Source organism: Alloscardovia macacae, from assembly GCF_002259705.1.
In the GTDB taxonomy this organism is placed as follows: domain Bacteria; phylum Actinomycetota; class Actinomycetes; order Actinomycetales; family Bifidobacteriaceae; genus Alloscardovia; species Alloscardovia macacae.
In genome coordinates this window covers 172,264-229,934 of the sequence record NZ_MWWT01000005.1, presented here as the reverse complement: position 1 = coordinate 229,934, position 57,671 = coordinate 172,264, and the positions used below count along the sequence as shown (strand labels likewise).

At 55.8% G+C, this 57,671-nt stretch carries 39 protein-coding genes and 2 tRNA genes (1 of these 41 running past the window's edge); 11 read left to right on the top strand and 30 right to left on the bottom strand.

Features of this window, described 5'->3' with window-relative positions; genetic code table 11:
• Positions 1 to 170 precede the first annotated feature (170 nt).
• From ALMA_RS03730 to ALMA_RS03715, 4 genes are all read left to right on the top strand, one after another.
• Positions 171 to 1,646, top strand: coding sequence for an LCP family protein (locus ALMA_RS03730; protein WP_244568853.1), 1,476 nt, complete (start codon positions 171 to 173; stop codon positions 1,644 to 1,646).
• Between the two features lie 2 nt (positions 1,647 to 1,648).
• Entirely contained in the window at positions 1,649 to 3,115 is a 1,467-nt protein-coding gene (locus tag ALMA_RS03725; protein ID WP_094726417.1) for an LCP family protein, read from the top strand.
• 146 nt (positions 3,116 to 3,261) lie between these two features.
• A complete protein-coding gene (locus ALMA_RS03720; RefSeq protein ID WP_158520652.1) occupies positions 3,262 to 5,259 on the top strand; it encodes an FtsK/SpoIIIE domain-containing protein in 1,998 nt (665 codons plus the stop codon).
• A gap of 10 nt (positions 5,260 to 5,269) precedes the next feature.
• Positions 5,270 to 5,551 (top strand): WhiB family transcriptional regulator, encoded by a 282-nt coding sequence (locus tag ALMA_RS03715; protein WP_086106258.1) that lies wholly within the window; start codon positions 5,270 to 5,272, stop codon positions 5,549 to 5,551.
• Between the two features lie 101 nt (positions 5,552 to 5,652).
• Here the strand turns inward: ALMA_RS03715 and ALMA_RS03710 are convergent, their stop codons facing one another.
• The 18 genes from ALMA_RS03710 to ALMA_RS03625 all read right to left on the bottom strand — a co-directional run bounded on the left by ALMA_RS03710 (position 5,653) and on the right by ALMA_RS03625 (position 32,453).
• Positions 5,653 to 7,173, bottom strand: a complete 1,521-nt coding sequence (locus ALMA_RS03710; RefSeq protein WP_094726415.1) for a sensor histidine kinase — start codon at positions 7,171 to 7,173, stop codon at positions 5,653 to 5,655.
• Positions 7,174 to 7,482: 309 nt separating this feature from the next.
• Positions 7,483 to 7,965, bottom strand: a complete 483-nt coding sequence (locus tag ALMA_RS03705) for a GreA/GreB family elongation factor (protein ID WP_094726414.1) — start codon at positions 7,963 to 7,965, stop codon at positions 7,483 to 7,485.
• A gap of 134 nt (positions 7,966 to 8,099) precedes the next feature.
• A complete protein-coding gene (locus ALMA_RS03700) occupies positions 8,100 to 8,519 on the bottom strand; it encodes an FKBP-type peptidyl-prolyl cis-trans isomerase (protein ID WP_086106255.1) in 420 nt (139 codons plus the stop codon).
• A 66-nt stretch (positions 8,520 to 8,585) separates the two neighbouring features.
• Positions 8,586 to 8,669, bottom strand: a tRNA-Leu gene (locus ALMA_RS03695).
• A 56-nt stretch (positions 8,670 to 8,725) separates the two neighbouring features.
• Entirely contained in the window at positions 8,726 to 9,796 is a 1,071-nt protein-coding gene (locus tag ALMA_RS03690) for a Ppx/GppA phosphatase family protein (protein WP_094726413.1), read from the bottom strand.
• A 23-nt stretch (positions 9,797 to 9,819) separates the two neighbouring features.
• Positions 9,820 to 10,380, bottom strand: coding sequence for a DUF501 domain-containing protein (locus ALMA_RS03685; protein WP_094726412.1), 561 nt, complete (start codon positions 10,378 to 10,380; stop codon positions 9,820 to 9,822).
• 22 nt (positions 10,381 to 10,402) lie between these two features.
• Entirely contained in the window at positions 10,403 to 10,972 is a 570-nt protein-coding gene (locus ALMA_RS08140; protein WP_158520651.1) for an FtsB family cell division protein, read from the bottom strand.
• A 506-nt stretch (positions 10,973 to 11,478) separates the two neighbouring features.
• On the bottom strand, positions 11,479 to 12,777 hold the full coding sequence (gene eno, locus ALMA_RS03675) for a phosphopyruvate hydratase (RefSeq protein WP_086106251.1): 1,299 nt from the start codon (positions 12,775 to 12,777) through the stop codon (positions 11,479 to 11,481).
• A gap of 88 nt (positions 12,778 to 12,865) precedes the next feature.
• Positions 12,866 to 16,375: a transcription-repair coupling factor gene (gene mfd / locus ALMA_RS03670; RefSeq protein ID WP_094726410.1), complete on the bottom strand. Its 3,510-nt coding sequence runs from the start codon at positions 16,373 to 16,375 to the stop codon at positions 12,866 to 12,868.
• The gene (gene pth, locus ALMA_RS03665; protein WP_094726639.1) at positions 16,365 to 16,964 is read right to left on the bottom strand and encodes an aminoacyl-tRNA hydrolase; all 600 of its coding nucleotides are present in this window, start codon (positions 16,962 to 16,964) and stop codon (positions 16,365 to 16,367) included. Before pth ends, mfd begins: the two co-directional genes overlap by 11 nt.
• 82 nt (positions 16,965 to 17,046) lie before the next feature.
• Positions 17,047 to 19,482 (bottom strand): glycogen/starch/alpha-glucan phosphorylase, encoded by a 2,436-nt coding sequence (locus tag ALMA_RS03660; RefSeq protein WP_244568852.1) that lies wholly within the window; start codon positions 19,480 to 19,482, stop codon positions 17,047 to 17,049.
• A gap of 81 nt (positions 19,483 to 19,563) precedes the next feature.
• On the bottom strand, positions 19,564 to 21,000 hold the full coding sequence (gene glgA / locus ALMA_RS03655) for a glycogen synthase GlgA (protein ID WP_094726409.1): 1,437 nt from the start codon (positions 20,998 to 21,000) through the stop codon (positions 19,564 to 19,566).
• Positions 20,997 to 22,202, bottom strand: a complete 1,206-nt coding sequence (gene glgD / locus ALMA_RS03650; RefSeq protein ID WP_094726408.1) for a glucose-1-phosphate adenylyltransferase subunit GlgD — start codon at positions 22,200 to 22,202, stop codon at positions 20,997 to 20,999. Before glgD ends, glgA begins: the two co-directional genes overlap by 4 nt.
• Positions 22,192 to 23,415, bottom strand: a complete 1,224-nt coding sequence (locus ALMA_RS03645; RefSeq protein WP_094726407.1) for a glucose-1-phosphate adenylyltransferase — start codon at positions 23,413 to 23,415, stop codon at positions 22,192 to 22,194. Before ALMA_RS03645 ends, glgD begins: the two co-directional genes overlap by 11 nt.
• Before the next feature lie 63 nt (positions 23,416 to 23,478).
• Positions 23,479 to 25,419 carry a 1,4-alpha-glucan branching protein GlgB gene (gene glgB / locus ALMA_RS03640; protein ID WP_094726406.1) on the bottom strand — a complete coding sequence of 647 codons (1,941 nt, stop codon included), beginning with the start codon at positions 25,417 to 25,419 and terminating at the stop codon, positions 23,479 to 23,481.
• A 158-nt stretch (positions 25,420 to 25,577) separates the two neighbouring features.
• Positions 25,578 to 27,932 carry a type I pullulanase gene (gene pulA / locus ALMA_RS03635; RefSeq protein WP_094726405.1) on the bottom strand — a complete coding sequence of 785 codons (2,355 nt, stop codon included), beginning with the start codon at positions 27,930 to 27,932 and terminating at the stop codon, positions 25,578 to 25,580.
• A 309-nt stretch (positions 27,933 to 28,241) separates the two neighbouring features.
• Positions 28,242 to 31,571: an isoleucine--tRNA ligase gene (gene ileS / locus ALMA_RS03630; RefSeq protein WP_094726404.1), complete on the bottom strand. Its 3,330-nt coding sequence runs from the start codon at positions 31,569 to 31,571 to the stop codon at positions 28,242 to 28,244.
• Between the two features lie 324 nt (positions 31,572 to 31,895).
• On the bottom strand, positions 31,896 to 32,453 hold the full coding sequence (locus ALMA_RS03625; RefSeq protein ID WP_094726403.1) for a GNAT family N-acetyltransferase: 558 nt from the start codon (positions 32,451 to 32,453) through the stop codon (positions 31,896 to 31,898).
• Between the two features lie 65 nt (positions 32,454 to 32,518).
• On the opposite strand from ALMA_RS03625, the gene xseA reads away from it, so the two are divergent.
• Both xseA and ALMA_RS03615 read left to right on the top strand, forming a co-directional pair.
• Positions 32,519 to 33,880, top strand: a complete 1,362-nt coding sequence (gene xseA, locus ALMA_RS03620; RefSeq protein WP_094726402.1) for an exodeoxyribonuclease VII large subunit — start codon at positions 32,519 to 32,521, stop codon at positions 33,878 to 33,880.
• A gap of 10 nt (positions 33,881 to 33,890) precedes the next feature.
• Positions 33,891 to 34,142, top strand: coding sequence for an exodeoxyribonuclease VII small subunit (locus ALMA_RS03615; protein ID WP_244568851.1), 252 nt, complete (start codon positions 33,891 to 33,893; stop codon positions 34,140 to 34,142).
• Between the two features lie 14 nt (positions 34,143 to 34,156).
• Here ALMA_RS03615 and ALMA_RS03610 read toward each other — a convergent pair whose 3' ends face one another.
• Entirely contained in the window at positions 34,157 to 34,651 is a 495-nt protein-coding gene (locus tag ALMA_RS03610; RefSeq protein ID WP_211278332.1) for a GNAT family N-acetyltransferase, read from the bottom strand.
• A gap of 127 nt (positions 34,652 to 34,778) precedes the next feature.
• Here ALMA_RS03610 and ALMA_RS03605 point away from each other — a divergent pair.
• The 5 genes from ALMA_RS03605 (at position 34,779) to ALMA_RS03585 (ending at position 40,880) form a co-directional block, all read left to right on the top strand.
• Positions 34,779 to 34,851: transfer RNA gene (locus ALMA_RS03605), tRNA-Arg, on the top strand.
• A gap of 338 nt (positions 34,852 to 35,189) precedes the next feature.
• Positions 35,190 to 36,392 carry a hypothetical protein gene (locus tag ALMA_RS03600; RefSeq protein ID WP_094726400.1) on the top strand — a complete coding sequence of 401 codons (1,203 nt, stop codon included), beginning with the start codon at positions 35,190 to 35,192 and terminating at the stop codon, positions 36,390 to 36,392.
• 533 nt (positions 36,393 to 36,925) lie between these two features.
• The gene (locus ALMA_RS03595) at positions 36,926 to 37,384 is read left to right on the top strand and encodes an Rrf2 family transcriptional regulator (RefSeq protein WP_094726399.1); all 459 of its coding nucleotides are present in this window, start codon (positions 36,926 to 36,928) and stop codon (positions 37,382 to 37,384) included.
• The gene (gene merA / locus ALMA_RS03590) at positions 37,350 to 38,741 is read left to right on the top strand and encodes a hypothiocyanous acid reductase MerA (protein WP_244568850.1); all 1,392 of its coding nucleotides are present in this window, start codon (positions 37,350 to 37,352) and stop codon (positions 38,739 to 38,741) included. Before ALMA_RS03595 ends, merA begins: the two co-directional genes overlap by 35 nt.
• Positions 38,742 to 38,861: 120 nt before the next feature.
• The gene (locus tag ALMA_RS03585; protein WP_094726397.1) at positions 38,862 to 40,880 is read left to right on the top strand and encodes an aryl-sulfate sulfotransferase; all 2,019 of its coding nucleotides are present in this window, start codon (positions 38,862 to 38,864) and stop codon (positions 40,878 to 40,880) included.
• Between the two features lie 549 nt (positions 40,881 to 41,429).
• Here the strand turns inward: ALMA_RS03585 and ALMA_RS03575 are convergent.
• The 11 genes from ALMA_RS03575 to ALMA_RS03525 all read right to left on the bottom strand — a co-directional run.
• The gene (locus ALMA_RS03575) at positions 41,430 to 42,083 is read right to left on the bottom strand and encodes a peptide deformylase (RefSeq protein WP_094726395.1); all 654 of its coding nucleotides are present in this window, start codon (positions 42,081 to 42,083) and stop codon (positions 41,430 to 41,432) included.
• A 30-nt stretch (positions 42,084 to 42,113) separates the two neighbouring features.
• Complete coding sequence (glmM, locus tag ALMA_RS03570; protein WP_094726394.1) at positions 42,114 to 43,505, bottom strand: phosphoglucosamine mutase; 1,392 nt, start codon at positions 43,503 to 43,505, stop codon at positions 42,114 to 42,116.
• A gap of 105 nt (positions 43,506 to 43,610) precedes the next feature.
• Positions 43,611 to 46,196, bottom strand: a complete 2,586-nt coding sequence (pepN, locus tag ALMA_RS03565; protein WP_094726393.1) for an aminopeptidase N — start codon at positions 46,194 to 46,196, stop codon at positions 43,611 to 43,613.
• Between the two features lie 40 nt (positions 46,197 to 46,236).
• Positions 46,237 to 48,171 (bottom strand): ribonuclease J, encoded by a 1,935-nt coding sequence (locus ALMA_RS03560; protein ID WP_094726392.1) that lies wholly within the window; start codon positions 48,169 to 48,171, stop codon positions 46,237 to 46,239.
• 98 nt (positions 48,172 to 48,269) lie between these two features.
• Positions 48,270 to 49,172, bottom strand: a complete 903-nt coding sequence (dapA, locus tag ALMA_RS03555) for a 4-hydroxy-tetrahydrodipicolinate synthase (RefSeq protein WP_169712309.1) — start codon at positions 49,170 to 49,172, stop codon at positions 48,270 to 48,272.
• A gap of 45 nt (positions 49,173 to 49,217) precedes the next feature.
• Positions 49,218 to 49,958, bottom strand: coding sequence for a 4-hydroxy-tetrahydrodipicolinate reductase (gene dapB, locus ALMA_RS03550; protein WP_094726391.1), 741 nt, complete (start codon positions 49,956 to 49,958; stop codon positions 49,218 to 49,220).
• A gap of 4 nt (positions 49,959 to 49,962) precedes the next feature.
• Positions 49,963 to 51,141 (bottom strand): MFS transporter, encoded by a 1,179-nt coding sequence (locus ALMA_RS03545; protein ID WP_158520650.1) that lies wholly within the window; start codon positions 51,139 to 51,141, stop codon positions 49,963 to 49,965.
• A gap of 150 nt (positions 51,142 to 51,291) precedes the next feature.
• On the bottom strand, positions 51,292 to 51,948 hold the full coding sequence (locus tag ALMA_RS03540) for a GNAT family N-acetyltransferase (protein ID WP_094726389.1): 657 nt from the start codon (positions 51,946 to 51,948) through the stop codon (positions 51,292 to 51,294).
• Between the two features lie 185 nt (positions 51,949 to 52,133).
• Positions 52,134 to 54,761, bottom strand: a complete 2,628-nt coding sequence (locus ALMA_RS03535; protein WP_094726388.1) for a bifunctional lysylphosphatidylglycerol flippase/synthetase MprF — start codon at positions 54,759 to 54,761, stop codon at positions 52,134 to 52,136.
• Positions 54,761 to 56,266: an alpha/beta hydrolase gene (locus ALMA_RS03530; protein WP_158520649.1), complete on the bottom strand. Its 1,506-nt coding sequence runs from the start codon at positions 56,264 to 56,266 to the stop codon at positions 54,761 to 54,763. The genes ALMA_RS03535 and ALMA_RS03530 overlap by 1 nt, the downstream gene beginning before the upstream one ends.
• 626 nt (positions 56,267 to 56,892) lie before the next feature.
• Positions 56,893 to 57,671 carry the 3' portion of a UvrD-helicase domain-containing protein gene (locus ALMA_RS03525; protein ID WP_158520648.1) on the bottom strand. The gene runs 3,295 nt beyond the window's last position, so the window shows 779 of its 4,074 coding nt (coding positions 3,296-4,074); the start codon falls outside the window, past its right edge; it ends in the stop codon at positions 56,893 to 56,895.

Below are 57,671 nucleotides of genomic sequence, written 5' to 3'. Positions count from 1 at the left end.
TATCCACCTTCATATATTCGTCTCCTCCCATCATAGCGTGTGCCCGCGCACATCTACAGCGTGCGCGTAAAATGTGGAGATACGTGCACATAGCTTCCCCATTCTCTGGGTCAGTCTATAAACTATCTAGATTAGGGATAAGAAGAACCTGCATAAGGAAAGGCGCGTCCGTGGCACAACGCAAATCGAAACATTCCAGCACAAAGCTACAGAGAGCTAAGGTGCTCTCTGCTCCATCGCACACGCACGGATACCGCGCTCCATTCTCCTGGTGGAAAGCTATAGCAGTCCTCCTCGTCGGCATCCTCGTCTTCGCAGGAAGCATATTCAGCACGGTCTATGCGCAGCTGGTCAGCACGGTAAACGAAGCACGCGTAGACCTCATAGCCCAGAAGAACGTGAAGCAAGAGATAGTGGACCCGAACTCAGGTAAAGCACTGAACATTCTTCTGCTCGGCACCGACAGTCGCGACGGTGCAGAAAACCAAGCCATCGGCGGATCAAACGACGTAGGAAACCACCAAGCAGACACGACCATGGTGGTGCATATCTCTGCAAACCGCCAGTTCATAGACATAGTGTCCATCCCGCGCGACTCCATCGTCTCCGTGCCAAGCTGCGAAACCTCGAATGGAACTATCCCTGCGCAGCGAAACATTATGTTTAACTCCGTCTTCGCCACTGCCTACGACCGTGGCGGAAATCTCGCCTCAGCAGCCAGCTGCACAGTCAGCGCTGTAAATGCACTGACAGGACTGAACATCTCGCAGTTCATCACTGTGGACTTCGGCGGCCTGAAAAATATGATAGATGCCTTGGGCGGTGTGGATGTGTGCATCAGCCAGGACTTCTCTGACCGTGACGCGAATCTGACTCTTTCTCGCGGCCTGAACCACCTAAATGGTACGGATGCGACCCAGTTCGCTCGCGTGCGCCACGGCCTCGGCGATGGCTCGGACATTATGCGCACCGTGCGCCAGCAGTACCTCATTAAGATGCTGCTCCGCGAGGCACTCAAGCAGAACATCCTCACGAACTTCGATAAGCTCTTCCAGCTGTCCACTACTGCACTCAAGTCCTTGAACATCTCTTCCGGGCTGGCAGACACGAATATACTCATAGGTCTGGCGAACAGCCTTAAGAGCTTTAAAGTAGCGAGCATCTACTCGCAGACCGTCCCAGTAACGACATGGTCTCAGGATGCAAACCGCGTCGTGTGGACATCCGGAGCAGACGAGCTCTGGACACGCATACAGGAAGACCGACCACTGTCTGATGATGGCAGCGAGTCTTCCTCTTCTACGTCCGGTACGACGGATTCGAGCACGAACACGCGGACGCAGGCTCAGCAGTCTCAGTCGCAGACGCAGCAGAGCCAGTCTCAGTCTCAGTCGCAGTCCCAGCAGACGACCACGGACTCATCTACGAGCTCGTCTACCTCCTCGTCTACCTCATCGACGGAAAACGCGTCCACTGTAGACCCGAATACGGGTCTGATGACCCAAGCTGATGGAACTCTCATCGATCCAAAGACCGGCGGATATGTGGATAAGGATTCTGGCGTCATTCATAATCCGACGACAGGATGGTCCATAGGTCTGGCCGATGAATACCTGAACTACACTGTATGCGGAATTAAGAGCTGATTATGGCGAGAATACTGAACGAGAATAACGAGAACTCTGCACATACTGCGAGTAACCGACGCACTGAGCGTACTGGTGGCTCAGGCTCAGGCTCAGGCAGTGCTAACGGTGGTTCTTCTGCACCTTCGGCGTCTTCTGCGCATACTTCGAGTTCTGGATCCGGCCCACATACTCCCCCGCCGAGCTTCGCTCCAGTGCGTTCGCGTACACAGCGTGCAGGTGGGCAAGGTACGGGTAGCCAGACTCACGCGGGACAGGATGGCAGTGCTTCAGGCAGTACTCCTCCGGCATTCTCTCCTCGGCAGTCTCGTCCGTCGCGCCAGTCTCGCGGATCGTCTCGAACGGTCAGTGCAGCAGGTTACGATGCCGCACCACGCTTTTCACCGAGCGAACAGCGCCCGCGTCCATCTTCTCCGGCGGTTTCCTCGCGTGGGAATAATCACAGCCAAGGCGGAGGAAGGAACGGAGGAAGGATAGATCACGATTCCTCCTCGGCAGCCCGCGCTTACCGTGGAAGTCGAGGCGGACGCATCCTGCGCCGTAGCATAGCCATTATCCTCGCACTTCTTCTCGCTTTCGGAGGCTGGCTCTGGTTCTGGGTAGATGGACAGCTAAACCGCACCATAGATCTGACGCCTTCTTCAGATAATTCTGGCGCGAACTCCTGGCTCATCCTGGGGTCCGATGCACGCGAAGGCCAGACCCTCGGAAGTGCAGATGCAGCAGGTGTGACTGGTTTTAGAAACGATACCATCCTCGTGCTCACGAAGCCGCGAAGCGGCCCAGCCTCACTCATCTCTATCCCACGTGATTCGTATGTCGAAGTGGCAGGGCAGGGCATGAAGATAAACGGCGTGGCACAGTATGCGGGATATGATGCGCTCATAGGCACCGTGGAAGGCATAACCGGTACAAAGATAGACCACGTCGCCCAGATAGGATTCGACGGTATAGCGAGCATCGTCGATGCTCTCGGCGGAGTAGAACTGTGCTACGACTCCGATGTAAATGACGCAAACTCTTCCCTCGTATGGACTGCTGGCTGCCACGTAGCTGATGGCGCCACATCTCTCGCTTTCGCGCGTATGCGCTACTCTGATCCTGAAGGAGATATAGGCCGAGCTAAGCGTCAGCGCCAGGTGATTAGCGCCATTATGAAAAAGAGCGCAAGCGTAGGCACTCTGGCGAATCCTGCGAAGGCGATGAAAGTAGCCTCAGCATCCTTTAAGGCGCTATCCGTCGATAAGAATGCCTCCACTGCTACTATGCTCTCCATGGCTCTCGCCTTCCGAGATGCCACGGGAGCACAGGGGGTGACGGGGAGTGTCTACTTCGATAACCTCGACTATGAGCCAGGCGGAATAGGCTCAGCCGTTCACCTCGACGCTTCACGAAACACCCAGCTCTTCCAGCAGCTGAATGATGGAAGCATAGCAGGGGGTACGACTGTGGGAGGATACACTGGCTGAGTAGTGTGTGTGGATAACCCGCTGGTGACGACAGTTATCTCCAGTTATCTACAGTTATCTACAGGGGTTCGACACGGTTACTCACATCTGTTCACATATGCTCACCGAGCATGACTGGTCATGGCTTTACGGTTTACAGTAGGGCCATGACCAGTTTTTTATTCCGTAACAGGAACCGAAGCGATGTGTATGGACCATCCGTACAGAGCTTAGGTGGACAAGCGCAGCGTGACGAAAAAAGACTTCGAGGACACAGTAGAGGTGACGGGAAACGTGAGTTTCTACGTCGTGCTCTGCTCACCGCTCCTCTCGTGAGCTATGCCGTCATGACAGCGTGGATGTGTCTGCACGGACAGTGGACGTTCCTCGTTTTTCTCCTTCCTTCCGCGATTATGGGTGTAGCCTCCGCATGTGATCAGTGGAATACTCGGAATGAACAGGACTTTTCGACTGGGCACGATACGCATGTGACTCCTTCGACAGGACGTGATGATGATCCAGTAGGCAGAAACTCACAGCTACAGCTGCCTGCTGAGCGTTCCCAGCAGGCACTCGATGCTCTGACAGAGCTCGCGAATGACGTAGAAGAATGGAACTTTGAACGAAACCAGCATGCACCCACCTGGCAGCGTCTCGTGCACGTATGGCTAGCTCCCAGCACACGCATCAGTCTCGGCGCCGGACCGCAGATAGATATCTGTACAGATGGTCCACACGCGCTGCTCGCCGGGACGACTGGCTCAGGAAAATCCGTCCTCCTACAGCGCTGGCTCTACGCTCTGGCTGAGGCAAACAGTCCAGCCGACGTCCAGTTCATCTTCTTGGACTTTAAAGGCGGAGCCACGTTTACTCACTCACGTTCTCTGCCCCACTGTGCTGGTAGCGTCTCGAACCTGAACATAGCACACGCTCGGCGTGCTCTGAGAGCTCTGAACGAGCAGATGCTACTGCGCGAAAAGCTTCTCGACGATGCACACGTGGCAGATATACGTGAGCTCAGCGCTCCGCCACCACGTCTGGTCATTCTCGCTGACGAGTTCTTCGCGCTCGTTAATAGTCTGCCTGACTGTGCGCCACTGTGTGCTACGCTCATCTCGCTTGGTCGCTCTCTCGGCATGCATTTTATTCTCTGCACGCAAAATCCTTTGAACCAGGTCAGCTCCCATATCAAAGCGAATATGCCGCTTCATCTGTGCTTACGCGTCACCGATGCGCTGCAGTCCGTAGATATGCTCGGCTCCCCCTGTGCAGCTGGCATCCCTTCCACACTTCCTGGCGCTGCTTTCTGCTGCCGCGATGGGAATATAGAGCCTCTGTGCGTCGTTTCGTATGATCATTCCTCCTCTCTCCTACGCTCATGCCTCCTCGCATGTGAATTTCTTCGCGTAGATCCAGCCTCTGAGCTCTTTTCTGAGCCGCTGCCCCGTATACTCTTACGAGAGTATTCCTCGAACACCCCTTACCAGCTCACTGTCGGTGAGGTGGATGACGGTATGACGCGGACCTTATGGACTCTCGACACATCCTGCTGCCATCTCCTCGTCTTCTGTGGCCTGAACGCGACTGATGGCTGTATGGTATTAGAGAGCCTGACTGAATCATTCGAGCTCGTGGAATCGGCGTCTTCGGCGTCTGAATCGTCTGAGGCGTCTGAGGCGTCTGAGGAGGTAGCGCCCATCTCTACCAGTTCCCTACGCCTACTGACTCTCGTAGAGCCAGATCCGATACGTCAGGCCGAAGAACTCAGCGCCCTCCTTCGCGATGAAAGTGTCTTCCTCGTGGTTACTCTATCCCAGTGGTCTCGTTTTCTCTCACGAGTGCCAGGTAGTGACCGCGCCTTATGGGATACTGCTACGCTTTGCGTTCCTGCACATCTGGCCTCCTCTATGATGATTCCAGAGAAACATATGAGTGCTTCCGTTAAAGATATAACTGCTGATTATCCTCAGCCCCATCCTCTCCGCTTTGTCGTCTATGCACCATCGTCGAGACCTTCATGCTTTTATGCTCAGCTCTTCTCATCACGTGTAGAAGTTACAGAAAATCCTGTGAAGCGAACTCATGTAGAGAATTTTGCGAATTCTCAGAAAAGTCTTGAAAAGTTCGACCATGTGTGGTTTGCTATGAGGAAGGAAAAAGATTAGAGGAGGCCTCATGAGCAGTTCCTATGATTGGCGTGCGAAAGCCGCATGCCGTGATAAGGATCCTGAGCTCTTCTTCCCTGTCGGTAATACAGGCGCTGCATACCAGCAGATAGAAGAAGCGAAAACAGTATGCCGTTCGTGCGAAGTCATCGATTCCTGCCTGCGCACCGCGCTCGACACGAACCAAGACTATGGTGTATGGGGTGGTATGAGCGAAGATGAGCGTCGCGCGCTGAAGCGTCGCGCTATGCGAGCTCGCCGCACTACTACGGGAATGGGTTATACGCATTAAGCGTACGCGATGTTTTATGACTCTATAGTGTGAGGGGTCTCGTTATGGTAACGAGACCCCTCACACTATAGAGTCTGTATCCGGTTTACTCTGTATCCGGTTTACTCAGCAGCGCGCAGCGACATAGTCATCTCGATGCGTGTACCACCATTTCGGCCCGGAGCCCAGTGGATAGATCCATTAAAGTCATTCTTCACGAAAGTATTCACTATCTGTGTACCCAAGCCCGAACCAGATGACTTTGCCGACATCATATCTGCATCTGCTTCTGCGTCTATTCCTTCACCATTATCTTCGATAACGATGTTCAGGTCATTTCCCGCACGTCCCACCGATATCTGGATGTTCCCGGTTTCGAGATTCTCGAAACCATGCTCCACACAGTTCGTCATAAGCTCAGTAAGAATGAGGGATAGTGGCGTCGCATCCTGAGCAGGCATCATACCGAACTTTCCTACATACGAGATGTCTATATGCTGATCCTGGCGCGATGCGAGGTCCACACTCATCCGTAGCAGCTTCGAAATGACCACATCAAAGTCCACTATTTCATCTGCTGTCTGGCTCAGCCCCTCGTGGACCACGGCTATGGTTTCGATGCGCCTCTGCGCTTCTTCTAGCTCTTTGCGTACTTCCTCAGACTTCGTACGGCGTGCCTGAAGACGCAGAAGCGAGGACACCGCCTGAAGATTATTCTTCACACGGTGATGCACTTCAGAGATAGTGGCATCCTTCGTCTCCAGCTGGCGTTCTCTCCAGCGTAGTTCTGTAATATCACGGCATAGAACAAGCGCTCCCGTAGGACGCCCTTCAGATTCGAGAGGAAGCGAGCGCATCGATATAACAGCGCTATTCGCTTCCAGCACAGCTGCTGCAGCAGCCTTACCCGTCACGACCATAGGAAGAGCCTCAGGAAGGCGAGACTGCTGGTCGATGCGGTCAGTGACTATCTTGCTGAACGACTGGCCGACCATATCCCCAGATACACCTATGCGCCTGAAACTGCTGATAGCGTTCGGAGCAGCATAGCGCACTATTCCCTCAGCGTCGAGAACTACGAATCCATCTGCTACGCGAGGATCATGACGACGGTACTTTCCTCGAGCCAGCGACAGACGGTTCTGGTATGGGAAACCTCCATCGGTAATCATGTAGAAGAGCTGCTTTCCTACGCCTATGCTACTCATCTCATAACGACCATTATCTCCACGCGTATCCATATTCGTCTCACGCACCACCATGGCGATGACACGACCATTTCGGATAACCGGAGTAGCCACATCACATACAGAAACACCATCGACCACACGATAGTGATCCATACGCGAGAGATTATTCGAATTCCACGTGTGAGAAAGAAGCGGAAGAAGGTCCGGCTCTGGATTCTTCCCCACCCAGTCCTCGGCGATGCGCGTAATAACCGTAGATGGGCGGCACTGGTTCGCTATAATGAACCGCGACATATCCCCTGCATCATCCATACTCGGCGGAATGACGAGCAGTAAGTCAGAGAAGGTTAAATCCGCTATAATCTGCCAGTCTGCTATGAGCGAGTGCAGACGGTTTTTATCCTCAGCATCGTAGCCTGGGGTCTGCGAAATCAGAGAGTTGAAGTCAGTCATAGCTTTAGTGTAGTTCAGCGTCTAAACGTCTGTACCTGCAGCGTGTGAGGCGCAGCCATACAGCCTGGCGATGGCAAAACGAGCCTTTTGCATTTCGGACCATCCGCTTTCTTCCAGCAGTAACCACGCCACGGCAACTTCCGCCATTTTCCTCGTATTCTTTCGGTGTCTCTCAGCCTTATCCCGGAATGCGATGGGACGAAATGCAAAAAAGTCTGCGAGTACGCTGAGTACGTACCCGCAGACCCCCTACTCGTGCTCTGAGCTAGGCTTACGCTAGCTTATCGCTCGCGCCAGCCCTGACCTACCTTACATAGGCTTCGCGGAGATAATCTCCACGGAAAGCTGGCGGCCGTTTGGCGCCGTATATTCGACCGTGTCCCCCTCGTGGTGGCCGAAGATGGCCGACCCGATAGGTGACTCTGGGCTGATGACGTCATACTGCGATGCGACAGCCATCTCGCGCGAACCGATAACGTAGGTCATCTCATTTCCAGCCAGAGAGATGGTCACGACGGTGCCGTTTCCTATCTCCCCTTCAGCTACTGGCTCGATGATGTGCGCGTTACGCAGCTTCACGATGAGCTCGTTAATGCGCCCCTCGTTCTTTCCCTGTGCCTCGCGCGCCGCCTGGTAGCCACCGTTTTCGCTCAGGTCTCCCTCAGCGCGTGCTGCAGCTATCTTTTCGGTGATGTCTTGGCGCAGCTCGCCTTCACGCCACGCGAGCTCCTGCTTGAGCTTGTCGTACGCTTCTTGCGTGAGTTCTACTACTTTTTCTACTTGTTCTGCCATGGTTCCTCCTTAAACCGTGAGCATCGTATGCACGATTTTACCAATTTTTCGTGTGAAACCGCCGAAAACACGCGGAGAATTTTCCGCATCCTTTCGGCGGTTCTAGCTCGCAGTCCCGTATGGCACGTGTCTGCTTAGCGCGCAGACGTGGTGGAAATAATGTCTATAACGAAGACGAGAGTATCCGTTCCGCCTATACCCGCCTGAGGTACGCCACGCGAACCATAACCGTACTGTGGTGGGATGGATACGACGAGGCGAGAGCCCACGTTATGTCCTGGAACGGTGTTATCCCAGCCCTTAATGACCTGGCCGATGCCTATGCCGAAGTCGATAGGCTGATGGCGGTCGAAGCTCGAGTCGAATGGCTTATCCTTACCCCAGATGACGCCATGATAGTTTACCGTGACGATGTCACCCTTACGAACCATAGGGCCGTCGCCTTCTACGAGCTCGGTGCAGTACAAGCCCGCAGGAGCTTCTGGCGTAGGGAACGTAATCTGTGGATATGCGCCGAACTCTGCATTTACCTCTGGCATAGCAGTATCGCTCATAAGAAACTCCTTCTGTGTGCGCTGAAAATAAGAAAAGTACACGACTCGCGTGTACTCTCCCCTGTGTACCTCGGACGGGACTCGAACCCGTAAGCCCTGACGGGCGGCGGATTTTAAGTCCGCTGCGGCTACCAATTTCGCCACCGAGGCGTGTGAACACGTTACGATTATGCCACATTCTGCCGAAAAACGCGAATGCGCGTCCATCATGCAGAAATTGACCTCTGCAGCAAATCCCGAACGATGCCGTCGAGCAAACCGTGCTCACTCGCGATAAACGTATCCAGGCGCGTTCCCCGCTCGCCAGCCGCTGCACGCACAGCAGCCAGAACGCGCGACCAGACGAGCGCACCCGCTCCGATGACGTCACGCCGGCCCGGATGAACGACACTCAGCGTGTCGCGCTCAGACCTCGCCATGCGCACGACGCGCTGATTCACTGCATCCACCGCATCGATGTCCAGCACAGCACCATCCACAGCATCCTGACGGTACTCGCTCTGTCCAAGCGCCAGAGCGGACATGGTCGTCACCGTGCCGGAAACGCCGACGATGGTACGCACCTGACTAAGGTCTACCACGCGGGACGCCTCTGCCAAGCATATATCGATGTCGTGCGCGGCCGCTTCGATAGACTCTTCCGAGGGAGCATCCTCGAGGTGATACCGCTCACTCATGCGCACTGAGCCCACCTGCATGGAGTACGCAGACTGCACCTCAGTAGCCGTGTGCGCAGTAGAGCCACCGAGGACGAGTTCTGTAGAACCACCACCGAGATCTACGACGAGGTACGGGTAGGAAGGCTGCTCAGACTGGACCATCGCGGACGACTGCAGCGCACTGAGCGCTCCGAGAAAGCTCAGCCTCGCCTCCTCCTGTCCTGAAATGACATCCGGATACACGCCGAGCTTATCATGCACATACTCTTCGAACTGTGCCCGGTTCGACGCATCGCGGGTGGCACTCGTCGCGACGAAACGCACTACATCCACCTGATGCTCAGCGATGATGGCAGCAAACTCATCGATAGCAGCATACACACGTTCGAGCGCTGCCTGGCTGAAAGCATGATGAACATCCACTCCCTCGCCGAGGCGCACGACCCTCATGATGCGCGGGACGAGAATCTCGAGATTCTCGGTGGTCTCGCGGTTTTCTCGGTTTTCTCGGTGTACAGAGGTTTGTGCTGAAGTTTCTGCTGAGGCTCCTTGAGAAGTTCGCGCTATCATCAAGCGTATCGAATTCGTGCCGCAGTCTATTCCTGCCACAGTAGTCATGCTATCTTCTTTCTGGCGTATTATCACTGGCAGCGGCATACATTCGGGTCGAACTCATCGCTGATCTCCCCCAGGATAAGGTCTCCCACAGGATTTACTCCAGGGCCCATAGCCAGAGTCTGTGCTAGGACTGCGTGCAGGCATTTCACGCGCTCAGGCATGCCTCCAGCTGTAATGCCCTGGATATGCTCCTGAGAGTCTGAGAGACGTTCAGCCAGCTCATTTCGCACCGCCAGATACGCCTCATGCGCGCGCTGGTATCCTGCAGCAAGCTCTTCATCCTCGCTCAGCTGCTCTGTCAGTTCAGTAAGACGCCCTGCGGCTTCCACATGAGAGATAGCTTTCGTCGCGCCAGGATGTGTGAGATAAAACGTCGTAGGAAAAGGAATCTTTCCTTCGACGAGAGGGCGCGTCACTGTGGTCAGTGGCTGTCCGCACACGCACCTGGCTCCCACAGCCACCATACCACGTGGAAAGCGTCCGAGCTGCGCTCCTACGGCTGCTATGTCTTCATCTGTAGCTGGGTGTGCCATAAATTCATCGACGAGAGCGCTCGCCGTCGTATACCTGTGCTGTGGCCACATAGAGGGATCCTTTGACGTGTGATTAGTTTTGAGAGGTCTGCGAGTTCGCGTTCTGCGAGTTCGCGTTCTGTGAGCTCATGCCCTGTCCGGTCTGCGCATGCGCAGCCTGTTCACTCTGAACATCTTCTGAGCCTATTTTCTCTGCCTGGTCCGTGTTCTCTATGGAATACAGAAGCTCCGTATACCATGGCAGCTTAGGCTTCGTATCTACTGTAGTTTTTCGTGCAGCATCCGACTGAGCATCCTTCGGCGCGTTTTTCACGAGAACGCTACGTTCTCCAGGGTAAATAAATCCGAGACGCTGGCGCGCTTGCGCTGTCACATAGGCATCATCCGACCAGCGCTGGATATCATTCTCGAGGTCCGCCTTCTGCTGGATAAGCTGAGCTTCCTGATTCTTCACTGCATTTAGCTGCCCCACGTTTTGCGCGTAGCTCCGTAAAACGAGCGTAATATTCAGGAGAGCTATCAGCAGGATAATGACGCCGACGATGAAGAAAACACTTCCCTGCCGCGATGCTCCTGCCGTAGCTCGGGTAGTAGCTTGCGCCCCTGTCCTCGAGGCACTGCGCGAGCCACTATGCCCAGACATCCTAGGCCATCCAGCTCCCGACTCCTTGCGAGCAGAACGGGAAGAATGCCCATTATACCGGCCATGCTCCTGACTTGTAGAACGGTGGATAGCGCGTAATTCATCTCGCACTTTATGTGTTTCACCAGCGTTATGCCCCCTGCTTGCATTACGGCCCGTGCTGGCGTTACGCCTCATTCCCTGTGCCTGCATGCTCGACTTCGGTACACTCCGTCCGCTGTGCGCGCTTCGAGGAGCCTGAGAGAACCGCTCAGAGGACCGCTCAAAGGACCGCTGAGAAGAAGAGCGTGGAGAAGAAGGATGTCTACGAGTTCGGTCTGCCATACTTAAAAAATACCCACCACGCTCGACGGGAAACTACATTCCCGCCCCTGAGCGTAGTGGGTATCTGAACTTTCCAGCGTGTCCGAGGTGAAAATCCGAAGCAGAAAATCCGAAGCGGAAAATCCGAGCCGGTTCTCACCTCAGGAGCTCACGCGCAAAGATGAGCATCGAAAAGCAAGTACTTACTTAGCGATGTACTTCTTGCATGCCTTGAATGCAGAGTATCCTGCATACTGAGCGTTCGAGCCAAGCTCTTCCTCGATCTCGATGAGGCGGTTATACTTAGCGATGCGCTCACCGCGTGCTGGAGCACCAGTCTTGATCTGGCCGGTGTTCTTCGCCACTGCGAGATCAGAGATGGTGGTATCCGAAGTCTCACCGGAACGGTGGGAGACCATGGAGGTGAAGCCGTTCTTCGTAGCCAGCTCGATAGCGTCGAGAGTCTCGGTTACGGTACCGATCTGGTTCAGCTTTACCAGCAGGGAGTTTGCTGCACCGAGCTCGATGCCCTTAGCCAGACGTGCTGGGTTCGTTACGAGCAGGTCATCACCCACGAACTGGAGGCGGTCGCCGAGGCGTGCGGTGATAGCAGCCCAGTCTTCCCATCCTTCTTCCTGGAATGGATCTTCGATGGAGACGATAGGATACTCGTTAATGAGGTTCTCATAGTAGTCGAGCATGTATGCTGCTTCGCGCTCTTCGCCGTCGAAACGATACTTACCGGTTTCCTTGTTAAAGAACTCGGAGGATGCCACGTCGAGGGAGATACCGATCTGCTTTCCTGGCTCATAGCCTGCAGCTTCGATAGCGCTCATGATGTACTTGAGGGAATCCTCGTTCGACTTCATCTTAGGAGCGAAGCCACCTTCGTCACCCAGACCAGTAGCCAGGCCTTCCTTCTTCAGAACATTCTTCAGAGTGTGGTAGACCTCGACACCTGCGCGCAGAGCTTCGCTGTAGGTTTCGAAACCGTAAGGAGAAATCATGTACTCCTGGATGTCGGTAGCGAAGTCAGCGTGTGCGCCACCGTTCATGATGTTCATGTTTGGCACTGGCAGGATGTGACCGTTCGTACCACCGAGGTAACGGTACAGTGGCTGCTCAGACTCTTCAGCTGCTGCGTAGATAGCTGCCAGGGAGACGCCGAGGATGGCGTTCGCACCGAGCTTACCCTTATTCGCAGTGCCGTCGAGCTCGATCATGGTAGCGTCCAGAGAACGCTGATCGGTGACGTCCATGCCGATGACTGCAGGTGCGATGACCTCGTTTACAGCCTTCACTGCATCGAGAACGCCCTTACCCATGTACACGGACTTGTCGCCATCGCGACGCTCCCATGCTTCTGCTTCACCCGTTGAAGCACCAGAAGGAACCAGACCCTTACCTACAGTGCCGAACTCAGTGGTGAGAACGACCTCGACGGTCGGGTTTCCGCGGGAGTCAAGAATTTGACGTGCATATACACTTTCGATAGCGGACACAACTACTCCTTTACCTAGGTTGTGATTTCACTCACCAGAATAATAGTTTTTATGGACGAAATGACGTGCGCGACACGACACAAACTACCTACCGCGCCCCCGTCTGCTTCCACTCGAGATCTTCGAGCAGCTCGCGAGTCCAGCGCAGTACCTCATCTGTGCCCATAGCTGGCTGCCCGAGCGTCCCCTGGAATGGCGCTGGGATAATGAGCGTGTGAAGAACCGGACGGTACTGCACAGTCTTATAGATGCGTTTGAGCCGCATCATGACAGAGTCCTGAGGGTCGATCCCCACCACACGGATGTTCTTTCCCTGAGCGATGAGGTCTGTTACTCCCAACGCTCGCGCACGCGCACGCAGACGCGCCACGTCGAAGAGTACTCCCAGCTCGTGCGGCGGCTGCCCATACCTATCCGTCAGCTCGCTGCGGATCTCGTCGAACTCCTCTTCCGTGCGCGCGGCGGCTATCTTTCGGTAGGCTTCCAGGCGCAGTTTATCCGAGTCGATATAGCTGCTCGGTATGGATGCTTCTACCGGCAGATCTATACTCACCGTCACACTCTGCTGGCTCTGCGAGCCCCCAGTATCCTTATACTCCTGCACTGCCTCGGATACCATCCGCACGTACAGGTCGAAGCCCACGCCTTCGATGTGACCGGACTGCTCACCGCCCAGAAGATTACCCGTTCCACGCAGTTCGAGGTCTTTCATGGCCACATCGTAGCCCGCTCCCAGCTGGGTATTCTGCGCTATGGTGCTCAGGCGGTCATGCGCCGCCTGCGTCATGGCCTTTGCTGGGTCGTACAGGAAGTACGCGTACGCACGCTCGCGCCCACGCCCCACGCGCCCGCGCAGCTGATGCAGCTGCGAGAGTCCGAAACGGTCTGCCCTATCCACGATGAGTGTATTCGCATTCGAGATATCCAGCCCTGTCTCCACGATGGTGGTACACACCAGCACGTCTATCTCGCGGTTCCAGAATCCCTGAATAACTGTATCGAGCTGCTTTTCGCTCATTTTCCCGTGTGCCACAGCCACCTGCGCCTCTGGAATGAGCTCGCGGATATGCTCAGCCGTGCGCGTGATGTCCTGCACACGGTTATGTACGAAGAAGACCTGTCCTTCACGCAGGATTTCACGGCGCACCGCCGCCACCACCTGGGCATCCTCATACGCGCCCACGTAGGTGAGCACGGGCAGGCGGTCTTCTGGAGGCGTGGCCAGAGTGGACATCTCACGGAGTCCCGTGATGCTCATCTCCAGCGTGCGTGGGATAGGCGTAGCGGACAGGGACAGCACGTCCACATTCGTGCGCAGAGCCTTCAGCGTCTCCTTATGCTCCACACCAAAGCGCTGCTCTTCGTCGATGATAACGAGGCCGAGGTCCTTAAACTTTATGGCAGGATTCAGCAGTTTATGCGTGCCGATGACCACGTCCACCACTCCGGACTCGATGTCCGCGATGGTTTGCTTAATCTCTTTCGCGCTCTGGAAGCGGCTCATGAGCGCCACTTTCACCGGGAAACCGTCATAGCGTGCGCTGAAGGTATCATAGTGCTGCTGGGCGAGCAGAGTGGTCGGCACGAGGACGGCCACCTGTTTCGAGTCCTGCACTGCTTTAAAGGCCGCGCGTATGGCTATCTCCGTCTTTCCGAAGCCCACGTCACCGCAGATGAGGCGATCCATCGGCACCGGTTTTTCCATGTCGCGTTTCACCTCGTCGATGGTGGTGAGCTGGTCTGGCGTCTCCTGGTATGGGAAGGCCTCTTCGAGCTCGCGCTGCCATGGCGTGTCTGGACTGTACGCGAAACCTCGGGTACGCTGACGTGCCGAGTAAAGTGCGACGAGATCCTGCGCTATCTCCTTCACCTTGTTTCGCGCTTTCGCCTTCGTCTGTGCCCAGTCCGAGCCGCCGAGTTTGTTCAGTTTCGGCATCTCTGCGCCGATGTATTTGCTGAGCTGGTCGAGCTGGTCAGCCGGCACGAAGAGCTTATCCGCTGGCGCTCCCCGCTTGCTCGGCGCGTATTCGAGGACCACGTATTCGCGCTGGCTCTGCGCGTTTCCGAGGCCCACCATGCGCTGCTGCAGCTCCACGAAGCGTCCTATGCCGTGCTGCTCGTGGACCACGAAGTCTCCCGGCTTGAGTTCCACGAGATCGATGGCTTTGCGGCGCTTGGACGGCGTACGCGTTTGCGCAGCGACAGACGAGTGGCCGGTTATGTCTTTTTCTGTCAGAAGGGCAATTCCCCCTTCTCTTAACACGAATCCCTGTTCCACGTGGGACAGCACGAATTCCAGAGCACTGCCATCCGCATCTGTCTGCGCGAGGATACGCTGAAGGCGTGCGAGGGTACCGGTAGCCGCACTGGTGATGACCACGCGCAGGCCGTCCTCCTGCAGAGCGCGAATGCCCTGACTCGTACGTGCTTCATCTCCCCTATATTCTTCTGGAAGAGTGGCCTGGATGTTCTCTTCACCACTAAACTCGGTGAGCATCCACACGTGCTCAAAGCTGCCGAGGACATCATCGAGGTCCAGGAAGCTCGCTTTATCGAAGCTGATAGGCACGCGAGAAGCTCCCCCCGTAGCTGCCACATGCCAGCTGGCTGCGAGGAACTCCTGCGCTGTCTTATTCAAGTCTTCGGCAGCGCGGCGGATTCGCTCCTCATCGTGAATGAGGACCAGGCAGCCTGCTGGTAAGAGCGAGGAGACAGGAACCACATCATCGATGAGAGCAGGGATAAGAGACTCCATGCCTTCCACAGGAATGCCTTCGACTATGGACGAGAGCATATCCTCAGCGTTATCTATCTGCCCTACTAATGAGCGCGCACGCTCACGCACCTCAGATGTGAGTGGAATCTCACGGCACGCCGTAGCCCAGATGCTCTCAAGCCCCTCGCCATAGGTACGCTGGTCTGAGGCGTGAAACTCATGAATCTCATCTATCTCATCACCGAAGAAGTCGATGCGCACAGGATGGGGCGCTGTAGGGGGAAAGACGTCCAGGATGCCGCCACGTACGGCGAATTCACCACGGTCCATAACGAGCTCCGAGCGCGTATACGCATGCTCGATGAGACGCTCTATGGCATCCTCCATAGCGAGTTCTTCCCCACGCCTAAAGATAAGCGGCTCTATATCCTGCACTCCAGAAACGATAGGCTGGATAAGCGAACGCACAGGCATAACGAGGACCCGGATAGGACCGAGAGCAGGAATACTCACATCCGGATGAGCCAGACGGCGAAAGACTGCCATACGGCGCGCCACCGTGTCCGCTCGAGGACTCAGACGCTCGTGGGGCAGGGTCTCCCAGGAGTCCAGCACGGCCACATCTTCAGGAGATCCGGCATACCACGAGCGAATCTCCTCAGCAGTCTGCACTGCCTGACGCCCCGAGGAGACGACCACCACCACAGGAGCCCCGTCAGAAGAAGTGGCGAGCTGCGCTTCGAGCGCTGCTCGCGTGCCGGGAAGCGCACTAATGGAAGAGGAAGAATTGACCTCAGAAAGCAGGCGCGCGACGCTCGGCGCACTCGCGAACGCGGCGCCGAGCTCAGAAAGCGTGCCGTATAAGCTGAATCTATCGGCCATTAAACTTCTCCTGCGTGCGCTGCAGGCCGTCCGTCAGCAGCATCTCAGCAGCATCCGCGCCATCCATGAGGAACGCGTCCAGCTCCTTCTTCTGCGCCGGACTAAAACCGCCAAGCACCCAGTTTACCGTATTCTCATGCGCATGCGCACCACGCGCCGCATGCCCCACGCCGAGCCGCACGCGCGCATACTGCGGCGTACCGAGCGAACGGTCGATGGACTTAATGCCGTTATGCCCGCCGGCAGAACCGCCAGCCTTCACCTTCATGCGGCCGAAGTCCAGGTCCATGTCATCATGCAGAACGATGACGTGGCTCGGATCGATAGAATAATACGCGCAAATCGATGCGACGGCATTCCCCGAATCATTCATGAAGGTCAGCGGCTTAGCGAGGAAGAATTTAAAGGAGCGACCAGACAGGTTCATGACGCCCTTACCCAGCATGGCCAGGCCCTTATGATCGCTGAGCGTCACACCCCAGCGCTCGGCGAGCACGTCCGCGGCCATAAAACCCATGTTATGCCGCGTGCCCTCATACTTCTTTCCCGGGTTTCCGAGACCTACGATGAGCCAAAAATCTGATGCCATAATGTCCTCCCACGTCTGCATGTCCAGTTCTGTATCTGGTTACAAGCATACGTGGGAGGACGGAAGTCAGGCTCACACCTTCCTAGGCTGCGCGATGCCGCCCGGCGTGTGGAAGGCTCAGATGCCAGATCTCCTCAGCGTACTGACGGATAGTGTCATCCGAGGTGAACTTATCCGAGTTTGCTATGTTCATCATGCTCATATGCATCCAGCGCTCGCGGTCACGGTAGAGCGCCGAGACACGTGCCTGAGCCGCAACGTAGGACTGGAAGTCTTCGAGCAGGAAGTACTCGTCGTTATAGGTCACGAGCGCGTCAAAGATCTCACTGCCTTCGGACTGGCAGCGCGGGATAGTCCCGTCCACGAAGGTGTTTATAACGCGGTGCAGCACCGGGTCGGTGTCGTAGAGGTAGCGCGCATTATAATCGTGCGTTTCGTAGTGGTGGTACACTTCATCCTTCGTCATACCGAAGATGACGATGTTCTCCTCGCCCACTTCGTCGCGGATCTCGATGTTCGCACCATCGAGAGTAGCCATGGTCACTGCGCCCGTCATCATGAACTTCATGTTCGACGTTCCGGAGGCTTCCTTCGAGGCCAGCGATATCTGCTCGGAGACATTTGCCGCTGGGATGATGAGCTCGGCGAGGCTGACGCGGTAGTTTTCCAGGAATACCACTTTCAGCTTATCGCCTATCTCCGGGTCATTATTAATGAGATTCGCCAGTTCGTTAATGACCTTAATGATGGACTTCGCGAAGTGGTAGCCCGGAGCCGCCTTCGCGCCGAAGATGAAGACGCGTGGCGTGAAGTCCCCTTCAGGGTTATCTTTTATGTCCCAGTACAGCTTGATGATGTGCATCACGTTCAGCAGCTGACGCTTATAGGCATGGAGGCGCTTGACCTGGACGTCGAAGATGGCATCGGTGGAGACGTGTACGCCCGTAGTTTCTTCGATGTAGTCTGCCAGGCGCTTTTTCGCCAGCTGCTTGACCTCCCAGAAGTCATTCTGGGCGCGCGGATTATCCACCACATCATTCAGAGCACGCAGGGCGTGGATGTCATTTCGCCACTCGAAGCCTATCCACTTGTCGATGGTCTGGCTGAGTACCGGAGCGGCTATCTGCGTCCAACGGCGCTGGACGATGCCATTTGTCTTATTATTAAACTTTTCTGGAGTCAGCGCATAGAAGTCGCGCAGCGTGTCTTCTTTCAGCAGCTCGGTGTGGATCTGCGCTACACCGTTTACACTATGTCCACCGATGATGGCCAGGTGTGCCATATGCACCTGACCGTTACGCACGATGCGCGTATTTTCCACGCGAGCATAATCCGCGCCCTGCGCACCCATCTGTGCCATGTAGCGGTTATCTATCTCTACGATAATCTGGAAGACGCGTGGCAGCACGAAGGAGAAGAGCCCCGTGCTCCACTTTTCGAGCGCCTCGGACAGGATGGTGTGATTCGTGTAGCTCATCACCTTCGTGGTGGCGTTCCACGCAGCATCCCACTCCATACCGTAGTCGTCGATGAGGATGCGCATGAATTCTGCTGGCGCCACGGCTGGATGTGTGTCATTAATGTGGACACTGACCTTTTCGTAGATTTTCTCCAGCGGCAGCCCCATCTTCAGGTAGGATTTCACGATGGTCTGCAGGCCAGCGGAGGTCATGAAGTACTCCTGCATGAGCCGCAGTTTCTTTCCCTCCTCCGTGGAGTCATCCGGGTAAAGCACCGCAGTGATGTCTTCCACGCGACGACGGTCGGCGATGGTCGGATAGTTCAGCTCATATTCTTCAGGAATCTCTACATCCCACAAGCGCAGATTATTCACCACGCCGTTCTTATATCCCAGCTGAGGCACATCATATGGCACAGCTCGCAGAACCTGCGCATTACTGTATACAGGCTTCAGCTTCCCCTCGCCTGCGTCTGCCATGTATACGTTTCCGAAGAAGCGGACATTCACCGCGTCATGGTCTTTTCGCGTCTCCCACACGTTTCCCAGCGACCCGAACCATGCATCCGGCAGCTCTACCTGGTATCCGTCTACGATGCGCTGCTTAAAGAGGCCATACTTATAGCGCAGACCGTTTCCGAAGCCCGCGTATCCCGTCGTAGCCAGCGAGTCCATGAAGGCTGCTGCCAGGCGTCCGAGTCCTCCGTTTCCGAGAGCCATGTCGTGCTCGGCATTCTTCACCGCGGTAAAGTCGAGGCCCAGCTGCGTGAAGCCTTCCTTCACCGTGTCGAGGATGCCGAGGTTCAGCAGGTTCGTCTCAAGCATACGGCCCGGAAGGAATTCTATAGAAAAGTAGTACGCTATCTTCTCCTGGCGCGCACTCAGGCTTTCGTTCCGTTCGAGCCACATAGGCGTGTAGTACTGCCGTATGGTGTGTGCGAGCGCGAGGAAGAGCTCGGTGGGCGTCGCGTTCTGTAAGAGCGTCTGCTGCTGCTCGTTAAAGGTCTGTTCGAAGTCGCGGATGAATTGATCCGTGGTCAGTTCCATGGTCTGCTCCATGTGTACCCCTCTTAGTAGACATGCGTCAGACGGCGCTCGCTTATGCGCGCCGCCTGACACATTTTATCCCAATTTTCTCTTTTACATGCTCATCTGTGCGTAGAGCTGCTCATACCTTTCACACGCACTATCCCAGGAGAAGTCTGCAGACATAGCACGTGTCTGCAGAGCCTCGAACTCGTCCGGATGATCTCGGTACACCTCAAGGAACTTCAGCACGGTCTGTGTAAGCCAGTAGCCCCTAAACTCCCCGAAGCCGAATCCTGTGCCCGTCTGTGCGAACTCGTTATACGGCTCGACGGTATCGCGAAGTCCTCCCACCTCATGCACGACCGGCACGCTGCCGTAACGCATGGCCATCATCTGAGAGAGCCCACACGGCTCGAACGCACTCGGCATGAGGAAGCCATCCGTTCCCGCGTAAATCTGCTGCGCGAGCTCGAGATTAAACGTGATATGTGCGCTCACTTTATCCGGATACTGGTCGGCAAACCATCGGAAAGCTTCCTCATAGCGCGAGTCCCCCGTACCGAGGACCACGAGCTGGATGTCCTGCTGCAGCAGAGAGCTCAGCTCCGACACCACGAGGCCGAAACCCTTCTGATCCGTGAGCCGCGAGACTATGCCGAACAGCGGCACATCCTCGCGTACAGGCAGTCCACAGCGCTCCTGCAGAGCTTTCTTATTCTTCTCCTTCCCGTCACGGTTCTGTTCTACAGAGAACGCGTACGGGATATGTATATCTGTGGCTGGGTCGAAAAGCTCAGTATCGATGCCATTCGTAATGCCCGAAAGCTTTCCTTCTTCCATACGCAGCACTTGGTCGAGGCCACAGCCGAAGTCCGGCGTCATAATCTCACGCGCATACGTCGGAGAGACGGTGGTAATGCGGTCAGCATAGAGGATACCCGCTTTCAGCCAGTTCAGCGCATTATTCCAGCGGACCGTGCCATCGTCGAAACGCTCGGTGCCCATGCCGAAAAGCTCAGGGAGCATGCCTGCATCATACTGGCCCTGGAACTGAAGGTTATGGATGGTAAGGACCGTGCGAATGTGCTCGTAGGCATGAATCCAGCGGTATTTTTCTTTCAGGAGGAACGGAATCATAGCCGTATGGTAGTCATTCACATGGAGGACATCGGGGATGAAGTCCACGCGTTCCATCATCTCGAGCACAGCTTGCTGGAAGAAGGCGAAGCGCTCGCCATCATCCCAGTCCCCGTACACGTGGCCGCGGAAGAAGTAGTGCTCATTATCGATGAAGTAGAACGTCACTGGGCCCATGCTTAGTTTTTTCACGCCCGCATACTCCTGGCGCCAGCCCACGCGCACGGTCCAGTGCGTCACGTCTGTCATCTCATGGCCGTAGCGCATGGCTATCTGGTCGTAGTACGGCAGGACCACAGCTACCTCGTGACCGCGCGCAGCTAAGGATTTCGGCAGCGCACCGATGACGTCTCCGAGCCCTCCTACCTTCGCGAAGGGAGAGCCTTCAGCAGCAGCATATAATACTTTCATCGAATAATATCCTCCTCTACGATGCTTCCCTTCGTAATAACGAGCGGCTTTTCTGGCGTGCCCTTCACCGTTACTCCCGGCTGGATGACCACGTTCTTGTCGAGAACAGCGTACTCTACACGCGCCCCAGAACCCACATGTACTTTCGAGAAAGCGATGGAGTGGCACACGAAGCTGTCCTCATCTACATGACAGCTGCGCGATATAATCGACTTTTTCACTCGGCCTTTAATGATGCTTCCTGAAGCGAACTGAGAGTCCTCTATCTCACACTCAGGCGAGAAGTAGGTAGACTCCTCATTCTTCACTTTCGTATACACCTTTTGGTTCGAGTAGAGCAGCGAGTAGAAGTGTTCCGGCTCAAGCATATCCATATTCGCGTCGAAGTAGGACTTCACGGACGTAATGTTCGCCAGATACCCCGTATATCCGAAGGCGAGCGCGCGATGCTCTTCGAGAAGGCTGCGTAAGAGGAAACGTAGCTTTCGAGGATGCTCGTTCTTTACTTCCTCTTCCATCTGAGCGATGAGCCAGTTCGTCTCAAGCACATAGATGTCTGCGGACATGCTGATGAGCTCGTCTGGGTCGGCGAACTCGTGCGCTAGTCCAGTAGACGTGTCCGGCGAGATGTCTACTCCGGCGAGCCCCGCGCGGTACTCAGGCAGCGTTCCCTTCCCTATCACTTCATCATCCGCAGACACTTCGAGCACTTCATTCGCAGGAGTGACCATACTGGCTGGAACGCGCTTATACACCACCGTCATAGGACTATGGGCACGCTCTGCCAGGCGGATGACCTGCCGGATATCGATGTTACACAGCATGTCGCAGCCCATATACACCGTACGGTCACTTCCTGAACGCTTGAGGAAGGTAAGCAGCTGCTCATAGTAGGCGCGGTCCGTGGTATGGTCGTTATACTTCGTGTTATAGAAGCCGAGGTACCAGTGGCTCAGAAGCGAATCCAGTCCCCACTCACGGCCCGAACGCACGTGGTCGAAGATAGAGGACGTATTATCACGCTGGAAGAGACCATAGATACTATGAATGCCAGCATTCGCGAGGCTGGAGAGCTGGAAGTCGATGAGACGGTACTTCGCATCGAACGGCAGGCTCGCCAGCGGCCTCCTGTCAGTGAGGCCTTCCATGTCTGGGTAGCCGATGGTATTTCCCAGTATGGCTGTGTATTTATCAAGCTTCATCAGGAACTCCTACTATCTCGTTATGGCCCACGACCTGAACTTCTGGCATACTGGCTACGCCAGCGACTGGAGCAGCGGATGGCGTACCAGCTGGGGCGCCATCTGCATTCTGCCCATCGACGCCGCATACATTCCCGTCGATGACCACTCCATCTCCTATGACTGCATTTTCTCCCACGATAGCGCGCCGCACATGCGCCCCCTGGCCGATGATGGCGCCGCTCATAATGAATGAGTCTTCCACCACTGCCCCGTCCTTTACCTGCACATTCGTAGACAGGATGGAGTGAATCACATCTCCACTGATGAAGCAGCCGTCCACCACGAGCGAGTCATGCACGCGCGCATGCCCGTCGATGAAGTGCGGCGGCGAGATGAGATTCTTCGAGTAGATCTTCCACTTGCGGTCGCGGCTATGCAGGAGGTTATCTTCGCCGATGTACTCCATATTCGCTTCCCACAGCGAGTCGATGGTACCCACATCCTTCCAGTATCCCTCGAAATCATACGTGTACACGCGTTCGTCTGACTTCAGGTACGCCGGGATGACGTTCTTTCCGAAGTCGAGCATATCCACGCCGTTCTTATCCGCGTTCACAAGCAGTTCGCGCAGGCGCGACCATGTGAAGATGTAGATGCCCATGGAGGCTTTCGTGGACTTCGGGTGCGCTGGCTTTTCCTCGAATTCCATAATGCGCCCGTTCGAGTCCGTATTCATGATTCCGAAACGCGAGGCTTCCTCGAGCGGCACGTCGATGACTGCCACGGTCAGCGACGCATGGTTTTCCTTATGATGGCTGAGCATGTCATCATAATCCATCTTATAAATGTGGTCTCCGGAAAGGATGAGCACGTATTCCGGGTCGATCCTGTCGATGTAGTCGATGTTCTGGTACACCGCATGGCTCGTTCCCTGGAACCACCTGTTTCCTTCCGTCGCCGAGTATGGCTGGAGGATGGAGACGCCCGAGTCTACGCCGTTCAGACCCCAGCTCGATCCGTTTCCTATGTGCTCATTCAGCGCGAGCGGCTGATACTGAGTGATGACACCCACGTTTCGCACGCCCGAGTTCGCGCAGTTCGACAGTGCGAAGTCTATAATCCGGTAGCGTCCTCCGAACTGCACGGCAGGCTTCGCGATGTGCTGCGTCAGCTTGCCGAGGCGCGACCCCTGTCCGCCGGCGAGGATGAGCGCTAAAAGTTCTGTCTTCATAGTTTTCTCCCTGTTCAGGGGCGGGAGCTTCGTCCTCGAGACTCCCGCCGTTCCTGTTATCCCCTATTTGTGTTCTTGTGTGGTCAATTCTTCCTTCGCCTTCGGTTTTCGCTTCTTCATCGCCGTGCGCGGATCCCTGCGTTTCAGCTTCCATATGCTCGCACCGAGAGCCGGAGCGGTGAAAGTGAGCGTGTGCTCATAGTCCTTCCAGTCATCCTGCTGCGTATGCGTGAGTGGATTCGTAGTCTCCCATACTCCGCCGTACTCTTTCAGCTCCGTGTTCCACACTTCTTCCCACTCGCCTGCTACAGGAACGCCCACCGTAAAGCCACGACGTTCCACCGGCACCATGTTAAAGACGCAGAGCAGAAGCTCTCCTTTATCATTCTTTCGGATAAAACTGAGGATACTTTCGTCTGTATTATCCGCATCTACCACGTCGAGACCTTCGAAGCCGTCCTCTATCTTCCATAGAGCAGAATGCTCTTTATAGAAGGCATTGAGCTGTGCAATAAAGTCCTGCATGGCTTTATTCATCGGGTCGTTCAGGCTGTCCCATTCGAGCCCATGGTCATACTTCCACTCGAGGAACTGGCCATACTCGCTGCCCATAAACAGGAGCTTCTTTCCTGGATGGCACATCTGGTACGTCAGAAGGCTTCTCAGACCTGCGAACTGGTTATACCTGTCTCCCCACATCTTATGCATGAGGCTTTTCTTCCCGTGGACCACCTCATCATGAGAGAATGGCAGGATGAAGTTCTCCGCAAAGGCATACATAAAGCTGAAGGTGACGAGGTTAAAGTCATACTTGCGGTAGATAGGGTCTTCCTCGTAGAACTTCAAGATGTCATTCATCCAGCCCATGTTCCACTTATAGTCGAAGCCGAGAGCATCCCATTCTACTGGACCAGTCACTTTCGTCTCACTGGAGCTTTCTTCGGCTATCATCATGACGTCAGGATGCTCACCCTTCACCACAGTATTCAGCTTCTGCAGGAAGGAGAAGCCTTCGTAGTCTCGCGTACCACCATCCTTATTCGGCGTCCACGGCCCCTGGTCGTAGTTTCGGTAAATCATATTACTGACCGCATCTACTCGGATGCCATCGAGATGGTAGTACTCTATCCAGAACAGAGCACTGGATATGAGGAAGGACTGGACCTGGTTCTTCCCGAGATCAAAGTTCAGGGCTCCCCAGCCACGGTTTTCTGCGCGGTTCGGATCTTCATACTCGAAGGTCGGCGTACCGTCATAGTACGCGAGCGCGTCATCATTTCGCGTAAAATGACCTGGCACCCAGTCTACTATCACACCGATGTTCTGCCTATGGCATTCATCTACGAAGTCCTGGAACTCGCGTGGTGTACCATACGTGTGTTCGAACGCAAAGTACCCCATGAGCTGGTATCCCCAGCTCATTCCGAGTGGATGCGCCATGAGTGGCATGAATTCCACATGCGTGTAGTGCATCTGCGTCAAGTATGGAATCAGCGTATCTTTCAGCTCTGCAAAGGTGTACGGCGTGCCATCCTCGTGTGTTTTCCAGGATCCCGCATGAACTTCGTAGATATTTACTGGACGCTCCCGGAATCCGAAACGCTTGCGTCTGCCCATCCACAGACTATCCGTCCACTTTTTCTCCTGATACTGAGTGAGGATAGCTGCTGTGCCTGGACGTGGCTCGAGATAAAAGGCGAAAGGATCTATCTTTTCTACTCGTGAACCATCTGCACGCTCGATGAGATACTTATATCGCTGCCCTTCTTCAGGCACACTCGTGAAAAGTTCCCACACTCCCGCGACGTTGCGAGCCATAGGCATGGCTTTTTCCTGCCAGTTTGTAAAATCCCCGATGAGCGCCACACTGCGCGCATGCGGGGCCCAGACCCTGAACACATAGCCGCGCTCACCTTCCCGCTCTACTCCGTGATACCCGAAGTAATGCTGCGCATGAAAATTCTCCCCCGTACCGAAAGTACGTAGAGCTTCTCCATTATCCATAATGCCACCTACCTGCTCTTATGAATCTCTCCTCTTCTAGTATATCCTGCACACCCTAGAAACGCCTAGAACTTCTCAGTATTTAGTTTTTTAGAAAACAAATTCTTTATCCTGAAATCATGCGCTTCCCGCAAGCTGGTTTTAGTAAAATGAATTTACTAAAACGAATTCTCGTGCATTTCTTCGAATATCACTAAAGAACACGGCGGGATGCACTCATTCTTCTGCGCGTCCCACGAATTATTCGTGAAAATCACGCGCGCATCCGGCATATCCTTCAGCACATTTTCTTCCGGCACATCCACCGTCGTAGCCACGATGCGGTACGTCGTATCTCGCTGGGTGTTCGTCACATCGAATCCGAGGATGCCTGTCCCGTCCAGAGCAGACCACACGTACACATGCGCGCGGATATCCTCGAAGCTTTCGAAGGAAAAGAACTCCCCAGCCGTTTTCATCTGTATAAGCTGGCGCACGAGGTCTACACTGTGCTCGTTTTCACTGACGAGATCCCAGTTTATGCGGTTCACACTATCTGGCGCGTTATAGCTGTTCATGGCTACGCGCTGCACTTGCTCACCAGAACCCACCACCTTCGTGCGGCCGAACTCCTGTCCCAGATGCATAAAACACACACCTTGCATGACGAGGTTCAGAGCATTCGCCAGCTCGCGTTTTTCTGGACTGTCAGAGCCATCCACCGCAGTGAGCAAGTCTCGCAGAGTGTAGTTATCATGCGCATCGATATAATTGACCACCTGAGACGGAGTACTATACCCGCTCAGCTCGTCACTGCCGAGCACGCACTTCGCCAGAACGCCTTCCGTAGGCGCACCCGAAACAAAACCGCGCTTCAGCTCGCCAAAGACCTCCCCGCCCTTCACCGCGTCACGCACGTCATCGTTAAAGAAGCCCACGCGCGGCACGAGCCCCGCGTTCGCCTTCATAGCGCGATCAGCCGGCGCGAGCGCGGTGCCCATATCCCAGCCCTCGCCATACACGAGGATACGCGGATCGAGGTCGTCGAGCGCACGCCGTACCTCGCGCATCGTCTCCACGTCCAGCAAGCCCATGAGGTCGAAACGGAAACCATCCACGCCATACTCGCGAGCCCAGTACAGCACCGTATCCACGATGTAGCGGCGCACCATGGCACGCTCGCTGGCCACCTCATTCCCGCAGCCTGATCCATCGCACGGCTCGCCTGTAACGGGGTCCAGACGGTAAAAATAATCCGGCACCGTCAGCTGGAACGGATGCGTGGCGCTCGAAAACGTATGATTAAACACCACATCCAGCACCACGCCCAGACCCGCCTCATGGAACTGTGCTATCAGGTGCTTCAGCTCACGGAGCGGGGCGAGCGGATCAGACGGGTCGGCGGCATAAATGTTCTCCGGCATCATATAATGCAGCGGATCATAACCCCAATTATACTGAACTGTGTTTTTCGACAGATGATGGTGCACGCGCCGCGCCACCGGCATGAGCTGCACGTGCGTGAGCCCCTGCTGCACGAGGTAGTCGAGGCCCGTCGCGTCGCCGAAACTGTTCACTGTGCCGCGCTCACAGGCGCCGAGGTAGGTGCCTCGGAGCGCGCGAGGAACGCCGGACGTGTGCGAGATAGTAAAATCGCGCACGTGCAGCTCGCAGATAACCGCGCGGTTCGGATTATCGAGGCGCCACGGGGCGGGAGATGGCGCGGGCGAAGCATTCGCAACGACGACCCCGCGCATGCCGTCCGCCGTACACGCGTGCGCATACGGGTCCACCGTCCGCACGCGCGCGCCGTCCGTATGCTGCAGGCTGTATGCGTAGGCCTGGTTTTTTCTAATCTGCGCGCTCGCTTCCCACACGCCTTTACTGCCAATCTCCCCTGCTCTTCTCATCGGAACTATCCTCTCGAGAGGAGCGCCATCTTCTGCGGATTCGAAGAGAAGAAGATCCACGTCCAGAGCCGTGGGCGCCCAGAGGCGGAAGTGGGCGGTGGCGTGGGCGTTACGGTCGCTGTTCTGCCTCGCGTCGGTGCGCACGCCGAGCCAACCGTCGAAGGCGTAGGTCTCATCAAAGCTTTTTGCATTTCGGACCATGTCGAATGCGTGGGGGTCAGCGTGTGGAGCTGTGTAGTTCGGGCTCGTGCGTGCAGCACGGGGAGAATAGTAGAGCGTCTCATCCCCTTCGACGAGCCACACGTCGGTCACAGGGATATCCTGGCGCAGCTTCACACGGTAGTCCGGGGAGGTCTGGGTGAAGTCTGGGCTTTTGAGGAGGAAGTTTATGTGGGTGTCTCTTGAAGAAATGATGGCCTCATAGAGAAAACCGCTAGTGTGGCTCTGCTCGAAAGATAACTCCTTCCCCTCATCCTCCGAGTCGCGCCACGCCCAGATGGATGCGCGGACATCCAATTCTTCTCGAGATGACGCATGGTAATGGATTCTTAAGGTGAGAATATTCTCTCCGTCGCTCCACGGCACACAGGACTGTGGCCATGTCTCAGCAGATACACTCACCATATTTCCCCCATTCCTGCCTCACAGCACTACCCTTCTAGCATACCCGCGGCTCGTGAAGAGTGGGCTCGGAAATGCTTTTGCATTTCTGCCCACCGCCCCTCAGAGGGTACAAGCCACACAGCGGACACATCCGCATGATTGCACACATCTCTGTACAGGAGCCCCACCATCCCCGAGACCTGAATGGGCCGAAATGCAAAAGGGTCTTCGCGACAGCACCCTCAGGCACCTCACGAAGACCCCCTGCCTAGAGAATCGAGAGAATCACGGGCTTCAGGACCAGCCCCGCGCCTCTACGCTTCCCCACACCTACGCCTTCTTCACCTCGACTCCCAGCTCGGTCGCCGCATCATCAGGCACGACAGAGAAGGAAATTGACAAGGTCTCAGCGCTAATCAGCTCAGAGAACTGCTCGAGCTTCGCCGCATCCGCAGCAGGCGCGGTCAGCGTCAGCTCGATGCGGTCGGCGATGTCCAGCCCAGCAGCCTTACGGGCATCCTGCACGGAACGAATCGCGTCGCGCGCGTAGCCCTCAGCCAGCAAGTCGTCGGTCAGAGCGGTGTCGAGCAGAACGAAGCCGCCCGTCGGCAGCGCGCACGACGCACCAGAATCCTGAGCGCCAGCCTCAGAACCAGAAGCCTCCACGCGGGAAATCAGCTCGAACTCGCCGTCCACGAGCGCTATACCGCCCTCAGCACCCGGCACATCCACCACCGGCATGCCGTCCTCGCCCACATGCCACGCGCCGGACTTCGACGCGCGAATGGCGAACTGCACGTTCTTTCCGAGGCGAGGACCCGCCGCACGCGCATTCACACGCAGCTCGTTCACTACGCTCAGACCGTGCTCGCCCGCGTTTTCGAGCGTCGTATACGTCACGTTCTTCACGTTCAGCTCGGACTTGAGCAGCTCCTCATACTCGGAGACGGCGTCCACGTTCTCCGCCACGACGGTCAGGTTCGCGAGCGGCTGGCGTACGCGAATCTTCTGCACCTTACGCAGGCCGAGCGTGTTCGAGACGACCTCGCGCACCTTATCCATCGTGCGCACGAGTTCGTCGTCTGCCTTCAGTACGTCGCCGAGGTCCGTCGCCTTCTCGCTTTCCGCGTCCACAAGGAACGGCCAGTCCGCCAGATGGACGCTCTCGCCGCCCGTCAGACCGCGCCAGACCGTCTCCGCCTCCATAGGAGCGAGCGGCGCCAGCACGCGCGTGAGCACCTCGAGCGCGGTATACAGCGTGTTAAACGCGTTCTCGTCCTCGTTCCAGAAGCGGTCGCGCGAGTTACGCACGTACCAGTTCGTCAGCAGGTCGATGTAGTCGGCCACGCTTGCGCAGGCTTCCGCGATGGCATACTCGCTCAGATGCTTTTCCGTCTGCTCGACGAGCGTGCGGGTACGCGCCAGAAGGTATCTGTCCATATGTGGCAATTCATGCACTTCCTGAGCCCGGACCATACGCGCATCGTAACCGTGCCCTTCGTGGGCAGCGTTCGCATACAGGCTGAAGAAGTAATACGTGGACCACACAGGAAGCATGATCTGGCGGACAGTGTCACGGATGCCATCTGCAGTCACGATGAGGTTACCACCACGCAGTATAGGCGAGCTCATGAGGAACCAGCGCATCGCATCCGAACCATACTCGTTAAAGACACCATTCACATCTGGATAGTTATGCAGATGCTTCGACATCTTCTGACCGTCATCACCGAGCACGATACCATGGCACATGACATTCTTAAACGGAATCTTATCGAAGAGAGCACCGTTCATAACGAGCATGAGGTAGAACCAGCCACGCGTCTGACCGATGTACTCCACCACGAAGTCCGACGGCATGTGCTCTTCGAAGTAATCCTTATTCTCGAATGGATAGTGGAACTGTGCGAACGGCATAGAGCCCGACTCGAACCAGCAGTCCAGCACGTCCTCGATGCGGCGCATGTGGGACTTACCGGTAGGATCGGCAGGGTTTGGACGAGTCAGCTCGTCTATCCATGGGCGATGCAGGTTCACTTCACCCTTATCATCGGTCGGATAGCGGCCGAAGTCACGCTTCAGCTCTTCGAGAGAACCATAGACGTCCACGTGAGGGTACTTCGGATCATCCGAAACCCACACAGGAATAGGGCTACCCCAGTAGCGGTTACGCGAGATAGACCAGTCACGAGCATTCTCCAGCCACTTACCGAACTGTCCGTCCTTCACATTTCCAGGAATCCAGTTAATCTGCTGGTTCAGCTCGAGCAGGCGCTCCTTAATCTTCGTGACGGACACGAACCAGGAGGACACTGGCTTATAGATGAGCGGGTTACCGCAGCGCCAGCAGTGTGGATAGCTGTGCACGTGGGACTTTTCCTGCACGATGAAGGCGCGGTTTTCTTCTGGCACGCGCTCGAGCGGACCCGAACCTGCACGCAGGTCACGCGTAATAGGCATGTTCGCATCGAAGACCTGCATACCCGCGTAGTCTGGGATGATGTCCAGGAAGCGCGCATGCTCGTCGAGATAATCCAGAGTGCGCACGCGGTGCGCGTTCAGCGTGTTAATATCATCTTCACCGTAGACAGCCTGGTGTACGAGGCCCGTACCTTCGGTCGTGCCCACGTAATCAGCCGTGTAGATGGTGAATGCATTCGTGTCTTCGTTCGGCTTTCCTTCTGGGTCGGTGAGGTGACCGTCTTCGAAGTAGTCGAAGGCTGGGTAGTAGCGGCGGCCGACGAGGTCAGAGCCCTTCAGCTCCTTCAGCACTGCGTAGTCTTCGCCAAGTTCCTTAGCGAAGTTCTGGACGAGGGCTTTCGCGAAGTACAGCTTCTTTCCAGCGAACTTACCTTCCTTCGGCTCGACGAGGACATAGTCGATGTCCGCGCCCACGACGATGGCGAGGTTATTCGGAATAGTCCATGGCGTAGTGGTCCAGATGACGGCATACGCGTCTTCATCACGCATCTTCATAGCCACAGACAGCGTGTTATCCTGGCGGTCCTGGTACACGTCTGCATCCATGCGCAGCTCGTGAGCAGACAGAGGAGTCTCGTCCTTCCAGCAGTATGGAAGCACGCGGTAGCCCTGGTAGGCCAGGTCACGATCATAAAGCTGCTTAAAGGCCCAGATGACAGACTCCATGTACGAGGTGTTCAGGGTCTTGTAGCCATTATCAAAGTCCACCCAGCGCGCCTGGCGGTGGATGTAATCCTTCCACTCCTGCGTGTACTTCAGCACGGAGCGGCGGCAGGCCTCATTAAAGGCCTTAATGCCCATCTCGTCGATCTGGGACTTATTCGTGATGCCCAGCTCCTTCTCCGCTTCGAGCTCCGCTGGAAGACCATGGGTGTCCCAGCCGAAGACGCGATTTACTTTCTTTCCCTTCATGGTCTGGAAGCGAGGGATGACGTCCTTCGCATATCCTGTGAGAAGATGACCATAATGAGGAAGGCCGTTCGCGAATGGAGGGCCATCAAAGAAGACGAACTCGTCGTTCGCATTCCCGCTGTCACGCTGCGCGATGGAGCGCTGGAAAGTGTCGTCGACGTCCCAGTACTTCAGGACAGACTCTTCCATAGCAGGGAAATTCGGGCTCGGCGTAACGGTCTCGAAAGACTTATCCGTTACTGCCTTCGGATAAACGCGATTAGTCATGCGCTTTACCTCTCGTGAAATGTGTGTTTCTGGATTTTCACGTGAGGACGATGTGCTGCTCGGTAGGTGTGGCGTGCGCACATCGTGTGTACATGCACCCCTGCCGTGCGGCACCCCGCGGTACCACCTCGGTTGCACTGAAAGAAGACGATTCAGCGCCACTTTACAGAATCCGGTCTGCTCCGTCGGGTCTACTACGCGTGCGTACCTGTGTGCTCCGCGGTTCTTCCGATGACTCCCCGCTGATAACGGATCACTGCCAGCCAGCTGTCTTCTCTGGCGGGACACTTCACGAGCACTCCACCAAAGCTGGTTTCTGTGGTTCTACTCTACCAAGCCCAGCAGATTTTCCACGAGCCCCTCGTAGCACACGCGCACCGGGTCTTCAGGATCATGGTCGAGAGTTATGAATCCACACTGCGTCATCCCTAAGCGTTCGAGAACGCGCTGCATCCTCACATTCTTTCGGTGTGTATCCACGCGTGCCACCCGGATTCCTTCTGCTCTCATCTCCCGGAAGAGCTCTACACAGAGCTTTTCGACTAAGCCCATACCGCGAAAATTGGGACTAACAGCCACACGATGCAGCACGCCAAACGTGCCGTACTCGGCGGACGGATAGCGCACCTGACCGCCGTAAATCTTACTGTAGCCCGCCTCCTCGCCGAGTGAGAGCATAGCCGTGGCCGCCACCTGTCCGTCCACGGTCAGCACATAACTCGCATCTGCCTCGATGTCCGCGATGAACGTGTACTCGTTTGGGTAGCCATTCTGCCACTGCGAGCTGCCGTCGTCCTTCAGTAAGGCCTTCGCAGCATTCACGATATCCATGATTTCGGCTAAATCGTCGCGTGTCGTCCTTCTGACCTGTATTTGCGCCATTTTTCCTCCTATGAGTGCCCATCATACACTCTTTTTGTGTACACTTCGCCGACTATCCTTGAAGCATGACAGATAGTTTTACTCTTTTCCAGGCGCAGGGCGCGGGCGCGGGGTATGAGGTCGGCGGCGCGGTCGGCGCAGCGAGCACGAGCGTCGGCTCGGGCGCGAACGTCGGCGTAGCGAGCGCGGGCCAGCAGCCCCAGCCGCGCGAGCTGCCAGCGATGGCCAGCCAGACCACGAAAGAAAACCCGTGGCCAGTCTCCCTGCTGAGTAGTAAATTCGCCACGGCAGTGGAGCGCTGGCCTGCTGCCTGGGTGACAGGCCAGATTCACCAGATGAACGCCCGCCGCCCCGGCCAGGTATACATGACCCTGCGCGATAACGAGTCCTCTACGCAGATGGAGGTCGTCTTCTTCGGCGCGCCCGCCTACCAGGCAGCGTCCTTCCAGCAGGGAGACCTCGTCGTCATCCACGGAAAGGCGAGTATCTACCAGGCACGCACCTCGCTGAGCCTTCGCGCAGATGAGATTCATCACGTGGGCCGCGGTGGGCTCATGGAGCAGATAGAGCTGCTACGTAAAAAACTGAAAGGCGAAGGTCTTTTCGACGCTGAGCGAAAGGTGCCACTTCCCCGCTTCCCGAAGACCCTCGGCCTTATCTGCGCTCCTGGTGCGCGCGCAGAGGGAGACGTCATCACGAATAGTCGCTTGCGCTGGCCGAGCATGGATTTTATCGTCAAGCACGTGCACGTTCAGGGGTCATCCTGCCCTCCTGAGGTGTCTGCCGCCATAGCTGAGCTGGATGCAGATCCTGCTGTGGACGTCATCATCGTAGCGCGCGGTGGCGGCGCTTTCGAGGATCTCATCGGCTTTTCGGATGAAGGTGTCGTACGCGCAGCTGCTGCGTGCACTACTCCGCTCGTGTCTGCCATAGGTCATGAGGATGACTGGACTCTGCTCGACCTCGTGGCGGATTTGCGCGCCTCCACGCCGACGGATGCGGCGAAGCGCGTGGTTCCGGATGTGCGTGAGGAGCTGGCGTTCGTCGCGGATGGACGCCGTCGTGCACTTGCTGTGCTTCAGCGTCGCGTGGACGTGGAGCGTCAGCGGCTGGCCGCGTATGCGCAGCGTCCGAGCTTGACGCATCCGCAGAGCATTCTAGATAAACCAGGTCAATTCATCCGTGACTCGCGCTCCCGCATGCGCACCGCGATGAACTTCTTTACTGCAGATGCCACATCCACAGTAGATAAGCTTCATGCGACCTTAACGGCTCTGAGCCCACAGTCCACACTGGACCGAGGCTATGCTGTCGTTCAGGATGCGACGGGGACCGTCGTAGTCGATGCATCCCGAATCCACGAAGGCGAGCACATCACCATTACACTCAAGAGCGGTAAAATTCACGCTCAGACTCAGAATTCCTAGGAGGATAACCATGAACGAAGAACAGCGCGCAGAGATAGAAAAGCTCACCTATGAACAGGCTCGAGATCAGCTCGTAGGAGTAGTTCAGAAGCTCGAAGCAGGCGGACTAGAACTGAATGCTGCAGTCCAGCAGTGGGAGCTCGGTGAAGCACTCGCTCAGCATGCTCAGAAGCTTCTCGACGAAGTGGCTCAGAAGCTGAATGAGGTGCAGGAGGCACAGGCTCAGTTCCAGGCAAATGCGGGAACTCAGGCTGCAGAGTAGCTATGTGCGTAGATTTAAAGCGTGAGCCTCATTTGGTGCCACACGGCTCCACCGTGCTCCGATGAGCTCACGCCCTCATCTACGAAACCGAAGCGCTCATAGAATCCGATAAGCGCTTCTTTACACGTGAGAACGATACCCTTTCTTTTCTGGATCTGTGCATCATCGATGAGTGCATTCATCAGCCTACTCGGATAGCCCTCTCCCCTGTGATCTTTAGCCGATGCCACGGAGAAAATCATCTGCCATTCTCCATGTGGGTCATGCAGACTCGCTTTCTCATACATCTCGTCCATAAGGTCTGGGATGTGGGTACACATGCCATTTATAGCGGCGAGGATATGTGTCTGATTTTCTTCACAGCCCTCAGCTATCCAGAAGCACTCCGGAAAAGTCTGTATTCTCTCCCGAATACTCTGCTCCGAGGCTGCTTCTTCTCCTGGAAAAGCTTCTGCTTCGAGAGCAGCAAGCCGCTCAAGGTCATGAAGTGTAGCGTGGCGAATCATCATATCCGTTACTCTAGCGATACGACTCGAGCTTCCTCCCCTCTATTCAGCACGCCCAGTTCCACAAATCCACAAAACCGTGTACACTTTGAGGAGTGCACAGCACTTCATGTCTGTGTATGTTTGTCTCGCCTCGGTAGCTCAGGGGATAGAGCACCACTCTCCTAAAGTGGGTGTCGTGCGTTCGAATCGCATCCGAGGCACTCTTTTTGTGGTTTTTGTGGTTTTTGTGGCTTTTGCTGCTTTTGCATTTCTGCCCATTCACTTTTTTGCCCGAAATCCTAGAGTGGCGTGTTTACGCGGTTTTGTTCTCACACCCATTCGTTATCTCCAGCCCACCGTGGGCCGAAATGCAAAACACTGGCCTGAACCACACAAGCCCTGTGCCCCCCCCCACTTTCCCTGTGGATAACTGGCTGTCCACCACGAGTTATCCACCGCATTTTCAAGCGATCACCTGAGAATCCGGGCGTGTTTCCACATCTGATAACAATCCCGAAATAAGTAGGCATCCGGTCTCGAAATAGTGCAGACTGGACCTATGACTATACGCACGTACACCGGCCCTAGAGTCCTTCCACGACTGCCTCTGAACCACCCGAAGGATAGAAACCTTCGCCGACAGGCTGTTCGACGCTGCCAGAAAGGAACAATCGTCCAACCCCTCAAGGGCTACTTCGCTGATGCTCAGGAATGGAGGTCTCTTTCTGCCGCACAGCGCATCATCGCCACACTCTACGCTATTAGTGTCGTCCACGCGTTCTGGGTCGTCTCCGGTATATCAGCCGCACTGCTGTACGGCTGCTTCGACGGCGGGAAAAAATTGGGACATCTCCACAAAAATCTCCACTTCGCCATGGATCAGCATACCTGCACCAGACGGCGCAAAAACCTCCATCAGCGTCATCATTATATCCCGGACAGCCGGCCATATAAGGAAATCGAGGAAGCATACCAGCAGAATACGCTTATATCAGATAGCATATTCCCTAGTATCGCGCGCATCCCATTTTTGTACAAAGCTATTACTGCTACAGTCGGAATACTGAACGGTCTGCCCATCACCTCGCCTCTGCAGACCATCTTCGACCTCATGCGCCTACTGCCGTTCGACCTCGCTGTTCCCGCGTGCAACCACATTCTGCGCCTCTTTCGCATCAGCCGCGCTGACCTGCTCGCTTTCCTTGAGACGCGCACGCGCTGTAAGAGGTATCGTTACGTTTTTGCCAATTTACGCTTTACCACGGGTCAGGCGGAAAACGAGGCCGAGTCCCTCGCTCTCGTGGAGATGATTAAGGCAGGCTTCGTCATGCCGAAAATGCAGATAGAATTCCCGAATGTCTTTTATGGGAAACGTGTCATGCGCAAGCCCTGGATGAAGGATACGCGGACACATCGCGTGGACTATGCGTGGCGGATAGAGTCTAATGACCAGAAAACGTATCTCATCGCTGAACTTGACGGATTCGAGAAGTATAGCAATCCAAACATGATAGAGGCTGTGGGCGCACGGACCGAACGTGACGTGTTCTATCAGCAAGTGGATCGCGATAATTCTCTCATGCAGCAAGGCTGCAGAATCCAGCATTTCTCCTACGATGATGCAGCCTATGACCACGCAGCAAATCTCATTATGAAGCTCGAAGCCCTCGGAGTTCCTCGCGTAAGCGACACCGTTATGGCTCAACGCCGGGAGGCTATAGCTCTCAGCTTTAACGATCCTAGCTTGCTTCAGCTCGACTAGGTCCTAGGAATGCACATGGCTTCGAGTAAGAGGGCGCTCCGACACGCGCCCCTCTTACTCGAAGCCATGCTCTTTTCTTCTAGCTCAGACTCTCACTCAGACTCTCATCCGCTCTGAAACAGCGCTGTGAGTCCTTTATCATGCTTTCATACTTCTTGATCATGCCCCGCTATGTCCGAGCCCCGCGTCGTTTTGCATTTCTGCCCATCACCTCTGTGCTCCTAGGAGCTGACCCCCCATAGAAAACCGCTATTTTCCTCCACACTACCCTCTCTAGCCCACCATTCCACGTATAACCAGTGGGACAGAATGCAAAACGAGGAAACGCCGGCACGTTTGCATCGTGGCCCCATCCACCCTATAATAGTAATTATAAAAGTTACTGTTAGGAATACGAACGACATGGGAGCTTCACAAGAGCTCAGGGCTAGGAGAACCGTCTAGATACTCCTCTTCCTACCCCTGCCACTCGGTGACCATAAGCAGTAGCCCACAGCTCACCTACAGCTCAGCTCGCACGGAAAGGATAGGTCATGAATCTCAGCTTCACTATAGCCCTACATGCCTTGACTTTCCTGCTCAAGCATGACGGCGAGTGCTTCTCGTCGACGAGACTGGCAGAACTTATGTGCGTGAATCCCGCGCAGCTGCGTGCTGTGATGAAGATTCTGGTCGCCGAAGGGTACGTGCAGTCCTCGAACGGAAAATTGGGCGGATACTCCAGCACCGCACGCATAGCAGAAACGCGTCTCTCGGAAGTCTTCGACCTCTTTCGCGCGCCTACGCTCGACTCGCGTACGCTGACCGGGAAACCGGATAGCACCTGCGAGATAGCACGGAATATGAGCAGTGTAGTCAGCGACTTTGCAGAGGCGGAATATCGGCTCGCGCACGAGTATTACACCCGTTTTAGCATTTCAGACATACTGAACACTATTCACATCAAGGAGGATATCCATGACAAGCATGGATCAGACCACGCAGCAGTATGACATTATCATCATCGGATTCGGAAAGGCCGGAAAGACCTTTGCGAAGGCCGCAAGCAAGCAGGGGAAGAAAGTAGCCGCCGTGGAGCGTTCCGCGGCGATGTACGGCGGCACCTGCATAAACATCGCATGCATTCCGAGCAAGACCATGGTCATGGCGAGTAACCAAGGCCTCAGCTTCGACGACGCCATGGCTCGCAAGCACAGCGTCGTCACTGCGCTGAATGGAAAGAACTACCACATGCTCGCCGATGACGAGAACATCGATGTCATCGATGGCGTGGCTCGTTTCGCGTCGAATAACGTCGTCGACGTCTTCGCAAGCGACGAGAGCGACGAGAGCGACGCTGCTGCGGCAGACCCAGCACATGCTCAAAAGCCGCTGCGCACCCTGACCGCCGAGCGCATCATCATAAACACCGGCGCTACGTCCATCGTTCCAGACATTCCAGGTCTGCGCGACTCACGCTACATGCTCACCTCCACTGAGGCTCTCGACCTCGAACACATGCCGAAGCGCACCGTCATCATCGGCGGCGGATACATCGCACTCGAGTTTGCGTCTATGCTGAACACGTTCGGTAGCGAGGTGACCGTTCTCGAGCGCTCCGAGAAGCTCATGCCGCGTGAGGATGCCGAGATAGCGGCTCAGGCTGTCGCTGATTTGAAGGCTGCCGGCATTCACTTCGAGCTCGGCGTGGATACGCTAAGCGTGGAGGATGGCGAGAGCACTGTGACCGTTCACACTTCTGCTGGAGATTTCGAGGGCGAGGCTGTGCTCGTGGCTACTGGCCGCCGTCCACGCACGGAAGGACTTGGACTGGAGAACACGGACATTCGTACTGGCGAGCGCGGGGAGGTTCTCGTAAATGAGAAGCTCGAGACGACCGCGCCGGGCGTGTATGCCGTGGGCGACGTAAAGGGCGGTCTGCAGTTTACGTATATTTCGCTGGATGACTTCCGCATTCTTCGTAGCCAATTCTTCGGTCAGGGTGAACGCACCACGGCGAACCGTGGTCACATCCCATATTCTGTCTTCATCACGCCTACCCTCAGCCGCGTCGGACTCACTTTCGCGCAAGCTCAGGAGCGGGGCTTGGACGTCGTCGAGAATGCAGTCCCAGTGAATACCATTCCACGCCATAAGATTAATAATGACCCTCGCGGTCTCTTCAAGGTGGTCGTGGACCGCTCCACGAAGGAAATCGTGGGAGCATCTCTCTACGGCGCACAGTCTGAAGAGCTCATTAATTACCTGAAGATGGCCATGGATAACCACATCCCATACACCTATGTTCGAGATGCCATCTTCACTCACCCGACTATGAGTGAGTCCTTTAATGACCTTCTGAACATCTAGGGACTTCTCCCTTCTACTCTCATATAAGCCGTGGCTCGTATAATAGACGAACCACGGCTTTGAGTTTATCTGGCTTTTGCATTTTGGCCCATAGCCCCCAGAACACACAGGAGGATACGCGTGAACGCACACGATGAGAAGGATACGCATATGGCTTCGGATCCGCAGGATTTCGCCACTCCTCGGGTGTATCATTCCTCAGGAACTCGCACGCGAGCAGACCAGTGGCGCGATGTGTCTTCTTCCCGCCTCGGAGCCATGGGCCGAAATGCAAGAGGAGCGCGCGTGCCAGAAGGAGCACACGACTCAGATAGCTCCCCCTCCTCCAGCCACGTTCCCCTTCATCACCGCCTCGTGAATGCCAGCCTGAGTATCGCTGTGGTTCTGGTCGTGGCTCTGACGGTATGGGGTGGATTGACCTACTATACGGCACGAAGAAATGCGCCAGAAAATGTCCTCACCCAGACGGTAGACCGTGTCTATACCATCGGATATCAGACGCGCGCGCTGAACCGCATCGAACGCGCGAAAAACGCCACACGCCACACGATAGATAATATGCTCATCGAAGCAAATCCGTTTGGCACGAATACGCTCGCACTGTACGTGTACTTCGTCACGAACGAGCCGGCGAGCGTCTCCTATACAGTGAACGCGCCAGAAACGTCCTACCCCACCTTCACACGGACAGTGTCCACACACGCTCAACGGATGAGCACGCACGAATTTCAGGTCGTGGGGCTTATTCCAGCCACGCGAAACGTCGTGACGTTCAGCATAACGGACGCAAACGGACAGACGACTACGCGTGAATACACATATACGATGGGGGACACGCTCAGCGATGCTCCCGTGCGTGTGCGCGTGGATGACCTGCATAATGCGGGAGATAGCGTGGGACTGGGAGAACTGAACCTCGACGGAGAGGGCGGGAGCTCCGACAGCGCAAGCTCCATCGGACTCTTCGCAGTCATGCCCGCCACGCGCACGAACTCGAGCACGAATTTCGCGTACATGTATGACACGAATGGCGTGCTCCGCAGCGAAATTCCCCTGAAAAATATCACGGCGACGCGTTTTCTCGAACGTCGCGGGTGGCTGTATTACGCCATTAGTCCGAATCAGCTCGCTGTCGTCGCTCCAAGTGGTCATGTGGAAAGCTTCCTGAATTTCGACGGACGCTACACGCTGAACGCTCAGCAGCCCGACTATACGATGGATTCCTCCGGAAATATCCTCGCCATAGCGACGAATGGGGACACTTTTGATTCGACGCGCGAGGTGGGCACTTATGTGGTGCGCATTAACGCGCTGAATGGAAAAATGCGCGTAATGGCAGATATGGCCTCGCTCATGAGCTCCTATAGGTCCGCGACTACGCGGGCGGCTGTGGCTATGTCTGCGGCGGGAAGCTCGGGCTCGGGCTCAGTCTCAGGCTCGGGCGGCCCGGGCTCGGGCGGCTCATCCGCGCTATCGGTCACCCGCACCACCTCCAGCTGGGACTGGCTCGGGCTGAACTCGATAGCGCTTATCGACGACACGCACATTCTGCTGTCCTCGCGTGAAACCTCGTCGCTTCTGACGCTGGACGTCTCGACGGGCGATTCCCCTGTCATCACTGCCATCATTGGACCAGCTCCCCTATGGAATGACACGCAGTATTATGCCGACTACGGCCCGCTTCTGCTGACGAAAGATGGCACTTTCCCTGATGCTGCCGGCCAGAGCGACCTTCACATCTCCGACGTGACGGCAGACGGCTACACGGTCAGCTTCTTTAATAATAATTTTGCATTTTCGCCCACGCGTCCGTTCTTCAACTGGAGCACGGCTATCCCGTCTGCCTCGCAGCGCGCGCAGAACGCCGGCGAGTTCGCCCGCTCGTACATCTACACATACCGCGTGAACACTACTGAACGCACTTTCACGCTCACATCCTCGCAGGCCGTAGAGTACAGTCCGCTTTTTTCAAATGTTCAATTCTTCTCGAGCACATTTCTCACGTCCCAGACGACGAGTGGCTCCTGGGACATCTGGACTGAGGGAGGCACGCGCGTCTCTCGATTTAACGCTGGCGAGCTAGCCGCTTTCCGCCCACTCTACCGAGTGCAGTATGTGCACTATCCGCTGGTGCGGTAAGGCGTGAGGAAAAGGCCAGGCTAGGGTGGGTCCATGGCTAGCCCATAGCCAGGGTGGGGATTACCGGGCTCTCGAGCACGCTTTTGCATTTCTGCCCACGACTCTAGGATGCGTGATTTTCATGAACGGCTTGAATATGCCCATCACTTTTCCGCAGGCCGTGGTGGGTGGCGAGCCCAATGGGCCGAAATGCAAACCCTCGCCGCGCTGCACTACCACGGATTCTTTTCCTGAGCATGAAGACTCTCCTCCACCTACTTGAGAGTCACTGATCGCCAGTACAGACTCCGATACTGGGGTCCTCTTATCGATAAGCCCTATCCTCTCGAGGCCTTTGCATTTCTGCCCATTGATTCTAGATGCCCTTAGTTCCCAATCACGCCCCATCCGCCAGATTCCGCCAGTGAGTTTCGCGCGCGTCCCACCTCTCCTTAAAAGAAATGGGACGAAATGCAAAAGCGCATCCCGCCCCATAAGCCCTCTATTTCTCAGCCCTCAAAAGGACCTCAGCTCCAGCCCCACGCTACAGCTCCAGTCCCCTACAAATCCCTACAGCTCGAATCCCAGCGCCTCAGCCGCCTCGCGCGGCACAGCCTCGAAGGCCCAGTAGTCCTCGAGGTTATCATACGTGGTCAGGCTCCGAGTCTCCGCCTTATCGATGTAGACTTCACCGGCGAGGTGGTCGGTCTCATGCTGGAAGATGCGCGCAGGCCAGTCATGCATTTCTTCCTCATGCTCCTGCCCCATCTCATCGGTCCAGCGAGCGCGGATATTCAGCCAGCGCTTGCGCACAGCCTGGTATCCGTCGAAGCTCAGACACCCTTCATAGAAGCTCGCCGTCGCATCGTCCAGCGGCTCGTACGACGGGTTAATAAGAACAGTAAACGGTAGCTCAGCCACTCCGCGTGGATCATCCTCATCACCGCGCACATGATCTTCGATCACGGCTATGGCCAGTCCCAGACCTATCTGCGGCCCCGCGAGCCCCACGCCAGGAGCAGCGTACATGGTCGAGCGCATCATGTCGATGAGCTTGAGCAGCGTCTTCTGGCTCAGCTGGCCATCGTACTGCGCTGCCTGCATTCGCAGCACGGGCTCGCCGAGCTGCACGATGGGCAGGTTTCCGTCCTCGTCAGTATCCGAGAGCAGCGCCCGCACTTCGCGGTCGAACTCTTTATTCACGTGTGCGCTCGTCCATGCCATGTGCGCGTTCCTTTCTTCTTGTGAGAGTTTTTATAGTGCCAATTCTCGCGCTACCACATCAGCCAGTCTCGCGCACACAGCATCTGCCTGTTCTTGCGTAGCAGCTTCAGCCATAACACGTACGAGTGGTTCAGTTCCCGATGGGCGCAGAAGTACGCGTCCTGTCTCGCCGAGAAGCTCTTCTTCTGCACGCACAGCAGCCTGGACTGCCTCGTTCGTGGCAGCAGCCATCTTATCCACGTTTGGCACATTCACGAGCTGCTGTGGCAGCTGTGGGAAGTCTGCAGCGAGCTCCTTAAGACTGTGTCCGGACTTCATCACTTCATTCGCGAGGCACAGGGCAGTCAGAGTTCCATCGCCTGTGGTGGCGAACTGGCGGTTAATCACGTGCCCCGACTGTTCACCCCCGAGAGTGTACCCACCTTCGAGCATCTTTTCGAGCACGTAGCGGTCACCCACTGCGGTCTGCACGGTCTGAATGCCCATTTTCTTCAGGGCGAGGATGAGCCCGAGGTTACTCATCACTGTGATGACGAGAGTGTTATCCTTCAGCTTTCCTTCACGCTGGTACGCGCGTGCGAGGATACCCATAATCTGGTCACCGTTTACGAGGGTACCATCCTCATCGACTGCTATGCAACGGTCTGCATCACCATCGAAGGCTACGCCCATGACAGCATCAGATGCCTTTACCATGGCCTGGAGCTGCTCTGGATGTGTAGAGCCTGCGTGGTCGTTAATGTTATATCCGTCTGGGGAAGCATTGATCACCACTACATCTGCTCCCGCACGGCGCAGCGCTTCCGGTGCGACCGCGGACGTCGCGCCATTCGCGCAGTCTACTACGATACGCAGCCCCTTCAGAGGGCGCTCACCAGAAGGAGCGATGGACTGCACGAGGTGGTCTATGTACAGGTTCGAAGCCGTCACGTTATCGTGCGAAACGCGGCCTACACCAGCGCCCGTCGGACGCTTCCACTCAGTGCCGAGGATCTCCTCTATCTCGTCTTCCTTCGCGTCCGGAAGCTTAAATCCACCACGAGCAAAGAATTTGATACCATTATCCGGCATGGCGTTATGCGAGGCAGATATCACAGCACCCATCTCCACGTTCAGTACGGACGTGAGGAACGCCACACCCGGGGTCGGCAGAATGCCTACGTCGATGACGTCGAAGCCACCAGCGCTCATACCCGCAGCCAGCGCTGAAGCAAGGAAGTCTCCGGAGACACGCGTGTCGCGACCTATGAGCGCACGCTGACGGCCTTTCGTACCATCGTGCGAGCCCTGGCCTCCCTGCGCATCATGCTCGTCATCTCCGAAGACTCGCACAGCAGCATCTCCCATTTTCAGGGCTAAATCCGCAGTCAGAAGGCCATTTGCCAGACCGCGTACACCATCAGTACCGAATAAACGTGGCATTTTCTCTCCTTAAAATGCTCTATAGAAAAACCTGCCGAAAGACCATCATAGTCTGACGGCAGGTTAAGTGTCCCGACGTGTGCTCAATCGAGGGCGAACTATGCCTTACAGAGCCTCGTTATAGCGCTGGACGCGCAGCACGCGCTTGGAACTGTCGAGGTTCTCGTTCACCATGCGGCGCAGCGCAGCATCAGCAGACGCGTGCGAGGCCATCCACGCCTCTCCCACTTCCACCAAACGCGCTGGATCTGCATAGCTCGGATACAGGCCAGTTCCGCGAGCGGTACCGCTCATGAGGGCCTCGGACATGTGGAAGGTCTTATTCTCCCAAATCCAGTCGATGACCTCAGCATACTTATCCACGTATGGAGCGTAGAGCTCTGGGTCAGAGTTCATCGAGAAGCCACCAGCCACATTTTCCAGCTGGGAGTTCGTCAGCTCATCGTTATGCAGAGCCTGCTCCCATGCCCAGGCCTTCGCCTCAGCAGTAGGGATAGCAGCCTTCGCCATCACAGCAAACTGGCGGTTTTCCGTGGTGTCGCGAGCAGCGAGCTCCGCATCGATTTCAGACACGCCTATCACGCCAGCAGCTGCCTGCGCGATGAGGATGGTCCAGCGGAAGTTATTATCTATCTCGAGGCCATCGAAGACGAGCGAACCAGAGAGCAAACCAGCCGCACGCTCAGCAAACTCAGGATCCGAGCCGTTATTCAGGTATGCCGTCACGAGCTGGAACTGCTCATCCGAGCCAGCATCGGCAGCCTGAGCGAGGCGGAAGAGCTCCTCAGCCACTTCCACCTTCAAGGATGCGCGGCGAGCAGCAGGAGCGTAGTGCCCCGTAGCCGTAGCCACCTGCGCAAGCGCATAGCGGAAGGTGGTGGATTCCTTCTCTGTGCCGAGTGCCTTCAGGCTCGTTTCCACGAAGTCCACAGCAGGGAACTGCGCATCGCGAGTCATATCCCACAGGCTCAGCCACACCACAGCGCGGGTCAGCGCGCTCGAGAAGCGGTAAAGGTTCTGTCGAGCAAACTCGAGAGACTCCGCGTCGAAGCGCAGCTTCGTGTACGTGAGGTCATCCTCGTTCACCATGATGAAGGCAGGACGCTTCTTACCCGCCACAGCCTCGACCACCGTGCGCTCGCCCGTCACGTCGAGGTCGAAGCGCTCGGTCATCTCCACGAGGCCAGTTGCCTCGTTTACATCGTAGAAGGCCACAGCCAGGCGATGGTCACGCAGCACTGGATAGTCCGCAGAAGCAGTCTGGGTGAGCACCATTTCTTCGATGGTGCCATCCTCAGCCGTCGTAACGGTCGAAGTGATGGTATTAATACCCGCGTTCTCCAGCCACTGCTTCGACCAGTTCTTCAGGTCGCGGCCAGAGGTCGCCTCGAGCTCAGCAAGCAAGTCTGCCAGCGTAGCGTTCGAGTACTGGTGCTTGTCGAGGTAGTTATGAATGCCAGCGAAGAATTCCTTGCGGCCCACGTACGCCACGAGCTGCTTTAAGACAGATGCACCCTTTGCGTAGGTGATGCCGTCGAAGTTAATCTCCGTGTCATGCAGGTCCTTGATTTCCGCCACGATAGGGTGCGTGGTCGGCATCTCGTCCTGTGCCTGACCCCAGCTCTTCTCGCCAGACGCGAAGGTGGCCCACGCGTCGTGCCACTGCGTAGTCTCTGCAGTGGCCAGCGTGGAGGTAAACTCCGCGAAGGATTCATTCAGCCACAGGTCGTTCCACCACTTCATGGTCACGAGGTCGCCGAACCACATGTGCGCCAGCTCGTGGAGCACGGTCACATCGCGACGCTCGAAGAGAGCATCCGTCACCTTCGACTCGAAGATGTACGAGTCGCGAATGGTCACAGTGCCGATGTTCTCCATAGCACCCGCGTTATATTCTGGCACGAAGAGCTGGTCGTACTTCGCATATGGATATGGTACGCCCCAGGTCTCGTCGTAGAAGTCCATGCCCTTCTTCGTCACGTCGAAGAGGTAGTCCACGTCCTTCGCCATAGCGTCCTTCAGAGCCTGGCGCGAGTAGATGGCCATAGGCACCACGCGGCCATCCGAAAGAGTGTGCGTAGTGTGCCAGCTGGCATATGGGCCTGCCACGATGGCGGTGAGGTACGAGCTCATCTTCGGGGTGGTCGGGTACGTCCAGCGCTTCGCGCCGCTTCCCTCTCCGAGTGAGACTGGCTCGTTCGCTGGCATGATGGAGATGACTTCCCAGTTCTCCGGAGCATCCACTGTAAAGTCGAAGGTCGCCTTAATGTCTGGCTGGTCGAAGACAGCGTAGACGCGGCGTGCATCTGGCACTTCGAACTGCGTATACAGGTAGACGTTTCCGTCCGTCGGGTCGAGGCTGCGGTGCATGCCCTCACCCGTGTGCGAGTACTGTGCGAGCGCGTCCACGGTGAGCGTGTTCTGCGCCTTCAGTCCGCTCAGCTCGATGCGATGGTCCACGAATGCGGTCGCTGGGTCCAGCTTTTCGCCGTTCAGCTCGATGCTCGTGACCGTGTTCGCGATGAGGTCCACGAACGTGGATGCACCCTCGCGAGCGTCGAAGGTGATGGTCGAGATGCTACGGAAGTCCGTGTCTCCCTGGTTCACGTCGAGGTGGACCGCGTAGTGGACGTTCGAGACGACGCCGGCGCGTTCCTGAGCTTCGACGCGTGTGAGATTAGCTCCTGGCATGGTGCTCCTTTTCTTGTTTTTCTGTCAATTTTTCCGTCTTCTAGCGCTGCACATCTTTCGCGATGTCAGCCACCACTGGCACGATCATAGGGCGACGACGGTTAAACTTGCGTGCTATCCAGCCCCCGAGTGTGCGGCGCATGATCTGCTGAAGCTGGTGGTTATCCTTCGTACCGCGCGCCATGGCATCTTCCACATCCGAGACGATGCGCGAGCGCACTTCCATGAAGTCGCTTTCGTCTTCGGCCACAGCGTTCAGGTAAATCTTCGGGCCGCTGACGACCTCACGGCGGTCCGTATCCACCACGAGGAAGGAGGAAACGAATCCTTCTTCTGAGAGAATGCGGCGCTTTTCGAGTTCTTCTTCGCCTATCTCGCCCACGGACTGGCCGTCCACGTAGACATATCCGCATGGAACAGAGCCCACTACAGCCGCCTGGCCCTTATAGAGGTCCACGACGTCACCATCCTCTGCGAGGACCACGTTATTCGGGTCCACACCAGTCTTCACAGCGATGAGGCCATTAGCTACGAGGTGGCGGTGCTCACCGTGGATAGGCATGGCGGCCTTCGGCTGAACGATGTTATAGAAGTACAGCAGTTCGCCTTCATCACAGTGACCGGATACGTGGATAGCCGCATTATCCTTATTTACCACGCGAGCACCCATGCGAGTGAGCTTGTTAATGACCTTATAGACGCCATGCTCATTTCCTGGGATCAGAGAGCTGGCGAGAATAACGGTGTCGAACTCACCCACGGTGATGTCTGGGTGGTTACCATCTGCTATACGGCCGAGCGCAGCCATAGGCTCACCCTGCGAGCCCGTGCACATGTACACTATCTTATCATCCTGGATATCCGCAGCCTGCTTGAGGTCCACGACAGTATCTTCAGGCAAGTGCAGGTAGCCGAGGTCTGCAGCGATGCCCATGTTTCGCACCATGGAGCGTCCCACGAAGACCACTTTACGCCCGTGCTTATGCGCAGCATCCACCACCTGCTGGACGCGGTGCACGTGCGAGGAGAAGCTCGCTACGATTATCTTTCGGCTGGCCTCGCCGAATGCACGGTCGAGAGCCGGACCGATGGTGGTTTCCGGCTTCACAAAGCCTGGCACTTCTGCATTCGTCGAGTCGGACATAAGCAGGTCCACACCCTGCTCGCCGAGCTTCGCAAACTGGCGCAGATCAGTGATCTTATGATCGAGCGGAAGCTGGTCGAGCTTCATATCCCCCGTATCGATGATGTGTCCTGCCGGGGTCTTTACCGACACGGCAAGCGCATCCGGAATGGAGTGCGTCACGCTGATGAACTCGAGGTTAAAGGCACCCACCTTCATCTTATCGCGGCCCTGAACAGGCTTGAGGACTGGATTAATGCGGTGTTCCTTACACTTCGCTTCGACGAGTGCGAGGGTGAGCTTCGAGCCGATAAGCGGAATATCCTTGCGCAGACGCAGCAGATACGGTACTCCACCGATGTGGTCTTCATGACCATGGGTGAGCACGAGTGCTTCCACCTTATCGAGGCGGTCCTTAATATAGTTAAAGTCTGGCAGAATGAGGTCTACGCCCGGCTGCTCTTCTTCTGGGAAGAGCACACCACAGTCGATGAGCAGGATGTGACCGTTATATTCGATCACATTCATGTTACGGCCGATTTCGCCGAGGCCACCCAGTGGCACGATGCGCATAGAGCCCTTGCGATACTTCGGAGGAGCTATCAGTGGCATACCGTCTGATGTGGTATTCGGGTTCGCCTGAGCGTTTACTGCACGTACTGGTCCGCTGTTTCGGCTATTCGTGCGTGGTTTGCGGCTACGCGTGCTTGCTGCAGCACTCGAGCGGCGAGAGCCACCGCGAGACGAGCTGGACGAACGGGTCGAACGGGTCGATGATGCAGAGCGCGCGCTGCGCTTTTCTCCCGTAGCATTTTTTCGCGTATTCTTACGCGTTCCTTGAGTGGAAGGCATGATACACCTTTCGTTATAACGTAGGAACCTGCGCATCGTAAAGGCAGGCTCGTGAAGCCTTATCCACTACCTGTACTGAATGACTATGTCTCTCATCCTTACTTCGCGTGCTTGAGCACGCCAGCAGCACGCATTCCTTCACGTGCTTTCACGAGCTGATCCGCATTCGGTCCCACGTTCGGCAAGCGCATGGTCGAGTCAGAGATATATCCCTGTACTTCGCACGCAGCCTTCGCCATCACGCCCTGGAAACCGTCTCCATTTAAAGCACCTACGAGTGGTGCGAGCTGGACGGCTATGCGCTGTGCTTCGAGGATATGTCCCTCATCAAAAGCAGCAGTAAGCTCACGCAAAGGACCGGAAGCCACATGCGCGATGACGGATATGATGCCTACTGCTCCGATGGACAGGAACGGTAAGTATACTCCATCATCCCCGGAGTACCATGCCAAGCCCGTCTCCATCTTCTTCACTACTGCAGCCGCGAGGTCTCCCGTAGCATCCTTCACTGCCTTAACCTGAGACAGACCAGCGAGACGAACATACGTATTCGTCGAGATGCGCACTCCTGTGCGTCCTGGGACGTCATAGATAATAACTGGCACATCAGAGGAATCATTCACAGCCTTATAGTGCTGGTAGATTCCTTCCTGCGATGGGCGCGAGTAGTACGGAGCTACGATGAGCAGGGCATCTGCACCTGCTTCCTGGATATGCTCAGCCATGCGCACAGAATGCGCAGTATCATTCGAACCGGCGCCCGTAATAATAGGGACATCGACGACTTCTTTTACAGCACGCACGATGTCTATTTTCTCTTCGAGGTGCGTCGTAGGAGACTCGCCGGTCGTTCCATTCAGTAAGATGCCATCTGCACCGTCAGCCACGAGGTGCTGCGCGAGTTTCTGCGCAGCCTCGTAGTCCACGGTTCCATCCGCCTTCATAGGAGTAACCATAGCTGGAATTACTCGCCCGAACGGCGCACTTTCTAACAGATGCATCTCGGTAGTCATACTTTAAAAAGTACCTTCTGGGGGTGACGTTCTTTACAAATCGAGGTACTGGTCGAGTCCCACACTCAGCCCCGCGCGCGTTCCCGCCTTACGAACTGCGAGTAACACGCCCGGCATGAACGACGTACGGTCGAAAGAGTCCGCGCGGATGACCAGCTGCTCGCCTGCGTTTCCGAAGAGGATCTCCTCGTGCGCATTCAGCCCGCGCAGGCGCACCGCGTGCACATGTATGCCGTCCACCACCTGTCCGCGCGAGCCGCCATCCGTCTGCGTATTATCCGGAATGTTTGGCATACCGGCTGCCTGGCGAGCTGCGGCGAGCGCGTGCGCCGTATGCAGCGCTGTTCCGCTCGGTGCATCCACCTTATCCGGATGGTGCAATTCTACAATTTCTGCGGACTCGAAGTACTTCGCAGCCTGCGCTGCGAAGTACTCGGCGAGTACAGTCGAGATGGCGAAATTTGGAGCGATGAAGACGCTGAGACCCGGATGCTCTTTAAGATCCGCACGCACGATGTCCATCTTCTCTTCAGTCCAGCCCGTAGTCCCCACGACCACATGGACACCGCTTTTCACGAGAGCACGGACGTTCTCGAGGCTGGCGCTCGGGACAGAGAATTCCACTGCCACATCCGTGTTCTCCGGGGTAATGGCAGTAATATCCTCGCCTGCATCGATGGTCAGAGCCAGCTCCATATACTTTGCATTTCGGACCGCGGCCACGACGTGCTGCCCCATGCGGCCTTTCGCACCGATGACGGATACTCGAATCATAGTATTACTCCTTTATACTTTTCTGGTACATACGAACGTGCAGATATCCAAGGAAGAAGAGCGGAAGCGCCAGAAGCGCATTCACCCACAGGAGGTGTAGCGTGGCAGTATTACCGAACTGATCGAGGAATATGCCCGACACTGCAGACCCCAGTGATGCTCCCACCGCACCACCCGTGGAAATCCAGCTGAGACCTTCAGTAAGCTTTTTCGCTGGAGCTGTCTGGCGCATAATGAGATTTGCCGTAGCGTACGTCGGGGCGACGAACAGGCCCGCTACCACGCCGAAGAATGCTGCGAAAGGAATATGCGGGATGCTCATGGCTACTCCTGCCACTCCAGCAGAGAGTAATGCCATGAACATCATCATGCGCATCCACGGATTATGCTTATGCGAACGTGACCCGAAGACGAGCGCGCCGATAAGCGAACCAACTGCTATGGTAGCCAGCATGAATCCTGTGAAATGATACAAACCTAAGCTCTTCATAACTGCCGTCATGGTCACGTCGAAGGCGGAGAAGGTAGAATTGAACAAAATGATAGCCAGCACCATAAGAAGCATGCCCGGATACAGCAGGATGTTCCGGCCTTTCAAACGCTCGGACTCCGCGCGAGCAGAACCGGACGCCTGAACGCTCTTCATGGATAGCACGGCCGGAGGATTCGCAGACGGAAGATTATAGAAGATAAGCGCACCAGCAAAGTTAATGCCGCCGAACAGAATAAAAGGAATAATGGTCGAAACCGGCGGAAAACTCGTAGAAATAGTCGCAGCGAGGATAGGTCCGATGATGAAAATCAACTCATCGACCGCAGCCTCCCACGAGTACGCAGCATTCAGATAATCGTCCGATTGATCACGTAACGCCCACGCCCAGCGCGTACGCACGAGAGCGCCGACCGAATACATGGTAAAGCCCATAGGCACGACGAGAGCGAAAAGCAGCGCGAGCGGCGCCCGCAGATACGCGGCGAGCGCGAAACCGAGGAGAAGCGCGAACTGAATGGGGGCGATGATAAGCCCCACGCGCTTCTGACCGTACGTATCGAAAAGCTTCGCGATGAACGGCGTCACAGCAGCTGAACAGATAACGAAGGTGGCGCTCATAAGTCCCGCTGCCGTCCACTCGTTATACAGATTATTCAAACACAGCACGATACTCAGACCTATAGTAGACATGGTCGAGCGCGTCATCGCTCCTGACGCGGAAAATGCTACTGTTCCGGGAACCTGGAAAATCTTCCTAAACACTACTTCTCATACTTTCTGTCGTGTTCTAGCCGTGGATTTTAACGTGGGCGCGGCGTACCACGGAGTTACGGTACAGTGTTACAACTGACCGACGTAAATGTACTTATCCACTATGCTACCGCCAGGGCCTGGAACGCGATGCTGCTCAGCCACACGCTCCATGCCGCGGTAATCGTAAAAACCATAGTCGCACGTGCTGTCTGTGTAGAGATAATACTGACTCGCTCCCGATTCGCGCATGGATCCTTCTGCTGCTGCCAGGAGACGCTTTCCTACACCTTTTCCTCGCGCCTTCGCATCCATCATAAAGAGGCGTAGCTCAGCCTGCGAGACTTTCGCGGCTGGCTTCTCGAGGTCTATGGTGCGCTGAGCGTCAGCGAGAAAATCCTCCAGCATAGCTGCGAAATGAGAATCCTGCGCGGCGAACGTATAGGCGCGGTCAAGTTCCTTCTGCGCTATGGCTTTCTGACTTGTAGCGTAGCGCTGAATATCCGCATCATTTCGCCACATAGACACGCCGAGGATGACGGATTCAGCTACTTCTTCAGCCACGAGAGCATGTGTAGACGTCTCGAGGTAATGCGCAGTGTCGAAGCGTGCCATGGAGTAAAGATGCTCGCACGTCTGCTGGTCTGCATACTGCGCATCAGAGGCATACCATGTGTCAAACATAATCCTGCTCAACTGCGCGAGGTCGCTCTCTACCACTGGGCGCAGGCGTATAGTGTGGGTCATCTGTCACCTATCTTTCTTATGCCTGTCAGTCTAGCAAAGGGGGCGGTTAGTATGGCGTGAAAGAAAAGACACCAGTCCGGAGATGGGCTGTGGGCTCGGCGCCGGGGGTTTTGCATTTCGGCCCATGGAGTGAGTGGCTGTATGATGGCAGAGCTCCAGCCGAAAGCTCAGAGCCTATCTCTTTCCTAACCTCTGAGAGTCTTCATGAGGTTCAGCAGGTCCTTCGCTCCGAGCTGCGGCAAGTAGGCATGGCTAATAGCCAGGGAGATTTGAGCTAACTTCGAGGAGTCCGGATACACGATAAACACGTGCTGTTCCTCAGGCTGGAACTTCTTCTTAAAGAAGAAGAGCGAACTAAAACCATAGGCTGGTTCGAGAATTTTCGCCACGAACTGGAGAACGTGAGAAAGAAGTTCGGACTGCCCTTCATGGATTTCTACGCCCGAAAGTGGTGCTGCAGAGAGGCTGAGGAACTCGATAGAACTCCCCTCGTTATTTTCACTCTCATCATCTTCGCACTCATCATGGAGACGCTCTGCCATCCGCGCGATGAGAAACTCCATCACCCCTTTCATACTGTCACTACGGTGACGCATAAAGTCTAGAGTCCATCCCACTACGACCCCATCGCGATACGTAGGAAGCCAGCTCGTCACAGCCTGAACCCGGCCAAACTCATCTATCGCATAGAGAATCTGCACTCGAGGATCCATGAGTTCCTCTACCCCACCCAGAGTGAACTTCATCTCCGGCAGAGCTTTTTCTTCGGACCATTCTTCAGAAATATCCATAATCTGTTCGCGCACGGGAGCAGGCATCTGCTCATACGTGGTAAGGATATCTCTCAATCCTTCACGCTTTGCCTTATTCAGCGCTGTGCGAATATCCTGCCACTTCTTTCCCGTCGGCGACCATTCGCGCGGACGAATGATCATCTCCGTGCCCACATCAAGACTGTTCCATCCCCAGGATTCGAGAATGGAGCGCTCATCATCGTGTACGCTATACAGGACTGGTGTCCATCCGCGCTCCTGGCAGAACGTGCTAAACCCCGCGAGAGCCTTTTCAGCATTCGCTGAGGGGCCACATACGCCGGTCAAGGCTATGGCTACATTAAAAAGAACGCGGTACGCGATGGCATTCTGCCCATCCGCACTAAACCAGTACTGATTCCCCTCCCATGTAGACATGAAGGAGAGGGAGTTTCCGCCCTGCGTGATAATGGCATTTAACCGTTCGCTCTGACTATGACCATTCATGTATGCAGAACGGAACCACCACAGGAGGACGGCACAGACAAAGATCCAGAATACTGGGCCAGCAGTATTAAGGATAGCGAGCTCTGTAGGCGTGTACAGCTTCGTATCTTTGAAGCTCCATGTTTGACGTAAAAAGCCCATAGGAACAAGATATGTCGCCACACCCATGACAGCTTCGAGAGGGTACACGTGGAACGAGCCACCAGAAAAGTCCGTGAGCTTCGAGAAAATAATCCATCCGCACACGCTCGCTAAAACTCCTCCAGCAAGGACTATGCCGCTTACACCAGCGAGTGCATTCCACCGGCTCATGCGGTACGGGAAGGACGGTAGATTCGCCAGAATCATGATGATGAGACTAGCCATAGCGAGCACGATAAGAGTGAATTCCGTCATGCCTCCATGGAAGAAGACGAAACGGAGACGGTCACGCAGAGGGATATCATAGTAGGAACTCTTCTCCAGTGGAAGGAAGACATAGAAGCTGGCCGTTAAGGCTGCGAGGAAAGTGCTCATCACGATAGATGCCCATGCTGCAGCACGTCTTCCATGGAAAAGGCCCCACGCGATGGTGACCATAACGAGCAGAAGTGCGATGCTAAGAATGGTAGCAGACACGCCAGCCGCCCCTAATGCTCGATGAGCGACGAGACAGTCTGCACGAAGAGCATCATTCGTACACAAGCGCTGACCGGGAAAACTCACATAGTCAGAACTCATGAGAGTTCCTAGAACGGACAGTGGACCCACGCGCAGAGGGGACAGGACGGAGATGACAGGGCCGAACGCGAAGATCATATATACGGAAGCGATAATGCGACGGCGTTCCACAGCGCCTATATATGTATACCTCACAGTGAGGCGAGACACGTCTGCACTGGAGATCATAAAACCATACATCTGGCCGACGAAGGCACTGAAAAGAAAAGCATAATCCTTTACTTCGCCACGGTAAAGAATGAGCATGCCTATAGCTGCGTACGTAATAATGCTTATGTGCCTCTGCCACAGAGTGGACATGCGCGCTGTCGAAGCGAGAAACACGCCGATGACCGCCACGCCGATGCCATACCGGAGTGTCGCACTCTGAAGAGATGCCCACCGCAGAGTCCCCGAATACAGTGCAAAGTACACTCCGAGAGCTGACGAGATGCCGATAACGGTACTCACCACAGCAGCTGCGAAACTCTGTGCTATGCCCAGGAGCCGCTCAGCTGTTCCGAAGAGAAGAAGGATAGCTGCTGTCCCGAAAATCAGCTCCGCCATAGTATTCACGATGATAAGCGTGCCGAGACTGCGCGCCCAGCCATACCCACCAAGACTCACATACGTCGCTTCGAAAAGGCTTCCCGGGAACCTACTTCCCACTTTTACTATGCCATAGCGAGCAAGGGTACCCCCATCCCAGAGAATGCGCCACAGAGTATTCACGAGGAAAAAAGCCACCGCGAAGCCTACTGTCCAGGGACGACGTTCGAAAAAGCGCAGAAGGTCTCGCAGGATAACGCGAACGGACTGGCCGAGGTCACGAGAAGTTTTCTGAGAATGATGCATTATCTCACTTCTTTCTGGGGATTCTGAGTCTGTGCTGCTTCGGGAAGAGGCTGGAGGTCTGGATAATCCGAAAGCTTCGGTTTGTTCAGTATCTGCCCGCCTAGCTTAGCCTCCACCGACGAAGACAAGCCTGTCTCATACCCGAAGATATCGAGCCCATAGCGCATTACTGCTCGCACCGTCTGCCAGTCGTGGCCAGACTTTTTAGCAAGGACGGAAGATACGGACCATCCTGCTTTTGCGGCAAAACGGCTGATAGCTACCTCATTTCGCTGTGCGAGAGGGTCGAGCTCACCTGCTGCGAGGATAATGGTGTGCTGCGGAATCTCTGTAGATGCAAAGGAAGAACTGGCATACTTCGCGAAGGCATTCTGCGGTATGTGCGCCTCATATACTGCTTTATCTCCGCCGAAATAATCCTGAATCATAGTGGATTCTGAGCCAGCATTTGGCGAGAGCTCGCCAGACACGTCGATGATGTGTGAGAACAGCTGTGGGTATGTAGGCCCCAGCTGAACAGAGCATGTCCCGCCTTGGGAGAAGCCCGCAAGCCCCCACTTCGTATGATCTTTCGTCACGGGAAGAGTACTTTCTATCCAGCGGATAACGTCCTGAGTTAAGTACGTTTCTGCATTCCCATACGGGCGAGTATTCGCGCACAGAGTGTTATGGAAGCGAGCACCAAGCTGATCTGGCGAGACGATAACGGGCGCGAGACCATGGTGTGTCTTCGCATACGCGTCTGCGAGTGCACCTATCTGTCCGGCGGTAAAGAAGGTATCTGGATTCCCCGGCTGTCCAGACAGAACGAGGAGAACAGGCATATCTGGCACTTTCTTCCCCAGAACTGCCGGTGGAAGGTAGACGACAGCTGTACGTGCGCGAAAATGCGACGTCGTGGCAGGAATATCCACACTGTTTATACGCCCGCGCGATGGGACGGACGACGAGGAGGAGAGGTAGTCCGTGATGGAAGAATTGACCACAGGAAAACTGGACGCACGCTCGAAATGTTCGACGCCGAGGAGAGTCCGAACAGTGGGATACTGGCCATAGACGGCGTTTATCTGCAAGGCACTCAGGAGAATGGCGGCCGGCACGAGCAGGACGGCGAGCACGCGGCGCCACGAACGGTGAATACGAACCGAGACGAGCGCAAAGCCGATGAGCGCACTGCCGAGAGCGACACGCAGGGTGATCTTACGGCCGAGGCTCACACCGAACGCTACGATAACGTCCGAGAGAAGCCACGCGATGGCCCAGCCTACTGCACCGGCGACGATAGTCCAGAAAAACTGACGGAGGAAGGCGTGGTAGGGCGAGACACTTCGCGAAGCTGTGGGCGAGACGCTTCGTAGAGGGACGCTTCGCGAAACACGCGCGCTCGGTCGATATACCCCCATCCTTAAGGGCAGAAGAGAAAGGACGAGGACGGCCACGATTCCCATGCTCCCCCACATGACCCATCCACCATCGATATGCGTGTTTAGCCACCATGTGTTCATGTCGGACAGCCATTGATATATCTGATATACCGGCGATGCGTTCACCTCGCTCCACCTCTCTGTCTTTCTGACGCTTTCGCTTTGTTCACATCCCATGGTAGGAGCGTTTTATTACGAAACGGTACGTTGAGGACCATATTCAGGGAAATCTTAGGGTCTTCCCGGATAAAGCGGGGCGGATGGGACCAGCGCGACGGGCGGAGCGGATGGCGGGGCGGGTTCTGGGGGTGAAAGTCCCGGCTGAGCTGCTGAAATACGTTTTTGCATTTCAGCCCATTGCGTACAGGTGACGCGCATATGGTCAGCAGAGTAAGGCGCGGTTTTTCGCGGATGCTTTCTGCCGTCCATTTTCTCTCGTGGGACGAAATGCAAAACCTCGAGTGCATAGAGAGAAGCGAAGGTTCCTTACAAGCCTGTAGGGAACCGCCGCAGTGAAATAGTAGACAGGGACTGGAGAAGACGGGCATACTGCATGATCTCATTTTTCTTGTGAGGTCCTGCGCAAGGCGAGCCCTCACACGGATACCGCAAAACCGGGCGTGCGGAAGAGCGCCGTGTCCGCGGAAGAGAACTTATGCATTTCAGCCCATCTATCTCAGCCCCTCAAATCTCACATCCTGGAAGGCCTATCCTTCCCTCATCGTGAGCACAGTGCTTACATCTGCGCGCAGCAGCGACTCGATTTCGTCACGAGACTTCACACGAGCGCTGATAGTACGCTTCTCAGGATCCGGTTCGCTCACGTAGTAGAGTGCGGCATCGACCTCGTCTATAGAGACGCCTCGCAAAGTGGCATAAATCTCCCGATACATATCCACCTGAAGAAGCTTCGCATCTACTTCTGCATCCGATACAGGCCGGTGACCTGTCTTCCAGTCGATGACGGTGTAGCGAATCTCCCGGCCTCGAGCCGCTGCTGCTGCGGCCAGCGGAGAATCTGGCACTAAAGCTCCGGCGAAGACTGCATCGATAACGCCCACTACTGTGCGAGCAGGGCGCTCATCGGCATCGAGCCCTGATGGCGCATAGGCGAATGGAATCTCCGCACCTTCGCACACATCTGGATCAAATGGCGCAGACACAAAACGCTGCCTCCACTCTTCCATCTGCGTATCCTCGAAGGCATCAGAAAGCAGTACTTCACGTGCTTCTAAGCTCTCAGCCTTCAGGTAGCGCTCAGCAAAAGCATGGAACTGAGTACCTCGGTCTGCGGCACTTCCCTCACCTGCTCCGCGTGTCGAATCATACAAAGCTAGATTCGGCACTGGGCGCACTATAGCGCGTGAACGAATGTAGTCATCATCTCTGCCCTCTACGAGTTCACGCTGAACGCGCGTGACGGAGGTATGACGTTCAGACTCGATGCGCCGAGCACGCTCGAAAATACTCTCTCTCTGCTCGTGAG

Coding starts and splice junctions, on each gene's coding strand:
- glmM (WP_094726394.1), bottom strand. CDS start 43,505: ATGCCACGTTTATTCGGTACTGATGGTGTACGCGGTCTGGCAAATGGC.
- pth (WP_094726639.1), bottom strand. CDS start 16,964: ATGGCATCAGATTTTTGGCTCATCGTAGGTCTCGGAAACCCGGGAAAG.
- ALMA_RS03700 (WP_086106255.1), bottom strand. CDS start 8,519: ATGAGCGATACTGCTATGCCAGAGGTAAATGCAGAGTTCGGCGCATAT.
- ALMA_RS03710 (WP_094726415.1), bottom strand. CDS start 7,173: ATGACTGACTTCAACTCTCTGATTTCGCAGACCCCAGGCTACGATGCT.
- pepN (WP_094726393.1), bottom strand. CDS start 46,196: ATGCCAGGAGCTAATCTCACACGCGTCGAAGCTCAGGAACGCGCCGGC.
- glgA (WP_094726409.1), bottom strand. CDS start 21,000: ATGAAAGTATTATATGCTGCTGCTGAAGGCTCTCCCTTCGCGAAGGTA.
- ALMA_RS03540 (WP_094726389.1), bottom strand. CDS start 51,948: ATGACCCACACTATACGCCTGCGCCCAGTGGTAGAGAGCGACCTCGCG.
- ALMA_RS03615 (WP_244568851.1), top strand. CDS start 33,891: ATGAACGAAGAACAGCGCGCAGAGATAGAAAAGCTCACCTATGAACAG.
- ALMA_RS03725 (WP_094726417.1), top strand. CDS start 1,649: ATGGCGAGAATACTGAACGAGAATAACGAGAACTCTGCACATACTGCG.
- xseA (WP_094726402.1), top strand. CDS start 32,519: ATGACAGATAGTTTTACTCTTTTCCAGGCGCAGGGCGCGGGCGCGGGG.
- ALMA_RS03685 (WP_094726412.1), bottom strand. CDS start 10,380: ATGTGGCCACAGCACAGGTATACGACGGCGAGCGCTCTCGTCGATGAA.
- ALMA_RS03645 (WP_094726407.1), bottom strand. CDS start 23,415: ATGAAGACAGAACTTTTAGCGCTCATCCTCGCCGGCGGACAGGGGTCG.
- ALMA_RS03715 (WP_086106258.1), top strand. CDS start 5,270: ATGAGCAGTTCCTATGATTGGCGTGCGAAAGCCGCATGCCGTGATAAG.
- mfd (WP_094726410.1), bottom strand. CDS start 16,375: ATGGCCGATAGATTCAGCTTATACGGCACGCTTTCTGAGCTCGGCGCC.
- ileS (WP_094726404.1), bottom strand. CDS start 31,571: ATGACTAATCGCGTTTATCCGAAGGCAGTAACGGATAAGTCTTTCGAG.
- glgD (WP_094726408.1), bottom strand. CDS start 22,202: ATGAAGCTTGATAAATACACAGCCATACTGGGAAATACCATCGGCTAC.
- dapB (WP_094726391.1), bottom strand. CDS start 49,958: ATGATTCGAGTATCCGTCATCGGTGCGAAAGGCCGCATGGGGCAGCAC.
- ALMA_RS08140 (WP_158520651.1), bottom strand. CDS start 10,972: ATGTCTGGGCATAGTGGCTCGCGCAGTGCCTCGAGGACAGGGGCGCAA.
- ALMA_RS03705 (WP_094726414.1), bottom strand. CDS start 7,965: ATGGCAGAACAAGTAGAAAAAGTAGTAGAACTCACGCAAGAAGCGTAC.
- ALMA_RS03575 (WP_094726395.1), bottom strand. CDS start 42,083: ATGGCATGGACGAGCGCACACGTGAATAAAGAGTTCGACCGCGAAGTG.
- pulA (WP_094726405.1), bottom strand. CDS start 27,932: ATGGTGAGTGTATCTGCTGAGACATGGCCACAGTCCTGTGTGCCGTGG.
- ALMA_RS03660 (WP_244568852.1), bottom strand. CDS start 19,482: ATGGAGCAGACCATGGAACTGACCACGGATCAATTCATCCGCGACTTC.
- ALMA_RS03600 (WP_094726400.1), top strand. CDS start 35,190: ATGACTATACGCACGTACACCGGCCCTAGAGTCCTTCCACGACTGCCT.
- dapA (WP_169712309.1), bottom strand. CDS start 49,172: ATGCATCTGTTAGAAAGTGCGCCGTTCGGGCGAGTAATTCCAGCTATG.
- ALMA_RS03610 (WP_211278332.1), bottom strand. CDS start 34,651: ATGATGATTCGCCACGCTACACTTCATGACCTTGAGCGGCTTGCTGCT.
- ALMA_RS03625 (WP_094726403.1), bottom strand. CDS start 32,453: ATGGCGCAAATACAGGTCAGAAGGACGACACGCGACGATTTAGCCGAA.
- ALMA_RS03720 (WP_158520652.1), top strand. CDS start 3,262: ATGACCAGTTTTTTATTCCGTAACAGGAACCGAAGCGATGTGTATGGA.
- glgB (WP_094726406.1), bottom strand. CDS start 25,419: ATGGATAATGGAGAAGCTCTACGTACTTTCGGTACGGGGGAGAATTTT.
- ALMA_RS03595 (WP_094726399.1), top strand. CDS start 36,926: ATGAATCTCAGCTTCACTATAGCCCTACATGCCTTGACTTTCCTGCTC.
- ALMA_RS03545 (WP_158520650.1), bottom strand. CDS start 51,141: ATGTCTACTATAGGTCTGAGTATCGTGCTGTGTTTGAATAATCTGTAT.
- ALMA_RS03535 (WP_094726388.1), bottom strand. CDS start 54,761: ATGCATCATTCTCAGAAAACTTCTCGTGACCTCGGCCAGTCCGTTCGC.
- ALMA_RS03560 (WP_094726392.1), bottom strand. CDS start 48,171: ATGCCTTCCACTCAAGGAACGCGTAAGAATACGCGAAAAAATGCTACG.
- ALMA_RS03690 (WP_094726413.1), bottom strand. CDS start 9,796: ATGACTACTGTGGCAGGAATAGACTGCGGCACGAATTCGATACGCTTG.
- ALMA_RS03530 (WP_158520649.1), bottom strand. CDS start 56,266: ATGAACACATGGTGGCTAAACACGCATATCGATGGTGGATGGGTCATG.
- merA (WP_244568850.1), top strand. CDS start 37,350: ATGACAAGCATGGATCAGACCACGCAGCAGTATGACATTATCATCATC.